This window comes from Paenibacillus sp. FSL H8-0315 (assembly GCF_038005365.1).
Classification (GTDB): domain Bacteria; phylum Bacillota; class Bacilli; order Paenibacillales; family Paenibacillaceae; genus Paenibacillus_AQ; species Paenibacillus_AQ odorifer.
The window spans coordinates 1,672,471-1,730,141 of record NZ_JBBOTA010000001.1; the positions used below are offsets into that span (position 1 = coordinate 1,672,471).

Sequence of the window (57,671 nt, forward strand, 5' to 3'; positions counted from 1 at the left end):
GAATACCATGTCGCTATATCGTGCAGCGATCTTCCCCATTAATGGACGTTTCGTCCGGTCTCTGTCACCGCCACAGCCAAATACTGTAAGCACTTTGCCGGTAGCAAATTCGCAGACCGTTTTTAATACATTCTCTAGCCCGTCTGGTGTATGTGCGTAGTCAACGATAACAGCAAATTCCTGACCTTCGTCCACTGACTCCACCCGTCCAGCTACACCATCGATTGCCTCAAGACTAGTCTTGATATCAGCCAGAGAGACATCTTCCAATAAAGCAGCTGTAATCGCCGCGAGTGCATTGTAGACATTGAACTTACCAACCATACGGAGTGAAATGTCCGTCTTCCCCTTAAACGTATCCACATGGAAAAAAGTTCCTTTTGCGGTGATCGATATTTGCGAAGCTCGGACATTAGCGTTGTTATCAATGCCATATGTAATCACTTCCGCCGCAGTTTGGGCTGCAAAATATTGACTGGCTTCATCATCCGCGTTCAACACCGCATATTTGCGTTCTTCCTTCCACGGAGAGATCACATTTCCCAATCTGGAGAAAAAGAGCCCTTTAACCGCCCGATACTCCTCCATTGTATGATGATAATCCAGATGATCTTGGGTTAAGTTCGTAAAAATTGCCGTACGGAAGTCCGCACCCTTCACACGTCCTTGCTGAAGTGCGTGAGAGGATACTTCCATTACGCAACATTCCACACCTTTGGAAGCCATATCATGAAGGGAACGCTGCAGATCTAGCGATTCTGGAGTTGTGCCTGACATAGGGTAGCTTTTGCCGTCATAGCGCATTTGAATTGTTCCAATCAGACCTGTCTTCATATTCTGATCCTGCATAATCCGCTCAATGAGATAAGTCGTTGTTGTTTTGCCGTTTGTGCCCGTCACCCCGATCATTCTCATCCGGCTGCTAGGTGAGCCAAAGAATGCATTCGACATGACAGACATCGCAAACCGGCAGTCATCTACAACAATCTGCGGGATATCAAGCTCCAGCTTGTGCTCACATACAATAGCCGCCGCTCCGGAGGCTACTGCTTGCGGCGCATATTTGTGCCCGTCCACGGTGTGGCCAGGCAAACAAATGAATAGATCTCCCGGGCCTACACGGCGGGAATCCGTCTGAAGATCAGTAATCTCCACATCTCCATCCCCGTATAGTTGCGAAGTAGCAAGACAAGCAGATAATTCGTTAACTTTCATAGTAATCCCTCACTCTACATTTTCGGATACGAGCTGAAACCTTATACCTTAATCATTATTCACTAGATGCTCCCATATAAATCCTGATGGTTGAGCCCTGTTCTACTCTGGCCCCAGCCTTAGGAGCTTGATTGATGACCGTATTTCCTGTGCCTGAACGTGCAAGATTAAAATTCATATTTAAATCCTCATAGATATCCTGCACCGTTGCTCCGGTAAGATCAGGTACGGTCACTATCGGAGTTTCGCCATACTTATAAGTTTTGGGAAGCTGATCACTGCGCTCCGGAATCTTCATATAGTGCAGCGAGTCTTCCAAAATATTTTGCACGATTGGAGCTGCAACCACACCCCCAAATTGAATCCCTTTCGGATTATCCACGGCAGTGTACACAACGATCTGAGGATCATCCGCTGGCGCAAAGCCAATAAAAGAAACAATGTGCTCTGTTGGAGAATAACGTCCATTTACAACCTTCTGTGCAGTACCCGTCTTGCCACCTACACGATAGCCGTCAATAAAAGCCGGCCGTCCTGTGCCTTTGGCAACCACGCTCTCAAGTGCTGCCCGCACCTTCTTGGATGTTTCCTCCGAAATGACCTGCCGCACAAGCTCAGGCTTCACCTCTGATACAGTCTCTCCAGTAACCGGGTTAACCCATGCTTTTGTTACATGAGGTTTATAGAGATTACCGCCGTTGATAGCCGCGGATACCGCAGCAATCTGCTGAATAGGCGTAACCGAAACCCCTTGACCAAAGGCTGTAGTCGAAAGCTCTACCGGACCTACTTGATTAAGCTTGAACAGAATACCATTAGCTTCCCCATTCAGATCAATTCCCGTTTTGCTGCCAAAACCAAAATCACGAATATATTTGAAAAGTGATTCTTTTCCCAGCCGTTGCCCTAAGGCGACAAACCCAGGGTTACAGGAGTTCTCAACTACCTGTAGAAAGGTTTGACTACCATGACCGCCCTTTTTCCAGCAGCGCAGCTTTGCGCCCGCCACCTCGATAAACCCCGGATCATAGAAATGATCGTTCTGAAGATCTACTTTACCTTCCTGCAGCGCAGCAGCCAGAGTGATGATTTTGAACGTTGAACCAGGTTCATAGGTCATCCAGATAGGCAGATTCCGGTTGTAAATCTGCGCATCATATTCCTTGTATGATGCTGGTTCATACCCCGGTCTGCTAGCCATGGCTAGTATCTCACCATTCTTCGGATTCATAGCTATAGCCCAAGCACCCTGCGCCTGATATTTCACCATAGCCTGATCAAGCTCACGTTCCATAATGGACTGGATCTGTTTATCAATCGTCAGCTGCAGATTAAGTCCGTCTTGAGGGGCAGAATATTTCTCAGATGAGCCAGGCATAAGTCTTCCGCCCGCATCAGACAAATAAGAAATATTGCCGGCTATACCTTTGAGCAGATTGTCATATATACTCTCTACTCCTGTAATACCCTGGTTATCTATACCTGTGAAGCCTAGAATATGCGCGGCTAAATCGCCGTAAGGGTAATACCTTTTGCTATCCTCAGCGACAACGATGCCCGGCAGCTGCAAATCACGGATGCTCGCGGCAAGATCCATCGTAATTTTGCGGCCGCCGGGCTGAAGTTTCACCGACATTTCTTTTTTGGACAGCAATGTCATCAGCTTCTCCTCAGTCATCCCAAGCAGTGGAGCTAATTGCTGTGCTGTCTTTTGCTTCTCTTTTACCTGCACCGGTACTGCATACACTGTAGGTGTGGTGATATTAGAAACGAGCGGCACACCTTCACGATCCATAATTTCACCACGTTTAGCGGTAAAAGGAATATTGCGGCGCAAGGAATCTTCTACCTTCGCAGTCAGTTCCTCGCCTTGAGATAATTGCACATACGCAAGACGCACGACCAGCGAACCGAATAACACTGCCAGTCCCAGCAATGTCCACAGCATTCTCCGCCGTGTTACGACTTTGGAAACCTTCATTCCGTTCTCCCCCACTTTCAACAATAGACATGAGCTCTTATCTTCATGACTATTCGGGACAAACAGGGGTTAGAACAAGCTATGTTCCGCTCTCGGAATCTGTCCCCTCATCAGCAGGCGGGGCCACGGGAATATCTTCGCCATAATCATTTAATGGCTTCATTTTCAAAGTGACCAAGGTCTTGCCATTTTGCGTGCCTACAATCTGTTCTGAGACGTAACCTTCACCGTCTACCGCAATCTCTACTTTTAGTAGAGTTAGAATTTCAAGTGCATCACGCAGGGATTCCCCTTTTAAATCTGGAATGGTAGGCTGAGCCCCCTGCGGACTTAATAAATAGATCCGTTGCCCTGTAGCAAGCTTAGTACCTGCCTCAGGATATTGACTCTCTACAGTAGATCCTTCACCGACCACTACATAATCGAAGCCTTGATCCAAAAGTGCTTCTCTTGCTTCCTTCATCGTCTTGTCTGTTAGATCTGGTGTAGTCCGAAGTGCGACTGTTTCAGTCTTAGCCGGCTTTTTGCTGCTGCTATCACTAGCCTCAGACGCCAGCTTAGGTACTCCCATGTATTGCAGAGACTGGGATACAATCTCTTTAAATACTGGAGCAGCTGCCTTACCGCCGCCAACCTCAACGTTCGGTTCGTCAATAATGACAATAACAGCGATCTTTGGATCATCAACAGGAGCATAACCAATAAAGGAGACAAGTACTTTGGATTTCACATAATCCTTTCCTTCAACCTTGATAGCCGTTCCTGTCTTACCTGCCACACGATAGCCGTCAATATAAGCGTTGCGGCCTGTTCCTTTTACTTGGTCAGCAACAACCTGCTCCAAATATTCACCCGTTTTCTTGGCGCTTTCCTCATCAATCACCTGACGCACTACACTAGGCTGAGTAACCTTTGTCTCACCAGTGTTAGGGTTTGTGACCTCCTTAACTACATACGGAGTCATCAACTTCCCCCCATTAGCTATAGCAGATACGGCAACTAGCTGTTGAAGTGGGGTTACTAGCACTTTACCGTGTCCATATGCGAGTGTCGCAATTTCTATAGGACGTCCAAGGTTAGGGTTAACTACCCCGCTTACTTCTCCTGGCAGATCGATTCCCGTTTTCTCATTGAAGCCAAAATCATTGATATACTGTAATAGCTTGTCCTGTCCGAGCATTTCATATAGCTTAACGAATAGAACGTTACTAGAACGTTTCACACCTTCAAGAAAACTGATTTGCCCCCATCCAGCATGATTAATATCATGCAGTGCTTTACTATATCCCTTTATCCGGATGGACCCGGACAAAAATGTCGCAACAGGATCAAAAAGCTTCTCTTCTACTGCGGCGGCAAGCGTTACAATTTTGAAAGTGGAACCAGGCTCGTATTTAGATTTAATAGCATGATTATAGAATCCCGCCCCATCGGCCCCGGTCTTCCAAAATTCATTTGGATTATAGGTAGGCATATTGGCTAATCCCAAAATCTCCATCGTGTTCGGATCAGCAGCAATGACACTCATACTTTTTGGCTTATATTGCGCATACGCCTTTTGCATGGCCTCTTCTATATAATGCTGGATCGTACTATCGATTGTAAGCTTGAAATTACTTCCATTTACTACTGGCTTATAGGTATCTTGTGAATCCGGCAATTTTACCCCTTGACCGTCACTTTGATAAAGCAGCTTGCCATCGGCACCCTTAAGCTCCGTATCAAAGTATTTTTCCAGTCCCATGATAGCATTGCCGTCCCTATCTGTATAACCTAAGATATGTGCAGCTAATTCATCTTTTGGATAATATCGTTTCTGCTCTCTAACAAGCCCAATACCGGTCTCTTGAATTTTATGTTCTTTACCTAGGGCTACATAAAATTCTTTCACCTTATCGGCAAGCTCCTGATCAATCTTCCAGCCTTCATTACGAATCTCACGGTTCTTGAGGTAAGCACCCGTCTTTTCGTCCTTGGCTTCAACCAGCTTACGCAGCTCATCCTCTGGTTTGCCGAGCAATTCGTGCAATCCTGTGATGACCTCTTCCCCGATGCCTTGTTGTTGAATCACTTCAGGATTCACCACCACGGTATAAGCAGGGACATCGCTAGCGAGCACACTCCCGTTACGGTCAGAAATCGTACCTCGCTCCGCTTTGATAGTTGAGGAATGCGCCCAAAGTGTGGCGGCCTTTTCCTGCCATTCCTCACCTTGCATAACTTGAATCCAGAACACTCTAACGATCAAAACAAGAAAAAAGAGGGTAATACACCCTCCTATAAACAGCGTGCGAAGTTTTATTCTTTTCAGCATAAGCGAACCTCACAACTTTTTTTATTGCGATCTTGCCAATCGCTCACTAATTATCACCTGGAGTCGTTGCTGAGCTTGCCGGAATATAGATTGTTGCATTCTCATCCGGGGACACATAACCAAGATCCCGTGCTTTTTGGGCGACTTTCTGCTCTAAATTCTGCTTTTCCATCTGATACGTAGAAATCTGCTTCTTGGCTGTTGCAATATCCTGATCTAATTTCTGAGCCTGCAAGTTCAAATCATAAATTTGGACGTAACGTGAAATCAGGGTGATCGCCACCAGAACGCATACTCCTAGCGTCAGCATATACAAAAGTTTCTCTTGCAGCGGAAGTACTCTTCGTCTGGTAACTACTTTTGTCTTCTCGCGGTAAAGGGGGTTTACCTCTTCTTTTCTTTTGGGCTGAACTGCTAAATTGCCGCGGGTATAGGCCATCTCTGACTCTCCTTTATCGTCAATTACAATTTTTCTGCAATGCGCAGCTTAGCTGAGCGGGCTCGGGTATTAAGCTCAAGCTCTTCTTCAGAAGGCACAAGCGGTTTACGATTGATTAACTTAAGCGTGCCTTTCGCGCCGCATACGCAAAACGGAAAGTCAGGCGGGCATGTACATCTGCTTAAATAGCTGCTAAAAATTTGCTTGCAAATTCGGTCTTCGAGCGAATGAAAGGTGATGACGGATACTCTGCCTCCTGGTGCAAGGCAACGTACTGCACTATGTAGCCCTTCTTCAAAAGCACCCAATTCGTCATTCACAGCAATCCTTAATCCTTGAAAGCTACGTTTAGCGGGATGCCCTCCTGTTCTTCGAGCAGCTGCCGGGATACCTTCCTTGATCAGTTCTGCTAATTCTCCTGTTGTCTCAATAGGAGCTTCTTCTCTTCTGTCTACAATTTTTCTAGCGATTCTCCGCGAGAATTTCTCTTCTCCATATTGGAAAAGAACACGGGCAATCTCCTGCTCGGACCATGTATTCACAATTTCAGCAGCCGTCAAAAGTGCTGACTGATCCATGCGCATGTCCAGCGGAGCATCATGATTGTAACTAAAGCCTCGTTCCCCTTCGTCAAACTGGGGAGAGGATACGCCAAGATCAAAGAGCACTCCATCTACTTGGGGAATACCATCTGTTTGTGGCACAAAGGGCACATCCTTAAGTACACTCTCCAGATCACGGAAGTTAGTCTTAATAGTCACAACCTTGTCTCCGTATTCCGCTAATCTTTCTTTGGCGTTCTCCAAAGCCCAATCATCTTGATCCAAACAGATTAAACGGCCTTCGCCGCTAAGCTTGGAAGCGATAAGTGAGCTGTGACCCGCTCCACCGAGAGTGCAATCTACATAGATTCCGTCTTTTTTGATGTGCAGCCCTTCTGTCGCTTCTTCCTTAAGCACCGTGATGTGGTGAAACAAGCTGCATCCCTCCAGGACAGTATTCGTTATTGTGTTTTATAGATCAAAATTGAAATCCACCAATTTCTCAGCGATTTCGTTGAACGATTCCTCGGACTGTTCGAAGTACTGTTCCCAAAGCTCTTTGTTCCAGATTTCCACCCGGTTCGAAACGCCCAGAATGACACAGTCTTTGTCCAGTTTGGCATACTGCCGTAAATTGGCCGGCAGATTTACCCTTCCCTGCTTATCCCAAACACATTCAGTTGCACCTGAGAAAAAAAAGCGGCTAAATGCGCGGGCATCTGATTTCATCAGCGAAAGGTTTTTAAGCTTTTGTTCCATGATTGCCCATTCTTCCATGGGATAAACAAACAGGCAGGAGTCTAGGCCGCGGGTCGTCACGAAGGAGGTTCCGAGCAATTCACGGAGTTTAGCCGGAATAATGATTCGGCCTTTGTCGTCAATGCTGTGTTGATACTCTCCCATGAACATCCTTTTTCCCACCCCTAATCCCCGAATCCCCACTTTACCCCACTTTTCACCACTTAAGCATAATAGATTCGCCATTAAAAATCAAAAACCTTTTTCTGGCCAAGGAAATTTTTCCTAAATCAGATAGCTCGTTTCCCGAAAAACATTTCTCCACAGAAAAAAGCCATACAATCGGAATCTTGTCCGTTGCATGGCTTTGTTAAAAAAGTTGCTTCAGTTCAAGGTACACTGGTTAATACACTTTATTGTTATGCGTTCGGTTATTAATCGTTCAAATTCCAGCTGTCCAAATAATCCACTTGTGCCGGAGTGAGGCTATCGATGTTAATGCCCAGACTTTCCAGCTTATAACGTGCTACTTGCTCATCCAGCTCATAAGGAACATTTTCAACTTTTACGCCAATGCTCTTATAATTATCATTTACATATTTCAGCGACAGCGCCTGGAGTGCAAAGGTTGTATCCATAATTTCAGCAGGGTGACCATCAGCAGCACCCAGATTTACAAGTCTGCCTTCGGCAAGCAGATATAATTTACGTCCGTCACGAAGCTGGTACTCTTCGATATTTTTGCGAACGGTACGTTGGGATACGGATCTTTCCGACAGCTCAGGCTTATTCACTTCAACGTCGAAATGGCCCGCGTTGCACATGATTGCTCCATCCTTCATCACATCATAATGTTCACCGCGAATTACATAACGGTTACCAGTTACTGTAACGAAGAAATCACCAACCTTAGCTGCTTCCAGCATTGGCATTACTTCAAAACCGTCCATATGTGCTTCAACGGCTTTAATCGCATCAACTTCTGTGACGACCACTTTTGCTCCAAGTCCTTTAGCGCGCATGGCAACACCTTTACCACACCAGCCGTAACCGACAACAACTACTGTTTTGCCCGCTACGATAAGGTTGGTTGTGCGAATAATTCCATCCCATGCCGATTGGCCAGTGCCATAACGGTTATCAAACAAATATTTGCAGTAGGCATCATTAACCGCGACCATTGGGAACTTCAATACGCCTTGCTTTTGCAGAGCTTTTAAACGAATAATCCCGGTAGTTGTTTCTTCAGCACCCCCGCGAATATTCTCCATCAGATCAGGACGCTCCGAATGCAGCAATGTAGCAAAATCCCCACCGTCATCAATAATCAAGTCCGGTTTGCTCTCCAGTGCTTTGATATTAAGGGCTTTAAATTCTTCAGGAGACGGATTGTATTTAGCAAATACTGTGATTCCATCCTCCACAAGCGCTGCACATACATCATCCTGTGTAGATAGTGGATTCGAACCTGTAATGGTTACATCTGCACCACCAGCTTTGACAACCTTCGCCAAATAAGCGGTTTTAGCTTCCAAATGCAATGTAATCGATACTTTCAGACCTTTAAATGGCTGTTCTGCTTCAAACTGCTCACGAATACGGTTCAGTACCGGCATATGCTGGCGAACCCAGTCGATTTTCAAATGCCCTTCCGGTGCGAGTGACATATCAGCCACGATACTATTTTGTTTAGATGAACTCATTATGAAACCTCCTAAAAGTTTTATGGAGCTATACTTCTATGATCCACTTCGCAATAAAACTTGCTCCGTAAGCATACGCTTTGTTTTGTGAGCGTTACTACATTGAATCTACTTCGTACAAAACTCACTTCGTAAGCATAAGCTTAGTTTTATGAAGCGATACTTCCATTACATATAAATGATGCGATGTGTTCCACTGTAATCCGGTTCAACCGTCATTAACTCATCCAGCCATGCAAGCCCGTACCGGTTCAAGTAATACATGATATTGTACACTCTTTCCTGCAGTTTACCCAGTGGCATTAACGACAGCTCGATTCGCTCCCATTGCCGGATTGCAGCTTCGTTCTGTTTTGCCATTGCATCTTGGGCTTTCGCCTGTAAAAAAGTAATCTGATCTAGAATCTTCTCTTTATTGTTATTCCCCAGCTTAAGCAGACCGGCCTGAACCGTTCCAAGCTGCTCAATCAGCGGTTCGTACATAGCGGCGAATGAGGTCTTGGTTTCTTCAAAACGACGTTCTATCCCCAGCTCATCCTGTGCGGCCAGCCATTCATGTCTTTTATGATCCAGTCCTTGTCTTACATCCTCAAAGCTAAGTTGATATTTATCCATATGCTTGTGCAGCGTACCTTCTACGACTGTAAAAGACATTCTAGGGATAATTAACGGCATTTCTCCCCCAATGGTCTCAAACGCACGACGCGGAATGGCCCAGTAAGCAATCTCACCTTGACCCAGCACCGTTGCCAGAACAGGCAACACATAATCCTGCATAAGTGGACGTGTCAGCACATTATTGCTAAAGCGTTCCGGATGTGCCTGCACCTCCTCAAGTAATTCATCACGGGAAAAGGATACCTGACCCTTGCGATCCGTAAAGATTCCGTCCTTCTTGTGAAGCAGAAGCCGTGTACCTTCATGAATATAAAAGAGGTTGGCATTGCCAGCTGTAACATCAGCCTGAAGCTCATATCCGGCGCCCACAATATCAGAAGCAGAATTCATATACGCTGTTTCCAGTGCATCATTCTGCATAATTAGCGAAGTGAAAAATGGCTGTTCTAACTTACGTAAGTTGGGATCAGCAGAATCAAGCAGAATTAGACCAAATTTACCAAATAATGAACCCATCAGCTTGGCAAATGCATCCGTCATACTATCTGCTCTAAAAGAAGAAGTGCGAATGAATTCCATAATCTGCGGCTTAAAGTCGCTTTCCTGAAGCAGACCGTCTAACTGTTCCACTACCTGCTGCCAGCTTTCCTCTTCTACACGAATATCACTTACTGAGGAGCGTTTCTCTTCTGACTTTTCTATCTTAATCTTAGTAATCTCCTGCGTACGATTCAGTACATACGTATGATTCACTTCATCCCAGTCATGATCTTCACCTGCAATCCAGAATAAAGGAACTACTGGTCGGCCGAGTTGTTCAGCTGCTTCTTTTGCCGCCATAATGGTAGTTGCAGCTTTATATACCACTAACAGGGGTCCAGTAAATAGTCCGCTTTGCTGCCCACCTGTCACCACTAATGTCCCCGGCTGCTCTAAGAGCGCCAGCGAAGCCATCACCGCATCATGCGAGTTATGCTTTTCATTATATTGACGCAGACACTCAGCAATCTGAGTCCGGTCGGCACGAAGGCTTTCTCTGCCGTCTAGCCACTCTGCCCTTCTACTTCTACTTTCTTTATTGCGGAAATCCCCACCGTACAAATGACTAACCTTTTCAAAATGATCTATATAGTCGCGCGAGAGTGCAGATCCACCCTTGAGCGGTTCCGTTACAATATTCATTTGCTAGTGCCTCCAGTTCTACTAAGCAGTTATATGTAAATCCAAGTTCGTAAAAACTCTCTATGATTGTATCCAAAGTCAGGAGCCGCGTCAAAGTAAAACATGTCTTGATATCAGCAACACAGGTACAGCCAACTGTTCAATTATACTATAAATTCATTAAATAATATCCTAAATACATACAAGAGGCGAGAGCATAATGCTCCCGCCTTTGAAAACCTAAGTATAAATTATGCGAATTTTTTGCTGACAAAGTGGCCTTTAGATACTTCTACTAATTCAAAGTCACTGTCATTGGTCTTATCGTTAGCAGAATAAATAGGGCTGCCAAGCTCATCATGCAAGTGAATACGTTTTTTGTTGACTTCAATTTCCGGATCCGGAACTGGAATAGCCGACAATAGGGATTTAGTATAAGGGTGGATAGGATTTGCATAAAGCTCTTCACTTTCCGCCAACTCAACCATTTTACCCAAGTACATAACTGCTACGCGATCACTGATATGTTTAACCATGGACAGATCATGCGCGATGAAAAGATAAGTCAATCCAAGACGATCTTGCAATTCTTTAAGCAAGTTAACGACCTGAGCTTGAATGGATACGTCAAGTGCGGAAATCGGCTCATCACAAACGATGAACTTAGGATTAACCGCTAACGAACGGGCAATCCCGATACGTTGACGTTGTCCACCGGAGAATTCATGCGGATAACGGGTTGCATGGTCATGGTTAAGACCAACCATATCCAGCAGTTCTTCAATCCGTTTCTTACGTTCTGCACGGCTGCCAGCCATTCCGTGAATGTCCAGTGCCTCGCCGATGATATCAGAAACCGTAAACCGCGGGTTAAGCGATGCGTACGGATCTTGGAAAATCATTTGCATGTCACGGCGCATAGCCTTCATTTGATTTCCAGGCAATTTATAAATGTCTGTACCATTATATTTCACACTTCCAGCAGTTGGCTCATACAAGCGAAGAATCGTACGTCCAGCAGTAGTCTTACCACAACCGGACTCACCTACCATCCCAAGTGTCTCGCCCTCACGGATCGTGAAGTTAATATTATCAACAGCCTTAAGAACCTTACCTTTACCTACATTAAAATATTTCTTAAGACCTTCTACCTCTATTAGGTTCTTACTCAAGAGTACTGCACCTCCTTGGCCATCGAATGCAGATTCCAGCAACGCGCCATATGCGTTTCGCTGAATTCTGTGGCGCCGGGATCGATTTGTTCGCACACATGCATCGCTTCATTGCAACGAGCAGTGAACGGACAGCCGATCGGCGGCTTGATCAGATCTGGCGGTGTGCCGATGATCGGAATAAGCGGCTCGCCTTTCTTTTGGTCCAGACGCGGCATTGAGCGCAGCAGACCTTTGGTGTATGGATGTTGTGGATTTTTAAAGATTTCCCATCTTGTTCCGGTCTCCACAACCTCACCTGCATACATTACAATCACCCGATCACACATGCCAGCAACTACGCCCAGATCATGTGTAATCAGAATAATGGAGGTACCTAGTTTTTGCTGCATCTCTCTCATAACTTCCATGATCTGCGCCTGAATGGTTACATCTAGAGCTGTTGTAGGCTCATCTGCTATCAGCAAAGCCGGACGGCAAGCTAACGCGATTGCGATCATTACACGCTGGCGCATACCGCCTGAGAATTCGTGGGGATATTGGTTAAAGCGAGCCTCCGCATTTTTGATGCCTACTAATTTCAACATCTCCATACCTTGCTTTTTCGCTTCGGCCGCTGACATTTTCTGATGTTTAATCAAAACTTCAGTGATCTGTTTGCCCACTTTGATGGTTGGGTTCAGAGAAGTCATCGGGTCTTGAAAAATCATGCCAATATCTTTACCGCGAATAGATTCCATTTCTTTCATGCTTTTGTCTAGCAGATTCTGTCCTTGAAAAATAATCTCTCCCTTTTTCACTTTAGAAGGTGGAGAAGGGATCAACCGCATAATCGATTGAGCAGTTACACTCTTACCGCTGCCGGACTCGCCGACGATGGCAACCGTTTCGCCTTTGCCAATTTCAAAATTCATACCACGGACAGCTTGTACTTCTCCGCCCTTAACAAAAAAGGAAATATGCAAATCTTTGACTTGTAAAATAGGTTCCATCCATATTCCTCCTATTTCTTCAGCTTAGGATCAAGCGCGTCACGAAGACCATCACCGAAAATGTTGAAAGAAAGCATTGTTAAGCTGATTAGGATCGCAGGGAACAAGAAGCGCCATGGATAGTACAACCAGCCGGTGAGTGAGTCATTGATCATCGATCCAAGTGAAGCAACAGGAGCTTGTACACCAAGACCCAAGAAGCTTAGGAAGGCCTCAGCAAAGATAGCATTTGGTACAGACAGTGTAATGGTTACGATAATCGGACCAACCGCATTCGGCAGAAGGTGCTTGAACAACAGTCTCGCAGAACCAGCACCCATGGAACGGGACGCCAATACGAATTCACGATTCTTGAGCTGCATAATTTCTCCACGCACAATCCACGACATCGTAATCCAGCCTGTAATGGTTAGAGCTAGGATGATTGTTCCAAGACTTGGCTCAAGAACGACCAAGAGCAAGATTACAACCAGCAAATAAGGAATAGAATACAAAATTTCAGAGAATTTATTCATAATATTATCTACACGGCCACCGAAGAAGCCCATAATGCCTCCGTAGATAACACCGATGAACAAGTCGATGGCTGCCGCAGCAAGACCAACGATCAAGGAAATCCGTGCACCGTACCAAGTACGAACAAAGATATCACGACCAAGATCATCCGTTCCAAACCAGTGATCGGAGGAAGGGGGCTTATTGGTGCTCATCAAATCATTAGAATAATAGTTATATTTCGAGATAAAAGGTGCAAAAATCGCTGCAAGTACAATCAAACCCAGGATACCGAGCGCAGTCATCGCCATTTTATTTTGACGCAACCGTTGCCAAGAGTCTTTCCAAGCAGAGAGACTCTCACGCTGGATAACTTCGGCTTCTTTTTCATCTACACCGACTTTTTGAAAATCTTCCGGTTTTAGATTTAGCAAGTTATTTTCAGTAGCCACTATTTAGCCCTCCTTTCCTCCACTTAATTTCATACGTGGGTCAATTAATACATAAGCAATATCCGTAATAAAGCGGGCAACCATGAGTAATACACCATAGAAAATGGTTATCCCCATAATAACGGTATAGTCACGGACACCAATCGCTTCCACGAACTGTTTACCAATACCCCCAACACCAAAGATCTGCTCGATAACAACCGAACCAGTTACGATGTTAGCTGTCATTGGACCCATATAAGTAACAACAGGTAGAATTCCGTTACGAAGTACATGGCGGCTCAGAATAGCCATCCAGCTCAATCCCTTTGCTTTAGCCGTTTTGATATAATCCGCATTCAAAACTTCAAGCATACTTGAACGGGTCAAGCGGGCGATAAAGGCGATCGGCTGTGCCGAGAGCGCGGCCACGGGTAAGAAATAATAGATCGGCCCTTTAAAACCTGAAACCGGTACCCAACCCAGTTTGAAAGCAAATACATACTGCAGTAATGACGCGACTACAAAGCTCGGAACCGCAATCCCCAGAACTGCCAGCACCATAGCTGCGCTGTCAATAAACTTTCTGTGATAGAGTGCCGCCAACATGCCGAGAAATACTCCGACAATAACCGCCACAACGATTGCGACGAGTCCCAGCTTCAGCGACGCTGAAAAGGTTTGACTGATCAAATGTGATACATCTTGATTTAGGCGTTTCATTGAGACACCTAGGTCACCTTGGATAATATCACCTAAATACTTAAAATACTGATGAGAGAGCGGCTTGTCCAGACCATATTGTTCCATCAGACGTGCTTTAATTTCTGGCGGTACCTTCTTTTCAGAAGTAAACGGATCCCCCGGAATAGCTTTCATCAAGAAAAAGGTAGCTGAAATCAATACAAATAGAGAAACCAACATATAGAAAAACTTATTTGCGACATAACGAACCATCCCCATCACACCTCCTCCGACAATTTTTGATACACATAATAATGATTTTATGAAAAAAACGGATTTTTGTCTATTTTCTATATATGTTATTAATAACATTAATTAACAAATAGACAGGAATACAAAAAAAGGGATATATATGGAATTCCACATATATATCCCGAAGTATTCTGCAACTTCAGTCAACTAACTATTCTGTTGTAATTACTAAAGCAATATCTTAGTGCTCAAGCAAGTATCCGCGAGTCAAGTCAATTGCACCACTAAAGTCAAGAGTAACACCTTTAAGGTACTCTTTAGTCAGGGAGTTGTTAGTGTAGTAGTACAAAGGAATCAGAACCATATCTTGCTCAATGAGCAATTTCTCAGCTGCAGCAAACTTTTCTTGACGTACTGCCAAGTCAGTGCTTGTTTTAGCTTCGCTGATCAATTTGTCATACTCAGGGTTAGCGTAACCAGTATCATTGTTACCGCCACCTGTTACCCACATATCAAGGAAAGTCATTGGATCATTGTAATCCGCAGTCCAACCAGCACGAGCAACTTGGTAGTTCAGGTTTTGACGGTTTTCAATAAATACAGCCCACTCTTGGTTAACGGTTTGTACGTCGATACCAAGATTGTTTTTCCACATATCAGCAATCGCCAAAGCGATTTTCTTGTGACCTTCACTTGTGTTGTAAGTCAGGGAGAATGTAGGCAGTTTATCCATACCTTCTTCTTTCAGACCTTCAGCAAGCAATGTTTTAGCTTGTTCTAGATCTTCAGTGAAGTAGCTATCTTTAACTGCTGTACGGTATTCACCATCAGCACCAGCGATACCCGGAGGTACATAACCGTATGCTGGGAATTGTCCACCTTGTACTACATTGTCAATCAAAGCTTGACGGTTAATGGACATTGCAAGAGCCTTACGGATTTTAGCGTTTGTGAAAGGTTTTTCAGTGATATTGAATTCGTAGTAGTATACGGAAGCAATACCTTTACGGCTGAATTCGTTAGGAAGTTCTTTTTGCACGATTGGAATTTGTTCTGATGGAATTTCACCAGTTGGTCCACCGGCACGATCGTATTCACCGTTCTTGTAGCTGAGCAGCTCAGTTGCACCGCTGTTTACAAGGGAGAAGTCGATTTTGTTAAGTTTAATGGAATCTTTATCCCAATATTTATCGTTTTTAGTTACAACAAGTGTTTGACCTGTAGTCCACTCAGTAAGAGTGAAAGCACCGTTAACGATCATAGTATCTTTGCTTGTTGCCCATTTAGGATTACTCTCAATGGATTTGTGTACAGGGTAATAAGTGTAGAAGGAAAGCAATCCAAGGAAGTAAGGAGTTGGGGCTTCAAGAGTAACTTCAAGAGTTTTCTCATCAACCGCTTTGACACCTACTTGACTGAAATCGGTAATTTCCTTGTTGTAGAACTTTTGAGCATTTTTGATGTAGTACAATTGATAAGCGTAAGGTGCAGCGGATGCAGCAGCAGGATCGAGCACGCGTTTCCAAGCGCGAACGAAGTCTTCTGTTGTTACAGGATCGCCATTACTCCATTGTGAATCACGGAGTTTGAAAGTATATACCAGACCGTCAGCGGAAACTTCCCAGCTTTCAGCAACACCTGGTTCAGCTTGACCAGATTCAGCATTCATGCGAGTCAGACCTTCGTACATTGTTGTCAGGACAGTGTGTGCTTGGCTATCTTGAGCCAATCCTGGGTCAAATGTTGGAGGCTCAGAACTAAGGTTAATTCTCAATGTTTGGTCAGCAGCCAATTTTTCTTCTGTAGCTGCATTACCAGTTGCCGTGTTACCAGTGTTAGCATTGTTACCTTTATTGCCGCTGTTTGCATTGTTTCCGCCGCAGCCAGCAAGCACTGTGCCGATAACAAGTACTAATGCAATCATTAGCAATAGACTTTTACTCTTCTTCATCTAGCAGTTCCCCCTAAATAGAATGTGGTATATGGTTTATGATTATACAACCAGTGGTCAAAAAAATCTAGTGCAATGTTTTCAGAAAATATTTTTTTTTTAAAACTTTAAACTTTTGTGACGTTGACGCTTCACCGAAGCAGTGGAACGTTACATCGCTTGTGATATGTAGGTAATTAGCCCAACAAACATAAATAATAAATATCCGACGCTCATAAAAAAGAACGAAAGTCTCCAAACTGCCCGAAATAACCGCTTCCCATCTACCTTTCCTTTCATCCGATTTTGAGCTCCGCCAATCAGTCCAGCGGATATTAATACAATAATTAGTATAAGGTAAAACCCAAAACCGGAATTAAAGATGTTATTAAACAATGCGGAGACCGACAATAATAAAAAAAATGTGGTCACGTCCATAGCGAGCATAAAAGTTTTCTTTTTATCTTTTTTTAAGCCCTTTCCAATGAAAAAAACAATCAAAAACGGCACAATCGGAATAACGCTTAAAGTAATAACCGAATCCATCAGCAGTCCCATAGCTTCACCTCTCCCCAGAGATCATACCCCAATACCTTCTACTAATTGGCAGAGCCAGCGATTTAATGGTGCCGACACTCCAGATCGTTCTGCCATTTCTACAAGACTTCCATTGATCCAACGAATTTCTGTGGTTCTTGAAGCAAGTACATCTGCCAGCATAGATGAAATATTGCCAGACGTTAACCGGCACACCTGAAGGATGTTATCCCAAGCATCCTTATCATAAGTAATTTCACAGAAATCATACACCATTATTGCTTCTTCAAAAACTTCCTTCATTAATTGGAGGCGTTGCTCTGAAGACAACAGCTCCCCATTTGGAATACGCCAAATCGCCGTGAGTGGATTTATAACGGCATTGATCAAGAGCTTCCGGTAAATCATGGTATCCACTTCATTCGACAAAAAGGCTGCGAATCCTGCCATTGTGAGAACTTCTATTAAATTATTCGCTTTTAAATCATTATGTATGCTATGAGCTTGTCCATCCCCTAAGCTCCATTTTCCTATCCACACCTCCCCTGCTCCTGCATGAATGACCTCAGTTAATGATTTGCGCTTCGCAGCCTCCGTAGTCACAGCTACATATAAATTGGCGTTTGGCAACATGCCTCCTAACATCTCCATATGTCCTGTACCATTCTGAAAACAAATCATATGTACTTGCTCTTCCTTAAGTAGGGATAGAAATTCAGGCAAATCATTATGTAGAGTATTCTGTTTAACCGTCACCACGATCCAATCACTCGGCTCTTCTAGATAAGCACCAGCGAACTCCCCTATTGGCGCGGATACAAACTGATCTTGCGAAATTGTTATCGGCTCGCGTTCATCCTCGTAGGTAACCGTTAAGCCATCACGCCCTAATCGTTGGCATTGTTCTATCCCTCGGCACCACAGTCTCACATCATTCTCGGCTTGGATCAGTCTCCCTGCCAGCAGCAGCCCGAGTGAACCTGCACCAATTATATCAATTTTCATATAACCCTCCTGCTGATCTTAAGCACAATTTTTCTAAGTATACCAAAAACCCCGCAAGTGGTGCTTAAAAAGCAGACCACTTGCGGGATTGTTAGTTAACCTATCGTTTATTCAATGCGTTCTAAATTTCCGTTACCATCCATTTTGAAACGAGTCTTCATTTCTTCTTCTTCTTCATTTAAGAAAGCAAGCCTGCGAGCACGATCCATAATCTGAATTAAAGCTTTGTAATCATCGTTGACTACCCGGTAGTCGCTTTGAGCAAGATTAACCTCTTTAGACAACCGCTCATTCTCAGATCGTAATTCTGTTAATTCATCTTCCTTCTCGCGCAGGTCTCTTTCCAGCATTTTCAGCTGACGTCCTGCTTCCTGGATCGTACCCTTCCATTGTCTTAAGAAACGAATGACCGCATCAATGGATAATGTGTTTTCACTTAATCCCTCACCGCGCCCAAATTCCTCATCGACATCACCCAGAATGAGACCAGCTACTTGCGCTCCTCTTACTGACGGCTGCTTTTTCAGGTAGCTACGCTTTTGACGTTGCCCTTTAGCAATACCGATGGCACCTTCATAACTTTTCCGAACACAACTGTTCCAGCGGAATCCGCAAGCGGCCGAAGTTCTGCCGATTTTTTCACCCACCTCTTCAAAAGCGGCAAGCTGTGTGCTGCCCTCCCGAATGTGTCGCAAAGTTACTTCTGCCAATATTAGATCATCTTCTGCACTCCAAGCGTCCTGTCTAACGGCTGTCATAAAGCCAAACCTCCTAACAACGTCATGAAATAACCATCTCCATAACCGGCAGTTCTGCCGGGTAGTGAATAGGGATAAAAGCTGCTTACTCCATTTCTATGCTTCTCATAGAGTTCATAGAATCTATTTGATACTAATTTGTATTTCCATTATCTGCGTACATCATACGCATAAAACTATAAATTCTCTTTTTTAAAGCACTAATCACTCAGGTCAATTATAAAAATCACATTTTTTGAAGATTAGTGCATTTTTTTCAATGAATTCGTTTACACATAATTATGTTGAGGGTATAATAAATCGAAGGAATATTCGTGAGATACATACTGGAAGGGGGACTCTCTCTTGGACCGCATGTTTCGGGTATTAGGTTTTTTCACATTAGCTATTGGATTGATGGCTTTCGCCGGAGGTCTAACAGAAATGGCCTTGCTTTTCTTTTTGCAAACTGCATTTTTCGTAATACTAGGCTATATGAAATTTACTGAAAAAACTTATGTTCTTCTCTTCTGGGCATACATGATTCTGACTTTCACCGGATTTAGTTATTGGACGATCTTTCAAATGGGTCTTCCACTATAAATTGCAGTACTCTTTTGGAGCGGATGAGGTCCTTATCTTATAAGGATCACTTCCGTTTTTTTGTTTGTATGCTATTTTAGAAGGGTTAAACATATTATTAGTACATACATATATCATTTCAAAAAAAAGGTGGTGGTGTGGTGCGCTCCCGCAATTTACAAAGCCGCATGATTGCAACCATACTAATTCTCTTCTGCTGTACTTTGTTTCCGTTACAACCTGTGAAGTACTTGTCTGCCGATCCTAGCGGTGATTTTTTCAACTCTGCTATACCAGATAATGAAGAAACCCGTAAACTACTTGAACAGACCTTGTCTTCTGCAGAAATTGAACGTGAAATCATCAAGATTACAGCCGAACAAAAAGCGCTTGAACAAAAGGTAGAAAGCCTGAACAGACAAGCTACCCAGAAAAAAACAGCCATTGCGGACCAACAGGAACGGGCAGGTGCAGTTGTGCGTTCTTATTATATGGGGGATAGAGATAATCTTCTGGCCGCGTTTTTTTCAGCAAAAAGTATCAGCAGATTCCTGGCTCTGTTCGATTATTATGAGATTATTATTGGAAATGACCGCGATATTCTCTCACAATATGAAGAACAATATAAGGATTTGAAGGCTACCCTTCAGACTGCGAAGCGAAACTCGGAAGAGCTCGCCCGATTGCGTACGGCTCTGGAGGAACAGCAAGTTCGGGTAAACGCGCTCAACAAGGATATTGAGGGTGGGATTAAAAATAGCAGCGATCCTGAAAATATGAGTACTCTACTTAAAGAATTCACATTATATTGGGAGAATATCGGCCTGCACGAGGTAAAAACTTATTTCAAGGCGTTATCCTCCGCAATGAATAAACTACCACAATTTGTTCAGAATCGAGAGGGTGTACTGACTCGAAAGGGAATGACTTATGAGCTAAACCTGAAGGAAGAGGACCTGAATGAATTTTTGCAATCGCAGAATTCGCTGTTTAAAGACTTCGCCTTTCATTTCAATGACGGATCGATTACTGCCACTGGAAAAAGCGGAGCGCTAGCCCTTTCACTGACCGGTCACTATACCATTCAGGAAGAACCGATCAACGGCCTTATATTCCAAGTCGATCATATTGTATTTAACGGTCTTGAATTGCCTGACACAACAAGAAAAACGTTGGAAGAAGAATTTGACTTAGGCTTTTATCCAGGCAAAATAGTGTCTTTCCTTCGTGCCACGGCAGTAGATAGCCAAGAGGGCGTCTTGCATGTTAAGCTTTCCATTTCATTTTAGGCCTTCTTTTAGAAATTCTTTGTAGCCTTCCGCATCTATCTGCCCTGTTAATAGTAACGATACAGCTTCAACAACCTTACTCCAGCCGCCCTGTGACTCATCCTCCGGGGCGGTTTCTTCTGTCAGCAATAGCTCAACATCGAAAGGAAGCTTGTATTTAAAAGCATGCTCCGAACGATAAAGAACATCAAGCGCCGGCAAGCTACCCGTATTCTCCAACCAATCCAGCTGAGCATCCTCTGAGGTGATAAAGGTCAGCCAATTCACAGCTTCCTTTGGACTTTGAGATTGAGCTGGAAGGGCAAAAGATCGACTGTAACAGGATTCAAACCCACCCCCATTATTAGCAGTCAGGGCCGGTACAGCAGCAAGGGATGAATTTCCATGCTTCTGCCACTCGGATAACGGTAATGAAGCAACGGCGACACTACCTCCTTGGAGCATATCCCAGACATCTTTATTGTAGCGGCTGGTGAGATAAAAATAACTGCGGGCATTCTGAATCCAATTCAACACATTTTGGTTATCTGCTAACAAGCTGCTATTCATGCTCTCCATTACCGCTGACAATCCATAAGGATTGCGGGTATCCATCGCAAGTAAATATTTCCCTTGCTCTTTTAGCACATTCTGAAGCAGGATATTCCACTCTTCGAGGCTTTTGGGTAATGCATTAAAACCCAGCTCCGCCAGCCGTTGTGGGGAATAAACAAGCACGTAAGGATCTATATCTAACGGGACTCCCCAATTATATCCATTCCACTGCATCCAGGGGATCAACTGTGTTAACGGTGCACTCCCCGGAACGCTCTGATACACATCCATCGGCAATAAATATCCACGTGTGGCCCAGTCCAGAATGCTTCGTCCATCTGCCATGACTATATCCGGGCTGTCCCCGATCGTTAAATCATGCTTCAATACCTCATCGGCATCCTCCATATCCACATTGCTTAAAATAACCTTTACTCCACTTTCTAAGGTATAACGGTTGCTAAGGAGCTCCAGTTCACTAAATTCTTCGCTATTTAAAGATACTCTTATGTGTAAGCTATCTATAGTTCCCTCATCTCCGGAAGAGGGATGAGTCGACTGACTTTGTGGTCTTTTCATAGGACGTGGATCGTTACTGGTACTCAATTCCATACTGGGCGACAGGCTTGTCAGCGATAGTAGTAAAATTGCAAAAAGCAGCCAATAATTTTTGCGTTTCAGCACGATTTCCCACCTTCCCTTTTGATTGGTCTCCCCTATTTTACCAAACCCTCCGGTGCTTGTCTTTAGTTTGTGAAACCGTTCTCTTTCTATTATATGGGTGATACGCCAGAGGCATTAAAAATAGGAAGGTGATCTGACCGCCATTACAAGAAAGCTTTGGACTTCCGATCGCTGTTATCCTCAGATTTCCTGATTTAATTACCGCATCATGCGGTTAAAATCCGAGGATAAAGGCGAACGCTTCGCTTTTACAGTTCCAAACTTTCTTTCCATGGCTCTAATCACCACAACCAACTTTAAATTCCTCTGCCGTTTCCGGGCGGGCAGGAAAAAGCCGGGAGTGTTTGCTTCTCCCGGCTGAAAATAGGATTGATGAACGGTTAGAGTAGATCCGCGGCCAATTGCGCCAAGCGGGAACGCTCACCTTTTTCCAAAGTAATATGTCCGCTAATCCCTTGCTGTTTAAACTTCTCGACGATATAGCTCAGTCCGTTGCTCGCAGCATCCAGATATGGATGATCGATTTGCTCCGGATCGCCCATTAGAATGACTTTACTTCCTTCTCCCGCTCTGGAGACAATGGTCTTCACCTCATGACGGGAAAGGTTCTGCGCCTCATCAATAATAATGAACTGTGATGGGATTGAACGGCCGCGAATATAGGTTAAGGCTTCTACCTGTATACTTCCTAACCCCATTAAGATTTTATCGATATCGCCAGCTTTTTTGGTATCGAACAGGAATTCCAGATTATCATAAATAGGCTGCATCCAGGGTCTAAGCTTCTCATCCTTCTCACCGGGCAAATACCCAATGTCTTTACCCATAGGAACGACCGGACGGGCGATAAGCAATTTTTTGTATTTATGTTCATCCTCCACTTTGAATAGTCCGGCTGCAAGCGCCAATAACGTCTTCCCTGTCCCAGCCTTACCCGTGATCGTTACGAGTGGGATTTCATCATTTAGCAGCAGCTCCAGTGCCATTCGTTGTTGAGCATTACGGGCGCTAATCCCCCAAACCGAATCATTGCCCAGATAGAGTGGCTCCAGACGTGTGGCATCACTATTCACTTTGAGAAGAGCTGATTTGCCAGTGCCAATCTCATCCTTGAGAATCACAAATTCATGAGGGTACAACGGATACGACAACGCAAGCTGTTTTACCGTCAGAGAGCGGTGACTGTAATATTCATCAATCAATGCGGGATGAACCTGCAGAGATTGGTAACCAGTGTATAGTTCATTTAAGTCTCCAGTACGATCTGACAAATAATCCTCTGGCGTAATTCCCAGTACATCCGCTTTAATACGAACCAGTACATCCTTGCTCACAAGCACAACGGGACGCGGATCGGGCTTCTCATTCTCTTCATTCAAATAATTGAGAGCAACAGCCAAAATCCGATTGTCGTTAGACACCTCACCAAACATTTCCTGTACCTTCACAAAACTGCGATGGTTAAGTTCTACCTTCAGCTTGCCTCCATGCTCCAGTTCCACACCACTATGCAAATGACCTAGTTCCCGGAGTCCATCAAGCAATCGGGATACCGTACGGGCATTCCGACCGATTTCGTCAGCATTGCGCTTCTTGGAGTCGATTTCTTCCAGCACAACAGCCGGAATAACCACCTCATGCTCCTTGAAAGAGAAAATTGAATTGGGGTCGTGCAAAAGCACGTTGGTATCTAGCACAAATATCTTGTTCATATTATCCCCTCCACAGCGCCTGGTTTGATTGATCATACATAACTCTTTCCGCCAAGGGAAAAGATATGGTACAGAAACGATTCTTTGGCTGAAAGGAGTAATCACATATGAGAAAATCAATATGTCTGTTGCTGGTACTGCTGCTACTGACAAGCTGCGGTATCGCTAATAAAAAGACATCACCCTCTCCTCAGAATAAACAATCTGCGAATGCTGTAAAGGGTACGGGGAACCATGAGGTTCGGCAATTGTCCAATGATGGTGCGACTAATCCTAAAGCCACCTCAAAAGCTGGTCAAGCCGTCAATGTTAATGGAGAAAGTGAAATTGCACTTAAGGATCATTTTGAACAGTTGGCCAAAAGAGTTCCCGGTGTAAATGGCGCACACTGTGTAGTCATGAACAAAGTTGCCATAGTTGGTCTTGATGTAGAAGGTTCTCTGGGCCGTTCACGTGTAGGAAGCATCAAATATTCTGTAGCGGAAGCCATCCGCAAAGACCCAAGAAGTGTACGGGCGCTTGTCACTGCGGATATGGATCTCTCCAGCAGATTAGCGGAAATGAGCCGCCATATCTCCAAGGGACATCCGATATCCGGATTCTCATCCGAGCTGGCCGATATTATCGGACGAATCATGCCACAGCTGCCAGAGGATACCAAGCCGCAAAAAAATGCACAGTAGAGATTAAGAACAAAAGATGTTCTTTGAGTTCAAAAAAAGCCCAGTGATATTTTCACTAGGCTTTTTTCATGGCAGCAAATACTTGTCCGTCCAACTTCTCAGCGGCACGTCCATCATAAACTTTCGCATATCTTGGGGCGGAGTCCAGCTGCGCGCCGTAAAAAAGCGCGTTGCGGACCGCTTGAATTTCAACATCAAAACAGCACATCTTAAAAGGAACATCTTCTAGCGGGTCCTGCCTTACAGCAGCACTACCGTTAATGGCATAGACAGTTACTTCACCAAACACAGTTATAGTTATTAATGGATTAACCTTCATATTATTCACAAGTCTTGAACGATGATCAATAGCCAAACGCACAGTACTAGGACTAACAGCATAAAGCCACGAAATAGCTGTGGATGTAGGACCGCCTGTCTCCGCATCAACTGTGTTTAGAAGAACAAAGGTTTCCGATTGCAGCATCGATAGCAAAGTTTCATTCAGCTGAGCAACGGCTTCGGACATAAGTACTGGCCCCCTATGCGACGTTAATTCATTCGATTTATTATATTATAGCACAGGCTGAAACTTGCATTCAATTTTAGCTATGGAAGATATTAAGGTCCTCAAGGCGTCTCAGCAGCTGTCGAATCAGCTCCCGTGGAAATTCCTGCAATCCGATCCTGCAAGCTTTTCTTAGCGGCCTCAAACTCCTCATCATTAATATATACATATGGACTTCGCCACGTTCCAGTAACCGGCTTGAATTCGATATTCTCTTTGGAAATCTTCCAATACGTCGCAATCATATCTTTGATTTGCGAATTTTCGATATCTGTCTTCATGTTACTGTCCACTGCATCAAGCACCTTGCCGATTTTTAATACGCCACCAAGCGATTGCATCTGATCCACCAGACTGTTCAGAACTTCGTTCTGGCGTTTGTTGCGATCAAAATCATCTGATGCGTTGGTCTTAGGCTTGCAATTGGATTTACGATACCGCACATAGTCCAGTGCATTTTTTCCATCCAGCTCTGCCGGACCCTTTTTCAGATTGATATTCGTGCCATCCACAGTGTCTGTATAACACATATTTTCACTAATATTTACTTCGACTCCCCCAAGCTCGTCCACTACATCACGGAAGCCCTGAAAATCAAGAATCGTTGTATAATCTACATCAATATCCAAATACTTACCCATCATCGTCTTCATCTCATCTTCAGCCAGTAGACCAGAGGATTTCTCCTTACCCTTGAAACGAGCATAAAATTCATTAATTTTCGTCTTCTTATAGCCGCTTAGCTCCACATAGGTATCACGAGGAAGCGAAACAATAGTCGCTGATTTAGTCTTAGGATTAAGTGCTGCAACCATGATCACGTCAGTCAAATAAGACTCGTGTTTAGGTCTGTTATCCGTTCCCAGTATAAGCATTGTCAGTGGTTTTTCTGAAGCGGAATGCCCTGGAGCAACCGTACCCTCAACCCCTGCATTAAATACGCCATGTTCAAGCTTCCAATACAGATAACCGCCATAACCCAGCACGCCGAGGATCGCAATAATTAGCAAAGTTAACAATACTCTAACTAATCTGCCAAAAAAACCTCTCTTTTTCACTTTCTTTTTCGTTTTTTTCTTAGAAGCACCCTTCACAGGCTGTTTTCTATTAGTAGGTTGTTGCCCGTTTGCTCTTGGAGGTAAACCGCTGTTTCTTGTACTCATAATAGAATAAAGTCCTTTTCATTTCATTTAGAATTAGAATTGCTACATTAATTAGACGATCCTTAAGGTACAAAAGTTGCGATTACGATCTCTTCGCTGCTGCCGCAGCCTTTCTCTTCTGTCGAGCTTCTACTATATAACGTATCCGTACCATCAGCATTAATCCGACAGCAACCAACAGACACTGGATAATCGGAAGCTTATCATGTTGGAAAATGAGGAGCATGCCAGAGCCAATCGCCATCATTATGTAGAGCATGATTTCCTTGCCAATCGATAACTTTTGATTCACACGAAAGACTTGATTATAAACAAAAGTAAGCAATATAAAGATAACAATATAAGCGACGATTGGATGCTCAGCGAACCACACCTGCATAGATAACCGCACTCCTCCCAAATTTAAGATACGTTTACATTATATCATCAGTAGGGGAATTTTTTGTTTCTTATATTAAAAAAAGCCGCCGGATGCAATAATCCGGCGGTCTTATTCATAAGCATGTGTTTACGCGTTGGCTTGTGCTGTTTTACGTTGTTTCTCTACACGTTCGCGTTCGCCTTTGTTCAGAATCTTTTTACGCAAACGAATGGATTTAGGTGTAATTTCACAATATTCATCATCGTTCAAATATTCAAGTGCGCCTTCCAAAGAGAAGGTGCGTGGTGTCTTCATTTTTACAGTATCATCTTTGCCTGAGGTACGCATGTTGGTAAGTGCTTTTTCCTTACAGATGTTAACGATAATATCGTTATCACGGGTATGCTCGCCTACGATCATACCTTCATAAATTTCTGTACCTGCATCCAAGAAGAGAATACCACGATCCTCAACACCCACGATTCCATATTGAGTTGTTGATCCAGTCTCACTTGCTACAAGCACACCTTGATGACGTCCGCCAACTTGACCAGCAACCAGTGGAGCGTAGCTGTCAAAAGCATGGTTCATAACGCCGTAACCGCGTGTCAAAGTCAAGAAGTAAGTGTTGTAACCAATCAATCCACGTGCAGGAATCAGGAACTCCAGACGTACTTGACCCGTACCGTTGTTAATCATATTGACCATTTCGGCTTTACGAGTACCCAGACTCTCCATAACAGAGCCCATGCTCTCTTCTGGAATATCAATCATTAGACGCTCAAGCGGCTCCATTTTGACACCGTCGATTTCTTTAATGATTACTTGTGGTTTAGAAACTTGCATTTCATAACCTTCACGACGCATATTCTCGATCAGAATACCAAGGTGAAGCTCACCGCGTCCAGAAACGATAAATGCATCAGGACTATCAGTTTCTTCCACACGCAAACTCACGTCTGTTTCAAGTTCTTTAAATAGACGCTCACGTAGTTTACGGGAAGTTACCCATTTACCTTCTTTACCAGCAAAAGGACTGTTATTCACTAGGAATGTCATTTGCATGGTTGGTTCGTCAATCTTCAGAACCGGAAGTGCTTCAGGGTTTGCAGGATCAGCAATGGTCTCACCAATGTTGATGTCCTTGATCCCTGCAATAGCAACGATATCCCCTGCGCCCGCTTGCTCTGTTTCAATACGTTTCAAACCTTGGAAGCCGAACAATTTCTCGATACGTGCAGTTTTGCTCTTACCATCACGCATAATAACTGTTACAGATTGACCTTGTTTGATCACACCGCGGTTAACACGTCCAATCGCAATACGACCCAAGTATTCGTTATAATCCATCAACGTTACGAGGAATTGAAGCGGTTCTTCAACACTTTCGGTTGGAGCTGGAATATGTTCAACAATGGTTTCGTAGAGCGAAAGCATCGTTTCATCTTGTTTCTCAGGAACCATGCTTGATGTACCATTAAGAGCAGATGCATAAACAACAGGGAATTCCAATTGTTCGTCATTTGCTTCAAGTTCGATGAACAAATCGAGCACTTCATCAATAACTTCCTTAGGACGAGCAGCTGGACGGTCAATCTTGTTCACGACAACGATCGGTGTAAGTTTTTGTTCCAATGCTTTACGCAGAACGAATTTCGTTTGCGGCATGCAGCCTTCATAAGCATCAACAACCAGCAATACACCGTCAACCATTTTCATGATCCGTTCTACTTCGCCACCAAAGTCAGCATGTCCAGGTGTATCCACAATGTTGATCAAAAACTCTTTATAAGTAATTGCTGTATTTTTAGCTAGGATTGTAATTCCACGTTCCCGTTCGATATCATTAGAGTCCATAGCACGTTCTTGCAAGTGCTCATGGGCGCTGAAGATCCCCGATTGTTGAAGGAGCTGATCGACGAGTGTTGTTTTGCCATGGTCAACGTGGGCAATGATCGCAATGTTGCGAATATCTTTTCTTGAATGCATGATTTGTATCCAAATCCTCTCATTTATCAAATTAAAACTGTTAAAATTCATAGCATGTCACGGCAGTCTCACAAAAGAAGCGCCAGGCAGAAAGCCGACGCTTCAACATAACATTAATATTATAGTGAAAGTACCATGAAAAGCAAGTCTTTTTATGAAAAAACAGTTACCAATTTCCGTTTTTTTTCACAAGATCCTACAGCAATTAGCTTCGATACCATCTATTCCGGCCACGTGCTCTGCCTCGACCGGTAATCAGCCAAATTCCTACAGCTATTAATACAATCCCGATCAGGTATATCGCGCCGGTGCCCATAAGGCTGAAAATACAAAGCGCAAGGCTTAGTAAGCCTAATGTTACAGCAATTGCTGACAGGCCACCCGTCCGTCTTGGTTCATAGATAGAGTATTCATACAAGCCCACGGCAAGACCAAGCAACAGCACAGGCCATAAGTTTCTCATAAGCCCCCATCCCCAAATATTGCAAAGACCAAACAACAAACCATACACCGTTAATATCCCGGCAGGAACCAATACCGAGGCCGAAGCACGACGGCTGAAAAATAACATGTGTAGTACTATTCCTGGAATTAAAATCACTAGAGGCCAAAGCGCGCGCCCCAAAAATCCGAAGACGCCCAGCTTACCTAATAAAATCACGATGCCAGCAGCAACAATAAAAATTCCTAGCTGTATATCTTTCTTTGAAGACATCCTTCACCCATCCCTTCAATTTCACGTCTACCTCATTTCCTCGTCACCTTATAGCCTGAAAGCGACAGGATTCTTACTCATATATTATCCGAAACATACACAAAATGCCATCACTCCCTGTGATTAATCAGTGTCTATAAGCGCTTCTGATCACGCAAAAAAAACGGACAATTCCAATTTATGGAGATGTCCGTTTAGTATTGCCTTTTATTGCAATTTATTAACCTGCAGATGTTTTTCTGCGTTTTATTGCTCCCGTAACGACAACTAATATTCCTAAGGCAATGGGCAAATAGGAATGTGAGGAAGGGAACAAAAAGGAGAGCATCGTCCCTAATTTTGCATCCTGAAGCAACATATCCCCTGCTGTAAACGCCAATATATAAGCACCGATAAATACGAGCACTGGAAACCGGTGCAGCCAGCCGACAATAATGCCGCTTCCCCACACTACTATCGGAATGCTAAGAGCAATCCCGATGACAATTAAAGCCAAATCTCCTTTAGCTACTCCTGCAATGGCTAGTACATTATCCAGGCTCATAATGAAGTCTGCTACAAGAATCGTTCGGATTGCTTTCCAGACTGAGGATGATTCCCTTACTCTGAGATCCTCCTCTTCCTCCAAAAGCAGCTTGAACGCTATCCATAGCAGCAGCATTCCCCCTCCAGCCTGAATATAAGGGATTTTTAATAGCAATACCGCAACAAAAGTAAGCAAACACCGCAGAACAACTGCGCCTGCTGAGCCCCACCATACTGCAGTCTTTCGGTGCTTCGCCGAAAGATCCTTGCTGGCCATTGCAATAACCATTGCATTATCTCCGCTCAGCACCAGATTAATCATCAATATTTCACCAAGGAGCAATAATGAATCCATTCGCACTTACCTCCCCGAGTCACATGTAACTACTTGTATGTTCGGAAATGACAAGCTATGCTTCCTGTCCAACTTTTTTTGAGCGTGAACGCATGTTGGCTCCTTTTTTTGCGTATACAAAACTAAGCATATTTTGAAGCTCAATCTAACAAACTTGGGAGTGACTTCGCTTTGAATACATCCATCTGGGAGTTTATATTATCGCTGCTCAACATTATTTTTCTAGATCTTATTTTGGCGGGAGATAATGCCATTGTGATCGGTCTTGCGGCGCGTAATTTACCGTCAGACACGCAAAAGAAGGCTATCGTATTTGGAACAGCAGGTGCTGTAGTGTTGCGGATCTTCGCAACGATTCTGGTCGTATGGCTGTTGAAAATCCCCTGGTTACTGCTTGCCGGAGGGATTTTACTCATTCTGATTGCCTATAAGCTGTTAACCAGTGAGAACACTTCAACAGATATCAAGGCAGGTCAAAGCTTGTGGTCCGCTGTAGGGACAATCATTTTAGCTGATGCTGCCATGGGCCTTGATAATGTGATCGCCATTGCCGGAGCTGCCAAGCATAATATCTCACTGGTTATCATAGGACTGCTGATCAGTGTTCCCATCGTTGTGTGGGGAAGTACCCTTTTTATTAAATTAATCAACAAATATCCATGGATCATTTATATTGGTTCTGCTGTCTTAGGTTTTACTGCTTCAAGTATGATTACGGATGAACATCAGCTTGCGCCATTTTTTAATCATCATCCGCTGCTCAAATATCTGTTTATAATCGTGATCATTATAGGTATCTTGGCAGCGGGACATTGGAAACGCCAATCAAAACCAGAAGAGCCTCAGGAGGGCACATTCGTCTAAACCACAAAAAAACTGCCTCAGAACGTAGATTTCACTACGCTTCAAGGCAGTTTTTTGGTTTATTACTTTAGAACCATTCTTCCTGTAAACCAGCCTCGACACTTACAACATCACTAGGCTTCTCATCTCCATAGGGAGTGATTAACACGGTCTCTGTGGCTTCAATCGCCGCTTCCAGAAGTTCAGAATATCCCGGAAGCGTAGCCTCTATCTTATCCACAATCCGTAAATTCGGATTTGTTGTAGGTGATTTTGGAACAAATAAAGTACAGCAATCCTCATAAGGAAGGATAGACAAATCATAGGTACCGATGTTCTTCGACAGGTCCACAATATCACTTTTGTCCATCATTACCAGCGGACGCAGAAGGGGTAGGGTTGTCGCCCGGCCAATCACGTTCATGCTTGGCAAGGTCTGGCTAGCGACTTGTCCCAGACTATCCCCGGTTACAATCGCCAATGCACCTTCGCGCTCAGCAAGCTGGGTAGTAATTCTCAGCATTGCCCGCCGCATCAGTGTAATAATCAGATTATCCTGGCCGATGCCGGTAAAGGAAGTCTGCACTTCAGTAAAGGGTACCAGATGCAGCTTGATTACACCCGCATAACGTGACAATACCCGCGCAAGATCCACAACTTTTTGTCTAGCAAGCTCGCTTGTATAAGGATAACTGTAGAAGTGCACGCACTCCACTTCAAGTCCGCGCCGCATGGATGACCAGCCTGCTACGGGACTATCAATGCCACCGGACAGCAATAACATCGCTTTTCCGTTAGTGCCTAATGGAAATCCACCTACACCGGCAATATTTTCACAGAAAATATAAGTATGTCCCTGACGAATTTCGACCCTCAGCTCTAATTCAGGCGATTTAACGTCTACGGTGAGGCCAGGATATCCTTGCAATAGTGGTGTCGCGATCAGTTTATTCATCTCAATGGAGCCGTAAGGGAACTCTTTCCATACCCGCCGAGCATTAACCTTAAATCTGGTGCCCGGAGCAGGCGCGATTATCTCCAAAAATTGACGGCTGACCGCTACAATATCCTCAAGCTCTGACTTAGAAACCTTCACTGGACTAACTGAAGCAATGCCAAATACATTCTTCAGTGCTTGTACCAATTCAATCGCAGATTCCCCGTTCAATTCCACGTAAATTCTTCCGAATTCCTTGCTCAGAACTACGTTTGGATAAGGCTTAATCAATTCCTTCACATGACGCAGTACGGTTTTTTCAAATCGGGTACGATTTTTGCCCTTTAAAGTAAACTCTCCAAAACGCAGGAGCAGCATATCAGCGTATTCTATACTATGGGCTCTGCCTTCTGCAGATTCCTTATTCATCATGCTCATTTGTTACTTCATTCCTCCTTCAGCAATCTTTAAAGCTTGTACCGCAGTGGTTAATGCTTGCTCAAGCGCAGCGACATCCTCATCTGTATGACTGTCGCCAAGGCTAATACGAATCCCACCTGAAGCACTGGAGACATCTTTACCCATAGACAATAATACACGACTAGGCTCAGCCAGTCGTGAGGAGCAGGCCGAACGGGTGGAGACAGCCATCCCCAGTTCCTCTAGCTTGCGGGCGAATACCTCTCCCTTCATGCCAGGGTAAGAGAAATGCACAATATGGGGAGCTCCATCCTCTCTGCTGTTTATAACAAATTCAGGAACGGTGCGCAAGAAGCGTAATAATCGATCTCGGAGTGGAACCAACTGGGCAACGAAGGTTTCGCGCTGCTCACCACTCATGCGGATAGCTTTGGAGGATGCGACAATCGCAGGTACATTTTCAGTTCCAGCGCGTTGTCCTTCTTCATGAGAGCCCCCTGTAAGCAATGGGAATAGCTTAATTCCCTCTTTGATATACAGTAATCCCACTCCACGTGGGCCTCGAAGCTTATGAGGAGACAGGCTATAAAGATCCACCTGCCAATCCTTTAAATCAACTGCAAGCTTACCATATCCCTGAACACCATCTACATGAAATAAGGTTCGCGGATTCACAGCTTTAATCAGCTTTCCCATCTCTTTAAGCGGTTGTATCGTTCCAATCTCGTTATTGACATGCATCACACTAACAAGCACTGTGTCGCGCCGGATAGCAGCAGCTACGCGATCAGGATCAACAACGCCAGTGCTATCGGGTGCTACAAAAGTAACCTCCCAGCCCATTCGCTGCAATTGCAGGAAACTCTCATATACAGAGGGATGCTCTATTTCTGTAGTTACCAAATGGCGACCTCTAGTCTGATATTGCAGAGCAGCGCCTTTTATCGCCAAATTATTGCTTTCCGTTGCACCAGAAGTAAATAGAATCTCTTGCGGTTGTACAGATAAAGCAGCAGCGCATACTTCACGCGACCGTCTGATCAGCTTACCCGCTTCACTGCCCGCACGGTGCAAAGAGGAAGGGTTCGCATAATGCAGCTTCATAATTTGTTCCATCGTCTGCACCACTTCTTCATAGGGCGGTGTAGCGGCGGCATAATCCCAGTAAAGCATATGTCAAATGTCTCCTTTACTTCGTTGAGTGAACTTATTATCGAAAAAGGATCAAACGGTGTTTCCCGTTTGATCCTTTTTATTATACCGCGTATTGAGCGCGAGCGCGTTCTATTTTAAAGATATAAGACTGTGTCTCTTTTGGAAGCAGGCTAAGTTTCTCCAATAATTCCTGATCATTGGTTACTCCCAGATCTGTTACCCGTCCCGGCCCTGCGTTGTACGCTGCAAGTGCCATCTTTTCCTCTCCGCCAAAGCGTTTCAGTTGATAAGATAAATAACGTACGCCGCCATCAATGTTTTGCGCCGGATCGAACGAATCAGTAACCCCTAAGCCGCTCGCGGTGCCATCCATAAGCTGCATTAAACCTTTAGCCCCTGCCGAAGAGACCACATTAGGATTAAACGAAGATTCAGTATCAATCACTGCTTTGATCAGATCAATCGGCACGCCATATTTAGCACTCGCCTTCTGGATGAGATCATCATAGCTCGTAGGTGTGGAACCCGTTATTTCCCCGGAAATTATGTTATTGAAAGTTTCTGTTGTCCCACCTATCTGCTGCCATAACAAGCTGCTGACTGAAGTTGCATCCGGGAGAGAAGTCAAATAGCTTGAACTTTCACTACTCGTTGACATTGCCTGAAGCATTGTCGCAAATCCAGAAGCTGAAACTCCCGTTGACCGTTCATTTCCATTCGCGGAGCTAGTTTTTTCGGTTGTAGCCTTAAGGTTGATCCATTTAAGTTGCCCTAACCCGTCGGTTACAGCGGGATTGATCTGCATGCTGGCGCACTCCTTTTTTGTCCTACTCGAATCATATATAAGGTTTCGCGTTGAAATTTCGATGAATTACGGCTTAATCTTACATTTTATCTGAGATTATTGCTATATGTTGGAATGAAAAAACAGACTTCAGACCCTGATATTTAGGTCTAAAAGCCTGTTTAGATCAAAGCCATTCAGTTCTTTTTAGCGCGCAAAGGGAATCATCACGAAGTAACTTAGTGTCGCAACAATCCCTAAGCCCATTGCCCATGCCCCAAGCGTTTTTTGCTCTTTGACATAGGAATAATAACCAACTACGGCAGCGATGGGTCCGAGAATAAAAGACCAGATGAACAATGAGGCGATCCCCATCCCCAGTCCAACATACCCCATTACCCGGCTTCCACTATATTCCGCTTCACTGTCCTTGCGTTCTTCCACTATCCGCGGGGCATCCCGAACCTGCATTGGAACCGGATTTACCTCAGCAGCGTATTCTTCGCGATGCTCTCTGTCCCGCCGAGGATAGTCCACTCTCCGCGGACGAAGAATGACTTTTCTCGGACCGGATTGTTCCCGTGATGAGCTTGATTCATTATCCTTTTCTGTGTCCATTCTGGCGGCCTCCTAAGCGTTCGGCTTAAACGTCAGACAACATGTTGCAGATGATGTACTGGCATGATCGCGGTGACCTTCATTTGTCATTTCTTCAGCATATTCTTCCTTATAACCATTGCCTACGTGCTTATCGATCTCGATGACAATTTCTTCAGCCCGGCATAAATTATGCTCGCCCCAATAATGACAATTGCTCACGCTACATTTTACTAGTGGTTTTTCACTCGACATAATTATCACCTCGGCTTCATTATGTCCGCTCCATTTACCCGCTATTCGACAGAGTGGTTTCCAGTTGATGTATCGAGACAGGCTTTTAATCCACGCAAAAAAGGACCAGCTCATCGTCATTACAAAAATGACAAAGTGCTGATCCCTTTAGATCACTATTTAGAAGTTAAACCTGATTTTGCATACGTTTCTCGGTCAAATAGTCGTTCTCATAATAAATGAGATCATCGCGAAGATCTTCATACGTTTTGGTGATTTCTAGGATGATATCACGTGCGGGACGTACTGGCTTTTTGCGGAAACGGATTGCATCCTGACCTGTATAGGCGTAACGGCCATCTTCAGAATAACTTTCATTTTTCGGATAAAAGAAGTTGTTCACACCATAGTGATATACATTATAAAGCGCTTTCTGTGCAAAAGATTCATCGAATGTCGCACGACGCAGCGCAACGCCTAATTTCTCATATGACATTTCCGAGAACACTAATAGGTGACGAAGATCGGACAGAAAACCTTGGTAAAATTGTACGGTTTCCTCATCTCCCTCAACTACAAGCTGAGGCAATGCATGCTCATTTAGAAATACTTCCATTTTGTCGATTACCACTTTAAGTTTATCTCTCGTCGATTCACATAATTTCTGCACATTGGCTGCTGACATAGCGGTTGCTCCTCCTTATTATTCCCTGCTCTTGTAGTCAATAAAGTTAATCCTCTGAAAGAAACCGCCCTAAAGACGTATCTCTTTATTCTTGCAATATCAGGATGTGAACACAGAGAAGTCTAACCTTCTGAACAATTATTAAGAACAACATCTAATGAGGTATCTCTTACAAAATCAAGAAGACAATTCGAGATACTTATTCTCTCTGATATTATCATAAAAAACGTTAGGAAGGTATCCTTTTCTAAGATGCATAAAAGATACGCTCTCTTCTAAACCTATAGACATTACATTGCATAGAGGAGCGGAAATCATGTCACGAAAAAATCTAACAGTTGCAGGTTTGGTTACAGCAGCTTTTACAGTTGGGTTACTTACCTTTGCCCTGCGCCCTGCCACTAATGGGACGACCAGAGATGTCGCAAAAGTCGCTGTTCAGAATCCGGCTCCAACTTCAGCTTTGCATTCACCTCCAAATCCTTCTCAGGAAAAAACATTAAAGAAAACCTCCTTAAGCCAGGATGTGGAGGCGACAGATCATCTGAATAGAGTCGATGTCAGTAGACACTTAACTAAACTCCTGTCTGAAACAGACGGGATGTCTTCGATTCATGATAAATCAGTGTATGCGAAACGATTGCAGCAAGACCACGGGTTTATCTCCATGCTGATGTGGATCGATTTCCGCACACAAAAGACTGAGACCTTTAAATCGTCTTTTCCAAAAGGAACCGAACAGGAGAACAAACAGCTTCTAAAATATCTCAATACGGCAAAAACAGCAATCCACGGTCATCAATCCTATGAATCTCCAACGTTTACAATCGGTAAAGAAAAATATTACTTTATCGCTCAGCGGAACAAACAGAAAAATGTAGGGATTATTGCTCTCATCAACCAAAAGGTGCTTGGGCGTGTGGCAGACCATCAGCTGAAGAACCTGCGTCTCATTCCGTATCCTAAGGAAGGCAAATACCATGTGGAATCAGTCCATACCGATAACTTAAAGGACATTACAGTCAAGACCGGCCATGATAACGAAAATGCCAGCCATTTTTATGAGAATGAAATTGTAGTCCGTTTTAAGGGAAATGCTCCGACTCAGGGACAGCTCCAGACGATAACCGCCGATATCCACTGCAAGCAGCCACGCAAGCTGGGATATGCCTATATCTTTCGCTCTGAGAAGATGACCTATTATCAGCTGAAATCCTATTTCACCAACAAATGGCATCCCGAGTATACGGAACCTCACTATATGTATTTAACCAATGATACCCTCACTAAAAACGCTGAAGGAACTGTCACGCCTAACGACATGTTATTCTCCACTTACCAATGGAACCTCCCGGCGATTGAAACTGAGCTAGGTTGGAATCTTTCCAAAGGCAGCAAAGAAGTGGTTGTAGCCGTAGTCGATACGGGAGTACAGATTAATCATCCTGATTTACAAGGTAAGCTTTTGACTGGTTACAATGCCATTACCAATGGTTCCACACCCGAGGATGATGTAGGTCACGGTACACATGTATCTGGAATCATTGGCGCACTTGTTAACAACGGGGAAGGTGTAGCTGGCATCAGCTGGTACAATAAGATCCTCCCTGTAAAAGCGCTAGATAACTCAGGTGCCGGAACGACTTATTCCGTAGCAGAAGGTATCATATGGGCAGCTGACAATGGCGCAAAGGTTATTAACTTAAGTTTAGGGAATTATGCCGACTCGCAGTTCCTCCATGATGCGATTAAATACGCCTATGACCGGGACATCGTGCTTGTGTCTGCAGCAGGCAATGATAATACAGAACGGCCTGGATACCCTGCAGCTTATCCCGAAGTGATTGCAGTGGCTGCTACAAATGCTTCAGGGGAAAAAGCCTCCTTCTCCAACTACGGCGATTATATTGATGTCGCTGCACCCGGAGAAAGCATCGCAAGCACCTATCCGGACAGCCAGTATGCCGCTTTATCCGGCACGTCGATGGCCAGTCCCCATGTCGCTGCGCTGGCGGGTCTGGTACGTTCACTGAATCCTAATCTGACGAATAAGGAAGTTATGGACCTTATGACCAAAAACGCTGTTGATCTGGGAACTTCCGGCCATGATAAATACTTTGGCTGGGGTCAGGTCGATATTTATAAAACGCTACAAGCGGCAAGCGGCAATCAAGTTCCATTGCAGCTTTTTCCTCAACATGTACGCCAGCAAATGAATCAATTAAAACAAAGAACAAATAACACCCCATAACCGTGTCATTGCAAAAACCGGCCAAGTAAGCGCAGAAACCGCTGTAACCCTTCCTCCATTTCCGATTCCTTCATTTGCGAATAGCAAAGACGGATGTGGCGGGAAGGCGTTTCCGCAGAGTAACAGACATCACCGGGTAAAAAAGAAATGCTCTCCTGCTCCGCCAAGTCATGCAGGCTTGCGATATCAGGAGAAGGGGGCAGCTCCAGCCAGAGATTAAGTCCTCCCTCTGGTAGAATATAGTTCACTCCAGGCGGAGCGTACAGCTTCAGAAGCTTCGCCGCCTTTTCCATACGACCACGGAGTGTTATTCGTAGCTGTGCTGCGTAGGCGTCGTATTTTTCAGCGATGAAGGGTAATACGGCCTTCTGTGTCAGCAAGGGACTTCCTAGATCACTCGCAGATTTAGCGGCGATCAGCCGGGACAGAATATTTCCTTCTGCAGCCACACAGGCGATTCGGCAACCAGGTGCAAGTACTTTGCTAAAGCTTTTCATATAGACTACATGTCCATCGGGATCCATTGATTTAATCGCCCTAGGTGGTGGTGCATGGAAATATAAATCACTAAATGGGTCATCCTCAACAATGAGGCAACGGTAGCTGCGCGCTAATTCCAGCAGTCGTTGTCTTCTTGTGATGCTCATAGTTACGCCGCTTGGATTTTGAAAAGTAGGGATGGTATAAATTAGCTTTGGAGGTCTTTGATCACACATTTTTGTAAGAACATCCACTCGCATCCCTTCACTATCCGTAGGCACAAAAATCATCTCTGCACCTCGTCCCGCAAAAACATCAATAGCACCAGTATAGCTAGGCGCCTCAAGATAGACTGTATCTCCAGGACCAACAAATGTACGAGCCACCAGATCAATGCCTTGCTGGGTCCCGCTGGTTATCATCAAATCGGAAGAAGTTAGCGAAATCCCACGCGATTTCAAATGTTCTCTCATGACATTCCGCAGCTCAAGATCTCCCTGAAAATTCCCGTAGGTTGCCATAAGCTCCGGTTGCTCTTTGACCAAGGATGCGTAGGTGTCACCAATATCTTGAAGTGGCAGCAGCTCACTGTGGATGGCGGCTAAATGAAAGGGATATTTCACTTCTGAAACATCAAAATTCCGCCAAAGCTGAGCCCTCGGCAAATAATCATCATATAAATCCTGCCAGCAACCCTCTTCTTGACGTCTATTATGGGTTGGATCGGCCACAAAGCAGCCTTTGCCCTGTCTGCAGTATATAAGTCCTCGTTTCTCAAGCATATCGTAAGCCTTGCTTACTGTAACCTGACTCACGTTCAATGTTATAGCTAGACTTCTAACGGAGGGCAGCCGGACACCTTGCTGAAGCAGTCCTGATGAGATCCGCTGACTGAGGGTTTCACTGATTTGATGGGGCAGAGTTTTACTGCCGCTGCGATTCAAATCGATATGCATGAACCCTTCACCTCCACTGTTATATTCAACGCTTTACTGTTATACAGCACTCCTATTATGATAGCATCAAATCGAAAGGTGGAGAACTAATTTATGGATATCAAATACTCAACGGCAGCCAATCATCTAGGATCATCAGCAGTTCGGGAGATTCTAAAAGTTACACAGGGCAATGACATCATTTCACTTGCAGGCGGGCTGCCTGGGGAGGATTTGTTTCCCTTGGAGGCCGTACGTGATGCCTATAATCGCGTGCTCTCCAGCGACACCTCAGCGCTTCAATATGGGCTTACCGAGGGTTTTACTCCACTACGTGACAAAATTGCTGAAAGGCTTACCCGGCAAGGCATCCCGGTTACAGCCTCTGAGATGGTATTGACTACAGGCTCACAGCAAGCTATAGATCTGTTATGCAAAATATTGCTGGATCCCGGCGATGCAGTTTTTGTGGAAGCGCCCACCTATCTGGCAGCACTACAAGTGCTCGGTTCTTACCGGGCTGCTATTCATTCGATACCAAATGATGAACATGGCATTCTGCCGGATCAGTTGGAAGAGCAGATTCGGATACATCGGCCAAAACTGCTATACGCAGTTCCGACCTTCAACAATCCGTCTGGAGCAACATGGAGTAAAGAACGCCGCGAGAAGGTGGTTGAAATCTGCCGCCGTTACGGTGTTCTTATTCTAGAGGACAATCCCTATGGAGAAATAACCTTTGATGAAGATAAAACTCTATATCCACCCTCATTAGCCTCCATCGATAGAAGCTTCGGCGGGGATCATTGTGTAGTCTACACAGGGACCTTCTCCAAGATCGTCGCCCCTGCCCTACGCACCGGCTGGATTATCGGCGATTCCGAACTAATCAAGACCATCGCCAAGGCAAAGCAAGCAGCTGATCTGCATTCCAGCACCATCGACCAGCGTGCTTTAGATGAACTGCTGTTGCATTTTGATATTGAGCAGCATATCCGCCTCATCTCAAGAGAGTATCATTCGCGTATGAAGCTCCTGTCCGCGGAACTCAGATCACATAACTGGAAAGGAGCACATTTCCTCGAGCCAAGAGGCGGCATGTTCCTATGGCTTACCCTTTCCGAAGAGATCAATACTAAGGAATTACTCCCGCTGGCAGTGGAAAACGGAGTAGCGTTCGTACCCGGAGAGGTATTCTATTCAGCGGAGCCTCACAAAAACAAAATGCGCCTTAACTTCACACACACGCCACCACAGCAAGTTCCTGTTGCTGTCCAGCGTCTAGAGAAAGCATTGGTTCAATGGCAGCAAAATCAAAACATCATTCGGTCGTGAACAACTGCTCGTAATCAATAGCCACAATGGCTAAATAAAACGGCTTCTCCATCCTTTATTGGACGGGGAAGCCGTTTTTTGTGAGCAGATTTTTGAGCTTTCACTTTTGCGTATTTGCAGAATATTACCTTTACGCATTTCTGCAAATCTCATTTTCGTATTTTTACTTTTAGTGTTTTTGCACATCTCATTTCGCATTTTCACAATCAGCGTTTCTGCACAGCTCATTTCGTATCTTCACATTTCACATTCAGCAATTTTCATACGTCATATTTCTGATTTCCACATTTCAGCGTTCCTGCACATCTCATTTCGCATTTCCACAATCCGCGTTTTTGCACATCACATATCGCATTCCACATTTCAGCCTCTCTACCCGATCCCATTTTCGTATTTCCCCATTCAGCAATTTTTGCTCGTCACATTTCGCATTTTCACATTTCAGCGTTTCTGTACAACTCATTTAGCATTTTCACATTCAGCGATTTATGCACATCTCGTTTCGCATTTTCACATTCGCATTTCTACACTTTGCACGTCATATATCCCATTTCCCACATTTCGCTTTCCGCATCACCAAACATCCTCCAGTTACTCAACTCATCTGCCACTCAACTAACTCCGATTTCACAGCGAAGTTACAGCCAGAGGTTACAATTGATATTTTGCTACTAACTCCAATCTTCCCGCAGAAGATTAGCCAGGCTCCGCATTGTTACAGTTTGCTAGCTACTAATCTAATTCTGGCGTCAAAGTAACCATGGAGTTCGGGAGTTCGGAATTCTGAAGTTCTGAGTTCTGGAGTTCGGGAGTTCTAGAGTTCTGAGTTCGGGAGTTCGGGAGGTTCGTATCGGACCCCAGCGCTCTTATTTGCATCAATTCCGTTCATTTGGTTTGCTATCGGACTCCATAGTCACTATTGGATTCAAAACGCCCGATATCCACCCTGTTTATGCCGAATAACGGCTCTCCAGTCCGAAACTCCTCCAAAAAGGCATAAAATACACAAATAGCTGCATCTCGGTCCGTTAGCATATCAGCTCATCAACCATCAACCATCAACCATCATCCATCTACCATCAGCCATCAGCCATCAGCTCATCAACCATCAGCCGTCAGCTCATCAACCATCATCCGTCAGCTCATCAACCATCAGCCATCTACCACCAGCCATCAGCTCATCAGCCACCAGCCATCAGCTCATCTACCACCAGCCATCAGCTCATCAGCTCACCAGCCATCAGCCCACCAGCCATCAACTATCAACCACCAGCCATCAGCCCATCAGCCGCTAGCAATGCTTCTAAAAAGTCTAATTTCTGCATATCACGATCCAAATCCCTGCATGTTCACGCATTCACCGCTTAAATATTTGCCTTATCCGCATTTGTTTGCAACAAAAAAGGCGGCGTAAGCCGGGTTACCGGGATACGTCGCCGTTTGTATGGTGTTGTTATTATAACGTTGCAGTTAGGAAAGTTTGCCGTAAGCCGGGTTCTGTGCTCGTCGTGGTTCGATCGGGAACTACCCTCCCACCATAAGCGACAATCATCTATCTAGGCCATACATTACTGCACAGCTCCAGCGACCAACCTAGACGCGCCTCAGGCTAAGGCTGCTTATTCAGCTGCGTCTCATTAGGTCTTGCTCCAGATGGGGTTTACCAGGAACGAAGTCACCAGCGTTCCTCGGGGTCTCTTACACCTCGGTTCCATCCTTGCCTGTGCCGCCCTAAGGCGGCCATCGGCGGTCCATTTCTGTGGCACTATCCTTCAGCTCGCGCCGACTGGACGTTATCCAGCATCCTGCCTTATGGAGCCCGGACTTTCCTCCCGTGACGTCTTCACGTCACCGGCGATTGTCTGTCAAACTTTCCGAACAACATTATATATTATACAGACATCACATGTCTGGCACAAGCATTATTAAATGGCAATTTTATAGGAACTTAAATGGCTCCGTATTCACCTGCGAAGCATGGACAGCTGTATCATACTTATGCTCGGCCAATTTTCCAGCCATCCACTCCGCTACTTTCTCTTTCATGATCTTCTCCGCATTATGTCCCGGATCAATCAGAGTGATTCCGGCGAGCGCAGCATCCTGAACTGTATGATAATCCAGATCCCCAGTAACCAGGACATCCGCACCGCGGAAAATAGCACTGTTATAATACTTTCCACCCGAGCCGCCGAGAACGGCAGCTTTACGAATCGGACGGTCCAAATCACCAACAACCCGTACATGGTCTACCTTCAGACCTTTTTTTACCGTCTCCACGAATTGTCCAAGGGTTGTGGGCTCTTTGAGCTTTCCTACCCGCCCAAGTCCTAAGCTGCGGCCTTTAAGATCCATTGAGTACAAATCATAGGCAACCTCTTCATAAGGATGGGCCTTAAGCATAGCCTGCACCACTTTATTGCGGATGGAGTGCGGGACGATCGTCTCAATACGAATTTCCTCGGCACGTTCCATCTTACCTTTTTCCCCGATATAAGGATCCGTGCCTTCTCCTGGAATAAAAGTACCGTATCCCTCGATATTGAAGCTGCAATGACTATAGTTGCCAATTGCCCCTGCTCCAGCATTCAGGATAGCATCCAGAACCTTCTGATGATGATCCTTCGGCACAAATACTACCAGCTTTGATAATTGCTCGGAGTGAATGTCTTTGATGGGTACTCCGTTTTCTATGCCAAGAGCTTCAGCCATCCAATCATTCATTCCACCCTCGGTAACATCCAGATTCGTATGGCTGATATACACCGAAATGTCATTCTTGATTAATTTTTCATACATTTTGCCCGCCGGTGTGTCTGTCTGGATTCCTTGCAATGGACGGAAAATAATCGCATGATGCGCAATAATCAAATTGCAGCCTAGACGAATCGCTTCTTCAACTACCTCATCATTCACATCTAAAGCAACTAATACATTAGTGATTTCTTTTTGCAGCGTGCCCAGTTGAAGACCAATTTTATCCCAATCCTCAGCTAAATGCTTAGGAGCCAGTTGCTCCATATACTGAATTACTGTTTGTCCCTTGGCAAACATTGTAGCACCTCCGTAATTTCCCTGATCTGACCTTGAATCTGTTTCCGTTTATGCTCAGCAGATTCGAGTTCTGAACGTGACAACGATGTTAAAATGCCTTCCAATTTCTGAATCTCACCCTGCCACTTAGCAAAAAACACAGCATTTGGTGCTTGAAGCAGCCATGGTCCCATTTGAAGCAAGGCCTCTTGCCCAAGGACTTTAGCGGAATCCCCCAAGGTTAATTCACGATATACACTTTCATTTGTAATTCCAGCTTCCGTATTTTCTGGTACAGCCGTCAATACTTCATATAGCTTCCCGTCTTCTTCCAAAATTCTCTCAGCTACGAGTACCCATTTATTATTTAATAACCAGCGGCGCAAAATATCCTCGCCTACATTCGGTTGAAGCAAAAGGGTTGTAACCTCTTTTAGCTTACCCTGGCTTTGACCCCGGTCCAGAATCGCGGCAATTAATGCGCCTCCCATGCCAGCAATCGTGATACAATTGACTTCACCAGGTTCCAGAACCTCAAGGCCGTCTCCACGGCGCACCGAGATCACCTTCCCTAGTCCAGCCTCTGCAACGCCCTTACAAGCAGCATCAAAGGGACCCGGGTTTACTTCACCTGCAATTGCAAACACAGCCTTACCGCTTTCGACAGCGGCCACAGGAAGCAAGGCATGATCGGAACCGATATCTGCTAATCTGCTTCCTTGCGGAATTTGCTCCAGCAATTGCTGAAGCCGATCTGATAATTTCACATTGTTCATGTTGCCACCCACGTTATCCATTTTTTTCGAAACCCAAACAACAAAGCTAACCCTGCTGCAATCTTTAGGATCAGCATCAATGAAATCCACTGCGGATAATCCTGTCTTAATAAAAGAGCGTCAAGCTCTGGCATGATCCAAAGCGATACTCCCACTGCAAAATAAACACTGGCAACACCTCTTACCTTATGATGCAAAAGCCAGCTTAACCATACCATCAGCACACACAATGGCAGCCATAGGAACTCCAGTTCAAATATAGAGGCCTCCGGGCTTCTTCCACCGAAGAACCCTGCATACAGTAATGCCCAAAAAGCAAAACCACAGTACTGCAACAAACCTATCCGGAGTAAAAATCCCAAAATACACCATAACAAGCCGCAGCACCCAATTAGAATAGGCCTCCAGAGCTGAGGATCCAGATCATGCAAATCAATCAGCCATAGCCCAAAACCAAGCGTTAAAACGCTGCCCAGCCCCGCTAGGATAAGACTGATAACATTGTTCCGGTCCTTATAAACGGCGGAGTATCCATAACAAATAATTAATACAGATAGTGCGGTTGCAAGTTGCAAAGGCCAGGGAAAAACGCTAAAATAAAGACTAATCAAGAAAATCAAGGAAATAATTCCAAAAGAAAACAGCCAAATTTTGATGCTTCCCTGCTGTAAATTTCTCAGCGAAATTGGATTGTTATCCTTATTCGCATCCTCATCGTCATACAGATTGGTTAAGAAATCGCAATACTGCTCTGGCAGCAACCGGCTTTTTCTCCAATACTGAATCTCTTTTATAATGATGTCGCGTTTTTCCAAATTCACTGGCTCATCCTTCTTTCCAGGTACACAAGGTCAACACATTTTTTACCAGCGTAAATTCAAATAAAAGAACCTCCTGCCACTGAGCAGCAGAAGGTCCAGTTCATGAAATACTATTCAAGGAAATCCTTAAGCCGTTTACTGCGGCTAGGGTGACGAAGTTTGCGCAATGCCTTGGCTTCGATCTGGCGGATCCGTTCCCGGGTAACACCAAACACCTTGCCGACTTCTTCAAGCGTTCTTGTCCGTCCATCATCAAGGCCAAAACGCAGACGAAGTACATTCTCTTCACGCTCCGTGAGCGTGTCCAGCACATCCTCCAGCTGTTCCTTCAGGAGTTCATAAGCCGCTGCATCCGCAGGAGCCAATGCTTCCTGATCCTCAATGAAGTCTCCTAGATGAGAGTCATCTTCTTCACCAATTGGTGTTTCCAAGGATACAGGTTCTTGGGCAATCTTCATGATCTCTCTAACTTTCTCAACCGTCAGTTCCATCTCAGCCGCAATTTCCTCTGGGGAAGGTTCGCGTCCCAGTTCTTGCAGCAATTGGCGAGAAACCCGAATCAGTTTGTTAATCGTTTCCACCATGTGTACAGGAATACGAATGGTACGCGCCTGATCCGCAATCGCACGAGTGATGGCCTGGCGAATCCACCAAGTCGCATACGTACTAAATTTGAATCCCTTGTTATGGTCAAATTTCTCTACTGCTTTGATCAGACCCATATTACCTTCCTGAATCAGATCCAGGAACAGCATACCGCGTCCGACATAACGTTTCGCGATACTTACTACGAGACGCAGGTTCGCTTCTGCAAGACGGCGTTTAGCTTCTTCATCGCCATTCTTAATCCGCATAGCAAGCTCAACTTCATCGTCAGCCGACAACAAAGGAACGCGTCCGATTTCTTTTAGATACATACGGACAGGGTCATTAATCTTGATCCCTGGTGGCAGCGACAGATCGTCATCAAAGCTGAAATCATCGCTGTCTTTATCCTCATTATCCTCACTTGGTCGGAGGCTGTTAACCTCTTCATCGTTCTCGTTTACAACCTCAATTCCCAAATCACTGAGTTGCTCGTAGAACTCCTCCATTTGCTCGGGGTCTTGATCAAACGGCGATAATTTCTCCATAATATCTTTGTAATTTAATGATGATCTTTTCTTACCTTGCTCAATGAGCTGATCCTTAACCTGATCCAAAGTAAATTCTGCTTCCAATTCAGTATGCTGATCGTTCGCCATAATTCGACTCCCTCCTCCCTAGGTACATCCTGTCAACATGTCATTGTCTCTCTAGGGCTATAATCTCACTTGCTATTTGTGCCGCACGCAAAAAGTCACCTGACTTTTCAGCCTGAATCATCTCTTCACGCTTCTGTTCCATTTTGCGTTGCAGTGGGTATTTCCGCACTTCACGAATACAATCATCTAGAACCTGCATATTCCAGTCCGGAGGGGTATCCATCATGGATATTGATGTCGCAGTTTTCTCCAGACGATCATCCTGAAGTGATGATAGAAACCGACTAATGCCGGGTGGTTTGCCTTGCGCGTAATAGGCATATAGATAAGCAGCAATTGCCGCATGATCAACGATGTTGAAATCTTCTCCGAGGCGTTCGCCCACATACGTGGCGGCTTCCGGGTCCTGAATCATAAAGGACAATAGACGCCGTTCCGCGACATGATAAGCGGGTAGTAAGGTCGGTGTCTGCACCTGCCCTTTTTTATGCCTACCATTATTCCACCTTTTGTCGTTATTATCCCCTTCAGGGATGTTTTTTTGCATCGATGCCCTAAGTAAATTACAATCCTGCTTCAAACTATCATATGAAAGTTCGAGTTCAGCAGCGATTTCCTTCAGATAAACCTCTCGCTCTGTTGAGGAATGCAGTGAAGCAATAACTTCTAAGGCTTCCTTGACATAGGCGATTTTGCCATCTTCCTCTAGGAGTATATGGTTTTTTTTCAGATATATAAGCTTAAATTTTATGGATGAAACTGCTGAATCAATAACCTGATCTTTAAATCTTTCTCCTCCATGCTTGGAGATAAATTCATCCGGATCCACCCCGCTTGGCAGTAAGGCGATCTTTACACGCAGGCCGCTGTCTTCAAGCATCGGAATGGCCTTCATGGCTGCTGCTTGTCCCGCCCGGTCACCGTCGTAAGACAGTATAATTTCATCAGCCAGGCTTTTCATCAGTGCCACATGACCCTCCGTCAAGGACGTTCCCATCGTTGCTACGCCGTTATGCACACCCGCTTCCCAGGATGAGATGACATCTCCGTATCCTTCAAACAGGACGATTTGTCGAGTTTTGCGAATGGATGCTTTGGACTGGTGCAAATTGTACAATATCCGGCTTTTGTTAAACAATCTACTCTCCGGAGAATTTAAATACTTAGGTTGACCCTCTCCAAGTATTCTTCCGGCGAATGCGATTACCTTGCCTGTACGGTTGGCAATCGGAAAGATAATCCGGCCACGGAAACGATCCAAATAGCCTTTGCCCTCACCGCGGGCTGACAGAACTCCGCCTTTCTCCATTTCCGCAAGATCAAAATTTCGTTTCTCCAAAAACTGCAGCAAAGTATCCCAGCGGTCCGGAGCATATCCGATCTGAAACTGATCAATCATTTTATCACTGAAGTTCCGGCCTCTTAAATAGTCCATAGCGGCTTTGCCGTGTTCCGTGTTCTTCAGCAAGTAATGATAGAACTTTGCCGACCATTCATAAGCTTGAATCAACCGGTCGCGTTCCGGATCAGGAGGAGACATCATACCTCCCTTACCTTCTGGAACGGGAATATCACTTTCTTCAGCCATTATTCTGACAGCTTCGGGGAAGGTTAATCCTTCGATTTCCATCCTAAATTTGATGGCATTTCCACCCATACCGCAGCCAAAGCAATGAAATACTCCCCGGTCGGGGGTAACAGTAAAGGAAGGGGTTTTCTCCGAATGGAACGGGCAGAGGCCCCATAAATATTTCCCCTGCTTGGACAAATGAACAACCTTACCGACTGTATCGACTATATCATGACGCGCAAGCACGCTTTCGATAACCTCTTCCGGAATATTGCCGTGTCCGCTAGCCACTTCAACCACCTTCATCTCTTAACAAATAAATATAATTCGCTATTGCTCCACATTCTCCTGCAAAAGTATTAAAAGTTTTGTCAGTTTATGTTGAAAATAAGTTTTTTCTTCTGCCGTTATGGGTTTTGGACCCTTGGAATAATGTCCCCGTCTTCGTTCCACAGCCCTGGCATGTCTACCCTCCAACATAAAATCCATCTTGAAATTGTCGTATTCCTGACCACGAAATGAAAGCACACTGCACCGTTTACCTAATGCAAGTGCCGCAAGACCATAATCTTGAGTCAATACCACATCTCCAGCAGTAATATGATTGGCAATATATAGATCGGCACTCTGATCTCCTCGATCCACCTGCACAACCGTTACACCCTCTTCAGCTTTCAGTGCATGGTCATAAGAAGATACCATAAGTACCGGAACACCAAAGGTGCGACCTACCTCAGCGATCTCTTTTTTGACCGGACAAGCATCCCCATCCACCACTATCGTTCTAGACTGGGACTTCTCCATGATCATCACCAATTTCCCGTGTAATATATATACGCCCTCTCCGCAAGAAATCCTTCTTTCTAAGCATAAATACGGAACGGATGTCAAATGACGCATTGGCACCGTTCCGTATATTTATACCCCAAACCAACATTCTATACCATAAGATTCAAATTTTCTTGATTAAAATTACCAGACAAGCTTCGCAAAATCAGCGAACGACTTGGAGTCAGCATCAATACCCGCAAGCAGAGCCAAACGGTTAGCACGCACTTGCTCGTCCTCCGCCATAACCATAACGGAATCAAAAAATGTTGTAACGGCGTCTTTTAGACCCGAAAGAATCCGAAGTGCTTCTTCGGCATTTTTTGCCGCCATAGCTTCAAGGTAAGGTGCGTGAAGCTCCTGCCATGTATTAAAAAGCTGCAATTCAGCATCTTCTTTAAGTAAAGCAGGATCAATCACTTCACTGGTTGCTTTACTTGCCAAATTACTGACACGAGTAAGCGAATCTACGGTAATCTTGAAATCTGCTTGGTCGGACACAGCAGCCATAAGAGCACGGCTTCTGCCCACAACATCTACCACGTCGTCAAAACCAGCCGCTGTAACAGCGTCCACAACATCATAGCGTACATTGTCAGATAAAAGACGTTTTACACGCAGACCGAAGAACTCGTACAGGTTTATACGTAGTTCATCTCCAGAATGTTTCGTATTTCCTGAATTTTCATGAATTTCAATCGCCGCTTCAAAAATTTCGCGCAGCGTAATTGGCAATTTATGCTCAAGCACAATTTGGACAATACCTGCAGCCTGACGGCGCAGGGCATATGGATCTTGAGATCCTGTCGGAATGATGCCGATGGAGAAGCAGCCAACAATCGTATCGATTTTGTCCGCTATGCTGACAACTGAACCTGCTTCTGTTGAAGGTACAGCATCTCCTGCAAATCGTGGCTGATAATGCTCGAAGATCGCTTTTGCCACAGTTTCAGGCTCGCCTGCTTTACGTGCATAATCTTCACCCATTGTTCCTTGCAGCTCAGGAAATTCATAAACCATTTGTGTTACAAGGTCGAATTTACAAATATCCGCAGTGCGACTTACTTCGGACACAGCAGTAGCTGACAGTCCAAGCTTCACAGCCAGACGATCAGAGATTTGGCGAATACGGCGCACCTTATCCCCTACACTGCCCAAATCTTCATGGTAAACAATGTTTTCAAGCTTGGCTAACGCATCGTCAATCTTCATCTTTTGATCTTCTTGATAGAAGAATTTGGCATCTGATAGACGAGCACGAAGCACTTTTTCATTTCCCTTAGCGATAACATCCAAGGATTCTGCATTCCCGTTACGTACAGTTACAAAGAATGGCAGTAGCTTGCCAGCTGCATCAAAAACAGGGAAATAACGCTGATGCTCACGCATCGAGGTAATCAGCACATCCTGAGGAATCTCTAAGAAAGATGGATCAAAGGTTCCAAAGAGCACGGTTGGTGTTTCTACCAAGAACAGTACTTCTTCCAAAAGATCTTCTTTAATCGCAATCGTCCAGCTTTTCTCTTCAGCCAATTTGTTGATTTGATCCAGGATAAGCGTTTCCCGTTCCTTCACATCCACAAGTACATGCTGCGCACGCATGCTCTCCACATATTGTGCAGGCTCCGAGATTACAGTCTCTGTACCCAGAAAACGATGTCCACGGCTCACATTACCCGCTTTTACATCCGTAATTTCCAAATCAATGATCTCTTTACCAAAAAGAGCAACCATCCAGCGAATCGGACGAACGAATTTAAAATCGTAAGCTCCCCAGCGCATGTTCTTCGGGAAAGTCATTGCATTTACAATACCCAGAAGTCCTTCTGTGAGCAAAGAAGCAGTCTCTACACCCGCACTATTTTTTGTGGCATAAATATATTCCACGCCAGCTAGTTCTTTAAATGTAAATTGCTCTGGAGATACACCTTGACTGCGGGCAAATCCTAGTGCAGCTTTACTCCAGTCACCGTTAGCATCCAACGCAATTTTGCGTGAAGGTCCTTTGACCTCTTCGCTAATATCCTCTTGCTTCTCAGCCGCGTCCTTAACAAATACAGCGAGACGACGTGGCGTCGCATATGCAGTAACTCCAGCATGGTTTATACGTGCAGAATCCAACCACTTGGACATTCTATCTTGCAGCTGTTCCATCGCAGCACGGATAAAACGTGCAGGAATTTCCTCCAGACCGATCTCAAACAGGATATCTTTAGACACGGTCAGCACCTTCTTTCTTCAGCAGCGGGAAGCCAAGCTTCTCGCGTTCCTCAAGATATGTTGCCGCTACGGAGCGGGCAAGATTACGCACTCGGGTAATAAATCCAGTCCGTTCAGTTACACTAATTGCCCCACGCGCATCGAGTAGATTAAAGCTATGTGAGCATTTCAACACATAATCGTAGGCTGGAAACACAAGATGTTTCTCCATCGCTCTACGTGCTTCCTCTTCATACATGTTGAACAGCGAGAATAACATTTTTACATCCGATACTTCAAAAGTGTAGGTAGAATGCTCGAACTCCGGCTGATGAAAAACATCACCATAAGTCATACCGCTTACCCATTCAAGATCGAACACATTTTCTTTATCCTGAATGTAAGAGGCTAAGCGCTCCATCCCGTAAGTGATTTCTACAGCAACAGGGTTAGCTTCGATGCCACCTACCTGCTGGAAGTAAGTAAATTGAGTGATCTCCATACCGTCCAGCCATACTTCCCATCCCAGACCCGCACAGCCCAGTGACGGATTCTCCCAGTTATCCTCTACAAAACGGATGTCATGCAAGAGCGGATCAATACCGAGTGCTTTCAAGCTATCCAAATAGATCTCTTGAATGTTATCTGGTGAGGGTTTGATGATTACTTGAAATTGGTGATGCTGATACAGACGGTTCGGGTTCTCTCCGTAACGACCATCGGAGGGACGACGTGAAGGCTCTACGTAAGCCACTCTCCAAGGCTCAGGACCTAGTGAGCGTAAAAAAGTCATAGGGTTCATCGTGCCGGCGCCTTTTTCTGTGTCATAAGGCTGTACGATGATACAGTTCTGTTCAGCCCAGAACTGCTGCAGTGTCAAAATCATCTGCTGGAAGTTCATAATACCGTCTCCTTCGCTTTACAAGTTTTTTACAACAGCTTGCCTAAAACTTTCTACCATGGAGGCGGCACTTTTAGCTCCTGACAGCAACAAAAAGCCCCCGCCCCCATGCCTGATTAACAGACATAGGGACGAGAGCTTAACTTATTCTCCCGCGGTTCCACCCTACTTGATTTCATACCTTGTATAAGCAAGTTTGCTGCCAAAACAAGAACGAAATCCACTTTCATTCGCCGCATTCGTACTCCCGGGTGCCATGTTCATGAACGTTGTCCCGCTAGGCTTCCACTGCCCCCAGCTCGCTGAATAACGACAATACAGTCCACTACTTTCCCGATCAATGCACGCCTCTCCCCATTTGGAGCATAACGACGATCATATAATAAACTGATCCTATAGTAACGGAAAAATCAGCTTTCGTCAAATCTTGTACTTGTCGAGCTGGTCTAGGAAACTTTGTGACTTCAGCTTTAATCCGAGTTGCACATCCATAAAGGCCCGCATAATTTTTTTCAGCTCATCCCGGCTGCTTTCCTTTACATCCACATTGCCTAGTCTAGTCAGGTCAAGTCTGGCGAATAATCGCAGCAGCTTCAACGCACGAGCAGAGATCTCCATGGCTGGAGGGTCATTATGTTTACAACTGCGGCACAGTGCTCCACCAAGGCGAGGGCTGACCAGCAGTTGATCATCCGGCTTCTCGGCACCACAAATTACACAAGAATCAAATTCAGGACCATAACCGGCTGCCTGTAAGATTTTCATTTCAAAGACATTTATGATAACGCCGGGTTCCTTGTCCTCTTCAAGTGCATTAAGACAGGCCGTAAGCTGGCGAAACCAGAAGCTTCCCGTTTCCTCATCATGCAGAACACGATCAAGCAGTTCACACGCATAAGACGCATAAGCAGCTTTGATCAAATCCTCACGCAGCGGATGGTGCGACTTCGTAATTTCGCCAGAATTCAGTGTCCCAAGTCCTCCATTATTTCTAAAAAAAACAAATTCCCCAACGGTGAACAGTTGGATCAATGCAGCATGGCGGCTTTTGACCTTCTTTGCGCCACGCACCAGAACCCCTACTTTTCCCGCGTTCTCGGTGCAAAGCGTAATAATTGCGTTCCCCTCGCCGTAGTCCATGCTGCGGATGACGATCCCTTCCACCCTGTGTAGCATGCCTCTTCCCCCAACCATTCGGCAAGCAACCAGTTCTTATTGCGCTTCTTCATCACAGGCCTTCTCTTCCTCCACTAGCTGTAATCCACTATCTTCAAGCGGATGGCCAGCTTCCTTATACAGCAGGTAAGCATCGACGTCTCCTGTCATTGCAAAATACTTCCACGAAAAGTTTCGCATTCGTATTCATCCTTTCTTGGGAAAGACGATGTCTCTTATCAAGAATTAGGATGGTGCGATGGAGCAGGTTCTATCCTTGCAATTCCTACCAAACGAGGAATAACGGAATTAACTTAAAGGTCTTTATGGAAGCCCAAATCCCGCAGAACGCGGTCCTGATTGCGCCAATCTTTTTTCACTTTTACCCATAGCTCCAGAAAAATCTTCGAACCCAGCAGGTTCTCAATATCTGTCCGAGCCCGTCTGCCGACCTCTTTCAGCATTGCCCCTTGCTTGCCGATAATAATTCCCTTTTGCGAATCACGCTCAACAAAAATAACAGCTGAAACATGCACCACTCCATTAGGCTCAACCTTCATATCTTCGATGGCTACAGCAATAGAGTGCGGCACTTCTTCACGAGTCAAATGCAGAATTTTCTCCCGGATTAATTCCGCGCAGACAAATTGCTCGGGGTGATCCGTGATTTGATCTTCCGGATAATACTGAGGGCCTTCCGGCAAGTACTTGGCAACCTGCTCTAACAGCGTGTTAACATTGCTGCCCATCTTCGCAGAAATCGGAATAATTTCGGCAAAATCATGCAGCTTGTTATATTGAGCCATAAGCGGGAGCAGAGCTTCCGGCTCTATTTTATCGATCTTGTTGAGCACTAGAATCACCGGTGTCTTCAGACCATTTAATTGCTCGGCAATGTAACGGTCTCCACCGCCCAAGCCCTCTGACGCATCCACAAGGAATAACACTGCTTCTACTTCACCCAGTGTACTCATTGCAGTCTGGTTCATGTAGTCGCCTAGCTTGGACTGTCTTTTATGAATCCCCGGTGTATCCAGGAATACGATTTGTGAAGTGTTTGTTGTGTAAACACCATGGATTTTGTTTCTGGTTGTTTGTGGCTTATCCGACATAATAGCAATCTTCTGGCCAATGACCTGGTTCATGAGTGTTGATTTACCTACGTTTGGTCTGCCGATAATTGCGACAAAGCCTGATTTGAATTTCATATTATCTTCCTTCCATACTTACCTTCTAGTTCAATCTTTTTCAATCATTCAATCTTTTTTTAAAAGCTTTTTAGATCCCCCTAAATCCCCCTTACCCAAGGGGACTCCACGGGTCCCGGTCCTCTGGACATCCGGAAATAGGGGCACCTGCAACGTTCGGCAGGATTAGAGGGACGGTCGTGCAGGAGCGCTTTTGTGCCCTGTTGGGGACACACTACACTGTCACTTATTAACACGGTTCGCATTAAGCTCACCATAGATAAAGATTACTGAGATGCAGCTTACAGTCAGGGTTCAAGTTACGATGTGCAAAGAATCGCTGGCGGCTTTTGCCGTGGCGCTTACCTCGTAATGTTACTCTAAAAACACATAGTTTGCACCAGTTTAGCCTAACTTGGTAGAACTAGAACACTTTTAATTGTACTTTGTACAACTAATTTTAGGTTGAGTTTATGTTTTTGGTGTTTAGTTGTATTTTGTGCAATTAAATCCTGTCTTAAGAGCCAAATATGGGCTTTATCATAAATTTAATTGTACTATCTGCAACTAAATTCATTTTTGTCGCGAAAGAGTAGCAATTTAACTGTACATTGTGCAATTAAAGTAGCAACCTTCGTCTAACTATGCCTGATTTGCCTTTAAACAGGCACAGGCATTAAATCAAAACCTCATTTTATTCTGGAGCTTGTCCTTGCTTCAGATCTACGGGACCAAAAGCGCCTGGAAGCAATTCTCCCACCGTAGTCTCAACGATATCACCCTTCATGTTCCCAAGAATAACCTTCATATCCGGCGAACACAACTCAATCATTACTTGCCGGCACACACCGCAAGGTGAAACGGGGCCGTCAGAGTCAGCTACTACGGCAATTGCTTTAAAAGAACCAACAGTGTGTCCATCCGCAATCGCACGGAATAGTGCTGTCCGTTCCGCACAGTTGGTTGGCCCAAAAGCAGCATTTTCCACATTACAGCCGTGGTGAATATGACCATCCTGATCAAGAAGGGCAGCTCCCACTCCGAATCGGGAATATGGAATGTAAGCTTTTGCTCGTGCTTTAATCGCCTCTTGCATAAGAAGAGTAGAATCCATATTTTGACCTCCTAAAGTTTTGTGAGTATTGACTTCATTGATTTTTCTTCGCACAAAACTTACTTCGTAAGCATACACTTTGTTTTGTTTAGCATTACTACCTGTTATCGCTTCGCACAAAACTCACTTCGTAAACATCTAATTAGTTTCGTTTATCGTTATTTTCTCAGCGTGCGCTAAATTTTATCAGTGTACTTCATGAGATATATTCGGGTACATAACTCACTTCAAATTATTCAGTAACGAAAGAGGCGGAATCGCAAAACGCGGGTCCGCCTCTCCCCTGAATTGATTTTGTATCCTGATTATGACATAAGTCCGCTAATCCAGTCCATCACAGGGTGATAAAAAACATAGATCCCAACTAAGACAGCAAACACCGCCGTGAGAAGCACAGCTCCTGCGGCGGTATCTTTTGCTCTCTTAGCCAGTGGATGAATCTCTGGCGAGATCAGATCAACCGTCGCTTCAATCGCCGTATTGAGCAATTCGGCAGTTAGGACAAGCGTGATCGAGAACAGCAGCAACATCCAACTGGCCAGCGGAAGTCTGAACACGGCAGCGGCTATTAGCACAACCACCGCTAAACAGCAATGCACCTTCATGTTAAGCTCGGATTTGAATGCCGACACTAAGCCTTGCGATGCAAACCGAAAAGAGTGCCAGAACTTCTTGTGCCCTACCGCCGTGTTCTTCACCATTAGCGCGTCAACCCAACCTGAGATAGTACTTGTTCTTGCTTGGACATCATCTCTGCTTCTGAGGCTTCATCCTGATGATCATATCCTAACAAATGCAGAAATCCGTGAACGAAAAGAAAACCAAGCTCTCGTTCCAGTGAATGACCATATTCCAGCGCCTGCTCCTGCGCACGAGTTACGGAAATGATTATATCCCCAAGTACGTCTGGAACATCTTCCAGCGCCTCGCCTTCCTCTATCTCGTATATAATGTCCAGCTCGTCCTCTCCGCTTTCATTCATAGCAAAAGAAAGCACGTCCGTCGGACGGTCAATTCCCCGATATTCCAAATTCAACTCATGTATACGAACGTTATCGACAAAAGTAAGAGCTACCTCGCCCCGATCGATCCCTTCCGCTTCACCTGCTTTTTGCAAAATGCTCTCCAGCAGCGTAATGAGATCGTCCTTTATCTCGTATTCTTCCTGCTCGTTATCCCAAACGATCTCCAAACTCATGGGTTAGGTGCCCCTTCCTCTTTTTTCGGCTTACGCACATCTTCTGGGTATTCGATCCGTGAATGGAAAATTCCCATAACCGTCTCCTTCAGAGTCCGTGCAATAATATCCAATTCTTTAATCGTCAAATCACATTCGTCAAACTGATGATCATCCAGTCGACTTTTAATAATCTTCTCAATCATCGTTTCCACCTGCAGAACAGTTGGCTTACGCAATGATCTTACTGCAGCCTCGACACTGTCGGCAATTCCCACAACGGCTGCTTCCTTCGACTGGGCTTTCGGTCCAGGATAACGGAAATCTTCCTCGGTAAAATCAGGCTCGACACCTTTTTCTTCCGCCAGCTTCAGTGCCTTATGGTAAAAATAATGCAGGAACGTTGTTCCATGATGCTGCTCCGCAATGTCACGGATTGGTTTTGGCAGCTTATATTCTCGTTGCATTTCCACCCCGTCACGGGCGTGGGCAACGATGATAGATTTACTAAGCTTCGGTTCAATAGAGTCATGTGGATTTTCCATATTATTTTGATTCTCGATAAAATAAAACGGACGTTTTGTTTTACCAATATCATGATAATACGATCCAACCCGGCATAATAAGCCATCTGCTCCAATCGCTTCCGCGGCAGCTTCTGACAGGTTACCTACCATTACACTATGGTGATAGGTTCCCGGCGTTTCGGTAAGCAGCTTCCGCAGCAGCGGGTGGTTTGGATTAGACAATTCTACCAGCTTCAATGCCGATAGAATACCAAAGGTCGCCTCGAAAAAAGGCATTAGCCCAATCACAAGTACAGCCGTCAATAGTCCCCCTGCAAAAGCAAAACCAACCGAATACAAGGTACCTACCTCTTTCCATGCTCCTCCACCTAACAGTATCTGCATAAAGACTGTCAGAC

Annotated in this window: 52 protein-coding genes and 1 other RNA gene (2 of these 53 only partly in view); 6 read left to right on the forward strand and 47 right to left on the reverse strand. The window is 44.8% G+C overall.

The window, feature by feature from the left end; translation table 11 throughout:
* From MHB56_RS07255 to MHB56_RS07330, 16 genes are all read right to left on the reverse strand, one after another.
* On the reverse strand, positions 1 to 1,215 hold the 5' portion of the coding sequence (locus MHB56_RS07255; RefSeq protein ID WP_038572864.1) for a UDP-N-acetylmuramoyl-L-alanyl-D-glutamate--2,6-diaminopimelate ligase. It extends 273 nt beyond the left edge of the window; the window shows 1,215 of its 1,488 coding nt (coding positions 1-1,215); its start codon is at positions 1,213 to 1,215; its stop codon lies beyond the left edge, outside the window.
* 55 nt (positions 1,216 to 1,270) lie between these two features.
* Complete coding sequence (locus MHB56_RS07260) at positions 1,271 to 3,196, reverse strand: stage V sporulation protein D (RefSeq protein WP_076185250.1); 1,926 nt, start codon at positions 3,194 to 3,196, stop codon at positions 1,271 to 1,273.
* A 79-nt stretch (positions 3,197 to 3,275) separates the two neighbouring features.
* Positions 3,276 to 5,510 carry a penicillin-binding transpeptidase domain-containing protein gene (locus tag MHB56_RS07265; RefSeq protein ID WP_076129051.1) on the reverse strand — a complete coding sequence of 745 codons (2,235 nt, stop codon included), beginning with the start codon at positions 5,508 to 5,510 and terminating at the stop codon, positions 3,276 to 3,278.
* 46 nt (positions 5,511 to 5,556) lie between these two features.
* Positions 5,557 to 5,949: a septum formation initiator family protein gene (locus MHB56_RS07270; RefSeq protein ID WP_036683668.1), complete on the reverse strand. Its 393-nt coding sequence runs from the start codon at positions 5,947 to 5,949 to the stop codon at positions 5,557 to 5,559.
* A 23-nt stretch (positions 5,950 to 5,972) separates the two neighbouring features.
* Entirely contained in the window at positions 5,973 to 6,926 is a 954-nt protein-coding gene (rsmH, locus tag MHB56_RS07275) for a 16S rRNA (cytosine(1402)-N(4))-methyltransferase RsmH (RefSeq protein WP_036683671.1), read from the reverse strand.
* 36 nt (positions 6,927 to 6,962) lie between these two features.
* A complete protein-coding gene (gene mraZ / locus MHB56_RS07280) occupies positions 6,963 to 7,400 on the reverse strand; it encodes a division/cell wall cluster transcriptional repressor MraZ (protein WP_341143432.1) in 438 nt (145 codons plus the stop codon).
* Between the two features lie 263 nt (positions 7,401 to 7,663).
* Positions 7,664 to 8,935 (reverse strand): adenosylhomocysteinase, encoded by a 1,272-nt coding sequence (locus tag MHB56_RS07285; protein ID WP_170914265.1) that lies wholly within the window; start codon positions 8,933 to 8,935, stop codon positions 7,664 to 7,666.
* A 165-nt stretch (positions 8,936 to 9,100) separates the two neighbouring features.
* Positions 9,101 to 10,732: a bacillithiol biosynthesis cysteine-adding enzyme BshC gene (bshC, locus tag MHB56_RS07290; protein WP_076129044.1), complete on the reverse strand. Its 1,632-nt coding sequence runs from the start codon at positions 10,730 to 10,732 to the stop codon at positions 9,101 to 9,103.
* Between the two features lie 230 nt (positions 10,733 to 10,962).
* Positions 10,963 to 11,883 carry an ABC transporter ATP-binding protein gene (locus tag MHB56_RS07295; RefSeq protein ID WP_036683682.1) on the reverse strand — a complete coding sequence of 307 codons (921 nt, stop codon included), beginning with the start codon at positions 11,881 to 11,883 and terminating at the stop codon, positions 10,963 to 10,965.
* Positions 11,880 to 12,875, reverse strand: coding sequence for an ABC transporter ATP-binding protein (locus tag MHB56_RS07300; RefSeq protein WP_036683686.1), 996 nt, complete (start codon positions 12,873 to 12,875; stop codon positions 11,880 to 11,882). Before MHB56_RS07300 ends, MHB56_RS07295 begins: the two co-directional genes overlap by 4 nt.
* Positions 12,876 to 12,886: 11 nt before the next feature.
* Positions 12,887 to 13,822, reverse strand: coding sequence for an ABC transporter permease (locus MHB56_RS07305; protein ID WP_036683689.1), 936 nt, complete (start codon positions 13,820 to 13,822; stop codon positions 12,887 to 12,889).
* Positions 13,823 to 13,825: 3 nt separating this feature from the next.
* Positions 13,826 to 14,758, reverse strand: coding sequence for an ABC transporter permease (locus MHB56_RS07310; protein WP_036683691.1), 933 nt, complete (start codon positions 14,756 to 14,758; stop codon positions 13,826 to 13,828).
* Positions 14,759 to 14,978: 220 nt separating this feature from the next.
* Complete coding sequence (locus MHB56_RS07315) at positions 14,979 to 16,688, reverse strand: peptide ABC transporter substrate-binding protein (RefSeq protein WP_076129042.1); 1,710 nt, start codon at positions 16,686 to 16,688, stop codon at positions 14,979 to 14,981.
* 150 nt (positions 16,689 to 16,838) lie between these two features.
* On the reverse strand, positions 16,839 to 17,225 hold the full coding sequence (locus MHB56_RS07320; protein ID WP_036683696.1) for a DUF3397 domain-containing protein: 387 nt from the start codon (positions 17,223 to 17,225) through the stop codon (positions 16,839 to 16,841).
* A 21-nt stretch (positions 17,226 to 17,246) separates the two neighbouring features.
* Positions 17,247 to 18,209, reverse strand: coding sequence for a ketopantoate reductase family protein (locus MHB56_RS07325; protein ID WP_341143433.1), 963 nt, complete (start codon positions 18,207 to 18,209; stop codon positions 17,247 to 17,249).
* A gap of 107 nt (positions 18,210 to 18,316) precedes the next feature.
* Positions 18,317 to 18,967, reverse strand: a complete 651-nt coding sequence (locus tag MHB56_RS07330) for an RsfA family transcriptional regulator (protein ID WP_036683702.1) — start codon at positions 18,965 to 18,967, stop codon at positions 18,317 to 18,319.
* A 345-nt stretch (positions 18,968 to 19,312) separates the two neighbouring features.
* Here MHB56_RS07330 and MHB56_RS07335 point away from each other — a divergent pair, with 345 nt between their 5' ends.
* Entirely contained in the window at positions 19,313 to 19,549 is a 237-nt protein-coding gene (locus MHB56_RS07335; RefSeq protein WP_036683705.1) for a DUF2626 family protein, read from the forward strand.
* A 140-nt stretch (positions 19,550 to 19,689) separates the two neighbouring features.
* Positions 19,690 to 20,817: a coiled-coil domain-containing protein gene (locus tag MHB56_RS07340; RefSeq protein WP_254847653.1), complete on the forward strand. Its 1,128-nt coding sequence runs from the start codon at positions 19,690 to 19,692 to the stop codon at positions 20,815 to 20,817.
* Here the strand turns inward: MHB56_RS07340 and MHB56_RS07345 are convergent.
* Positions 20,809 to 22,035, reverse strand: coding sequence for an extracellular solute-binding protein (locus MHB56_RS07345; RefSeq protein WP_076217857.1), 1,227 nt, complete (start codon positions 22,033 to 22,035; stop codon positions 20,809 to 20,811). The two genes, MHB56_RS07340 and MHB56_RS07345, sit on opposite strands and share 9 nt — an antisense overlap.
* Positions 22,036 to 22,415: 380 nt before the next feature.
* Entirely contained in the window at positions 22,416 to 23,747 is a 1,332-nt protein-coding gene (locus tag MHB56_RS07350; RefSeq protein WP_036683710.1) for a PhoH family protein, read from the reverse strand.
* Between the two features lie 107 nt (positions 23,748 to 23,854).
* Here MHB56_RS07350 and MHB56_RS07355 point away from each other — a divergent pair, with 107 nt between their 5' ends.
* A complete protein-coding gene (locus MHB56_RS07355) occupies positions 23,855 to 24,430 on the forward strand; it encodes a YhcN/YlaJ family sporulation lipoprotein (RefSeq protein WP_076129034.1) in 576 nt (191 codons plus the stop codon).
* A gap of 55 nt (positions 24,431 to 24,485) precedes the next feature.
* Here MHB56_RS07355 and MHB56_RS07360 read toward each other — a convergent pair whose 3' ends face one another.
* The 6 genes from MHB56_RS07360 to MHB56_RS07385 form a co-directional block, all read right to left on the reverse strand.
* Complete coding sequence (locus MHB56_RS07360) at positions 24,486 to 24,938, reverse strand: pyridoxamine 5'-phosphate oxidase family protein (protein ID WP_341143434.1); 453 nt, start codon at positions 24,936 to 24,938, stop codon at positions 24,486 to 24,488.
* Between the two features lie 101 nt (positions 24,939 to 25,039).
* On the reverse strand, positions 25,040 to 26,140 hold the full coding sequence (locus MHB56_RS07365) for an LCP family protein (protein WP_076129031.1): 1,101 nt from the start codon (positions 26,138 to 26,140) through the stop codon (positions 25,040 to 25,042).
* Positions 26,141 to 26,222: 82 nt separating this feature from the next.
* The gene (locus MHB56_RS07370) at positions 26,223 to 26,519 is read right to left on the reverse strand and encodes a YlaH-like family protein (protein ID WP_036683721.1); all 297 of its coding nucleotides are present in this window, start codon (positions 26,517 to 26,519) and stop codon (positions 26,223 to 26,225) included.
* A 129-nt stretch (positions 26,520 to 26,648) separates the two neighbouring features.
* Positions 26,649 to 28,490 carry a translational GTPase TypA gene (gene typA / locus MHB56_RS07375; RefSeq protein WP_076129029.1) on the reverse strand — a complete coding sequence of 614 codons (1,842 nt, stop codon included), beginning with the start codon at positions 28,488 to 28,490 and terminating at the stop codon, positions 26,649 to 26,651.
* 205 nt (positions 28,491 to 28,695) lie between these two features.
* Complete coding sequence (locus tag MHB56_RS07380) at positions 28,696 to 29,205, reverse strand: hypothetical protein (protein WP_076129027.1); 510 nt, start codon at positions 29,203 to 29,205, stop codon at positions 28,696 to 28,698.
* Between the two features lie 220 nt (positions 29,206 to 29,425).
* Positions 29,426 to 30,085 (reverse strand): TerC family protein, encoded by a 660-nt coding sequence (locus tag MHB56_RS07385; RefSeq protein WP_076136549.1) that lies wholly within the window; start codon positions 30,083 to 30,085, stop codon positions 29,426 to 29,428.
* Positions 30,086 to 30,256: 171 nt separating this feature from the next.
* Between MHB56_RS07385 and MHB56_RS07390 the strand changes: the two genes are divergently transcribed.
* Complete coding sequence (locus tag MHB56_RS07390; protein WP_076217854.1) at positions 30,257 to 30,949, forward strand: TerC family protein; 693 nt, start codon at positions 30,257 to 30,259, stop codon at positions 30,947 to 30,949.
* 67 nt (positions 30,950 to 31,016) lie between these two features.
* Here MHB56_RS07390 and thiI read toward each other — a convergent pair whose 3' ends face one another.
* The 6 genes from thiI to MHB56_RS07420 form a co-directional block, all read right to left on the reverse strand.
* Complete coding sequence (gene thiI / locus MHB56_RS07395) at positions 31,017 to 32,303, reverse strand: tRNA uracil 4-sulfurtransferase ThiI (protein WP_081382359.1); 1,287 nt, start codon at positions 32,301 to 32,303, stop codon at positions 31,017 to 31,019.
* Between the two features lie 3 nt (positions 32,304 to 32,306).
* The gene (locus MHB56_RS07400) at positions 32,307 to 33,458 is read right to left on the reverse strand and encodes a cysteine desulfurase family protein (RefSeq protein WP_076304288.1); all 1,152 of its coding nucleotides are present in this window, start codon (positions 33,456 to 33,458) and stop codon (positions 32,307 to 32,309) included.
* A gap of 82 nt (positions 33,459 to 33,540) precedes the next feature.
* Complete coding sequence (locus MHB56_RS07405; RefSeq protein ID WP_038572880.1) at positions 33,541 to 34,245, reverse strand: lytic transglycosylase domain-containing protein; 705 nt, start codon at positions 34,243 to 34,245, stop codon at positions 33,541 to 33,543.
* 186 nt (positions 34,246 to 34,431) lie between these two features.
* Positions 34,432 to 34,842 carry a hypothetical protein gene (locus MHB56_RS07410; RefSeq protein WP_038572882.1) on the reverse strand — a complete coding sequence of 137 codons (411 nt, stop codon included), beginning with the start codon at positions 34,840 to 34,842 and terminating at the stop codon, positions 34,432 to 34,434.
* Between the two features lie 12 nt (positions 34,843 to 34,854).
* Positions 34,855 to 35,076, reverse strand: coding sequence for a DUF1540 domain-containing protein (locus MHB56_RS07415; RefSeq protein ID WP_036683762.1), 222 nt, complete (start codon positions 35,074 to 35,076; stop codon positions 34,855 to 34,857).
* 166 nt (positions 35,077 to 35,242) lie between these two features.
* Positions 35,243 to 35,740, reverse strand: a complete 498-nt coding sequence (locus MHB56_RS07420; protein WP_036683764.1) for a YpuI family protein — start codon at positions 35,738 to 35,740, stop codon at positions 35,243 to 35,245.
* 316 nt (positions 35,741 to 36,056) lie between these two features.
* On the opposite strand from MHB56_RS07420, the gene MHB56_RS07425 reads away from it, so the two are divergent.
* On the forward strand, positions 36,057 to 37,991 hold the full coding sequence (locus MHB56_RS07425; RefSeq protein ID WP_341143435.1) for a S8 family peptidase: 1,935 nt from the start codon (positions 36,057 to 36,059) through the stop codon (positions 37,989 to 37,991).
* 5 nt (positions 37,992 to 37,996) lie between these two features.
* On the opposite strand, the gene pdxR is transcribed toward MHB56_RS07425, so the two are convergent.
* Positions 37,997 to 39,427 carry a MocR-like pyridoxine biosynthesis transcription factor PdxR gene (pdxR, locus tag MHB56_RS07430; RefSeq protein WP_248549389.1) on the reverse strand — a complete coding sequence of 477 codons (1,431 nt, stop codon included), beginning with the start codon at positions 39,425 to 39,427 and terminating at the stop codon, positions 37,997 to 37,999.
* Between the two features lie 93 nt (positions 39,428 to 39,520).
* Here pdxR and MHB56_RS07435 point away from each other — a divergent pair, with 93 nt between their 5' ends.
* Positions 39,521 to 40,741, forward strand: coding sequence for an aminotransferase-like domain-containing protein (locus MHB56_RS07435; protein WP_076129013.1), 1,221 nt, complete (start codon positions 39,521 to 39,523; stop codon positions 40,739 to 40,741).
* Between the two features lie 1,471 nt (positions 40,742 to 42,212).
* Here the strand turns inward: MHB56_RS07435 and rnpB are convergent.
* From rnpB to MHB56_RS07515, 16 genes are all read right to left on the reverse strand, one after another.
* Positions 42,213 to 42,615: RNase P RNA component class A (gene rnpB, locus MHB56_RS07440), an RNA gene on the reverse strand.
* 64 nt (positions 42,616 to 42,679) lie between these two features.
* Positions 42,680 to 43,795: a Nif3-like dinuclear metal center hexameric protein gene (locus MHB56_RS07445; RefSeq protein WP_076129011.1), complete on the reverse strand. Its 1,116-nt coding sequence runs from the start codon at positions 43,793 to 43,795 to the stop codon at positions 42,680 to 42,682.
* The gene (locus tag MHB56_RS07450) at positions 43,771 to 44,541 is read right to left on the reverse strand and encodes a tRNA (adenine(22)-N(1))-methyltransferase (protein WP_076192145.1); all 771 of its coding nucleotides are present in this window, start codon (positions 44,539 to 44,541) and stop codon (positions 43,771 to 43,773) included. The genes MHB56_RS07445 and MHB56_RS07450 overlap by 25 nt, the downstream gene beginning before the upstream one ends.
* Positions 44,542 to 44,546: 5 nt before the next feature.
* A complete protein-coding gene (locus MHB56_RS07455) occupies positions 44,547 to 45,371 on the reverse strand; it encodes a hypothetical protein (protein ID WP_036683797.1) in 825 nt (274 codons plus the stop codon).
* Positions 45,372 to 45,481: 110 nt separating this feature from the next.
* Entirely contained in the window at positions 45,482 to 46,615 is a 1,134-nt protein-coding gene (gene rpoD, locus MHB56_RS07460) for an RNA polymerase sigma factor RpoD (RefSeq protein ID WP_036683799.1), read from the reverse strand.
* A 40-nt stretch (positions 46,616 to 46,655) separates the two neighbouring features.
* Positions 46,656 to 48,476 carry a DNA primase gene (gene dnaG / locus MHB56_RS07465; protein WP_341143436.1) on the reverse strand — a complete coding sequence of 607 codons (1,821 nt, stop codon included), beginning with the start codon at positions 48,474 to 48,476 and terminating at the stop codon, positions 46,656 to 46,658.
* A 39-nt stretch (positions 48,477 to 48,515) separates the two neighbouring features.
* Positions 48,516 to 48,995, reverse strand: coding sequence for a YaiI/YqxD family protein (locus tag MHB56_RS07470; RefSeq protein ID WP_076103766.1), 480 nt, complete (start codon positions 48,993 to 48,995; stop codon positions 48,516 to 48,518).
* A gap of 162 nt (positions 48,996 to 49,157) precedes the next feature.
* Positions 49,158 to 51,233 carry a glycine--tRNA ligase subunit beta gene (glyS, locus tag MHB56_RS07475; protein ID WP_076129007.1) on the reverse strand — a complete coding sequence of 692 codons (2,076 nt, stop codon included), beginning with the start codon at positions 51,231 to 51,233 and terminating at the stop codon, positions 49,158 to 49,160.
* Positions 51,226 to 52,113, reverse strand: coding sequence for a glycine--tRNA ligase subunit alpha (gene glyQ, locus MHB56_RS07480; protein WP_036683820.1), 888 nt, complete (start codon positions 52,111 to 52,113; stop codon positions 51,226 to 51,228). The genes glyS and glyQ overlap by 8 nt, the downstream gene beginning before the upstream one ends.
* A gap of 420 nt (positions 52,114 to 52,533) precedes the next feature.
* The gene (gene recO, locus MHB56_RS07485) at positions 52,534 to 53,289 is read right to left on the reverse strand and encodes a DNA repair protein RecO (RefSeq protein ID WP_340011031.1); all 756 of its coding nucleotides are present in this window, start codon (positions 53,287 to 53,289) and stop codon (positions 52,534 to 52,536) included.
* A 36-nt stretch (positions 53,290 to 53,325) separates the two neighbouring features.
* A complete protein-coding gene (locus MHB56_RS07490; protein ID WP_076098533.1) occupies positions 53,326 to 53,469 on the reverse strand; it encodes a YqzL family protein in 144 nt (47 codons plus the stop codon).
* Between the two features lie 113 nt (positions 53,470 to 53,582).
* Positions 53,583 to 54,476, reverse strand: a complete 894-nt coding sequence (era, locus tag MHB56_RS07495; RefSeq protein ID WP_036683823.1) for a GTPase Era — start codon at positions 54,474 to 54,476, stop codon at positions 53,583 to 53,585.
* 673 nt (positions 54,477 to 55,149) lie between these two features.
* The gene (locus MHB56_RS07500) at positions 55,150 to 55,611 is read right to left on the reverse strand and encodes a cytidine deaminase (protein WP_445667758.1); all 462 of its coding nucleotides are present in this window, start codon (positions 55,609 to 55,611) and stop codon (positions 55,150 to 55,152) included.
* A 263-nt stretch (positions 55,612 to 55,874) separates the two neighbouring features.
* Complete coding sequence (locus MHB56_RS07505; protein WP_076129003.1) at positions 55,875 to 56,270, reverse strand: diacylglycerol kinase family protein; 396 nt, start codon at positions 56,268 to 56,270, stop codon at positions 55,875 to 55,877.
* Positions 56,270 to 56,767, reverse strand: coding sequence for an rRNA maturation RNase YbeY (ybeY, locus tag MHB56_RS07510; RefSeq protein WP_076185261.1), 498 nt, complete (start codon positions 56,765 to 56,767; stop codon positions 56,270 to 56,272). The genes MHB56_RS07505 and ybeY overlap by 1 nt, the downstream gene beginning before the upstream one ends.
* Positions 56,764 to 57,671, reverse strand: the final stretch of a protein-coding gene (locus MHB56_RS07515) for an HD family phosphohydrolase (protein ID WP_076185262.1). The gene runs 1,348 nt beyond the window's last position; 908 of the gene's 2,256 nt are visible here — the last part of the coding sequence; its start codon lies beyond the right edge, outside the window; the stop codon is at positions 56,764 to 56,766. The genes ybeY and MHB56_RS07515 overlap by 4 nt, the downstream gene beginning before the upstream one ends.

What these genes read in the sequence shown, in the direction of transcription:
- MHB56_RS07260 (WP_076185250.1), bottom strand. Translation starts at nt 3,196, where the DNA reads ATGAAGGTTTCCAAAGTCGTAACACGGCGGAGAATGCTGTGGACATTG.
- MHB56_RS07265 (WP_076129051.1), bottom strand. Translation starts at nt 5,510, where the DNA reads ATGCTGAAAAGAATAAAACTTCGCACGCTGTTTATAGGAGGGTGTATT.
- MHB56_RS07270 (WP_036683668.1), bottom strand. Translation starts at nt 5,949, where the DNA reads ATGGCCTATACCCGCGGCAATTTAGCAGTTCAGCCCAAAAGAAAAGAA.
- mraZ (WP_341143432.1), bottom strand. Translation starts at nt 7,400, where the DNA reads ATGTTCATGGGAGAGTATCAACACAGCATTGACGACAAAGGCCGAATC.
- bshC (WP_076129044.1), bottom strand. Translation starts at nt 10,732, where the DNA reads ATGAATATTGTAACGGAACCGCTCAAGGGTGGATCTGCACTCTCGCGC.
- MHB56_RS07300 (WP_036683686.1), bottom strand. Translation starts at nt 12,875, where the DNA reads ATGGAACCTATTTTACAAGTCAAAGATTTGCATATTTCCTTTTTTGTT.
- MHB56_RS07310 (WP_036683691.1), bottom strand. Translation starts at nt 14,758, where the DNA reads ATGGTTCGTTATGTCGCAAATAAGTTTTTCTATATGTTGGTTTCTCTA.
- MHB56_RS07315 (WP_076129042.1), bottom strand. Translation starts at nt 16,688, where the DNA reads ATGAAGAAGAGTAAAAGTCTATTGCTAATGATTGCATTAGTACTTGTT.
- MHB56_RS07320 (WP_036683696.1), bottom strand. Translation starts at nt 17,225, where the DNA reads ATGGGACTGCTGATGGATTCGGTTATTACTTTAAGCGTTATTCCGATT.
- MHB56_RS07325 (WP_341143433.1), bottom strand. Translation starts at nt 18,209, where the DNA reads ATGAAAATTGATATAATTGGTGCAGGTTCACTCGGGCTGCTGCTGGCA.
- MHB56_RS07330 (WP_036683702.1), bottom strand. Translation starts at nt 18,967, where the DNA reads ATGACAGCCGTTAGACAGGACGCTTGGAGTGCAGAAGATGATCTAATA.
- MHB56_RS07350 (WP_036683710.1), bottom strand. Translation starts at nt 23,747, where the DNA reads ATGAACAAGATATTTGTGCTAGATACCAACGTGCTTTTGCACGACCCC.
- MHB56_RS07355 (WP_076129034.1), top strand. Translation starts at nt 23,855, where the DNA reads ATGAGAAAATCAATATGTCTGTTGCTGGTACTGCTGCTACTGACAAGC.
- MHB56_RS07360 (WP_341143434.1), bottom strand. Translation starts at nt 24,938, where the DNA reads ATGTCCGAAGCCGTTGCTCAGCTGAATGAAACTTTGCTATCGATGCTG.
- MHB56_RS07365 (WP_076129031.1), bottom strand. Translation starts at nt 26,140, where the DNA reads ATGAGTACAAGAAACAGCGGTTTACCTCCAAGAGCAAACGGGCAACAA.
- MHB56_RS07370 (WP_036683721.1), bottom strand. Translation starts at nt 26,519, where the DNA reads ATGCAGGTGTGGTTCGCTGAGCATCCAATCGTCGCTTATATTGTTATC.
- typA (WP_076129029.1), bottom strand. Translation starts at nt 28,490, where the DNA reads ATGCATTCAAGAAAAGATATTCGCAACATTGCGATCATTGCCCACGTT.
- MHB56_RS07380 (WP_076129027.1), bottom strand. Translation starts at nt 29,205, where the DNA reads ATGTCTTCAAAGAAAGATATACAGCTAGGAATTTTTATTGTTGCTGCT.
- MHB56_RS07385 (WP_076136549.1), bottom strand. Translation starts at nt 30,085, where the DNA reads ATGGATTCATTATTGCTCCTTGGTGAAATATTGATGATTAATCTGGTG.
- thiI (WP_081382359.1), bottom strand. Translation starts at nt 32,303, where the DNA reads ATGAGCATGATGAATAAGGAATCTGCAGAAGGCAGAGCCCATAGTATA.
- MHB56_RS07400 (WP_076304288.1), bottom strand. Translation starts at nt 33,458, where the DNA reads ATGCTTTACTGGGATTATGCCGCCGCTACACCGCCCTATGAAGAAGTG.
- MHB56_RS07405 (WP_038572880.1), bottom strand. Translation starts at nt 34,245, where the DNA reads ATGCAGATCAATCCCGCTGTAACCGACGGGTTAGGGCAACTTAAATGG.
- MHB56_RS07410 (WP_038572882.1), bottom strand. Translation starts at nt 34,842, where the DNA reads ATGGACACAGAAAAGGATAATGAATCAAGCTCATCACGGGAACAATCC.
- MHB56_RS07415 (WP_036683762.1), bottom strand. Translation starts at nt 35,076, where the DNA reads ATGTCGAGTGAAAAACCACTAGTAAAATGTAGCGTGAGCAATTGTCAT.
- MHB56_RS07420 (WP_036683764.1), bottom strand. Translation starts at nt 35,740, where the DNA reads ATGTCAGCAGCCAATGTGCAGAAATTATGTGAATCGACGAGAGATAAA.
- MHB56_RS07425 (WP_341143435.1), top strand. Translation starts at nt 36,057, where the DNA reads ATGTCACGAAAAAATCTAACAGTTGCAGGTTTGGTTACAGCAGCTTTT.
- pdxR (WP_248549389.1), bottom strand. Translation starts at nt 39,427, where the DNA reads ATGCATATCGATTTGAATCGCAGCGGCAGTAAAACTCTGCCCCATCAA.
- MHB56_RS07435 (WP_076129013.1), top strand. Translation starts at nt 39,521, where the DNA reads ATGGATATCAAATACTCAACGGCAGCCAATCATCTAGGATCATCAGCA.
- MHB56_RS07445 (WP_076129011.1), bottom strand. Translation starts at nt 43,795, where the DNA reads ATGTTTGCCAAGGGACAAACAGTAATTCAGTATATGGAGCAACTGGCT.
- rpoD (WP_036683799.1), bottom strand. Translation starts at nt 46,615, where the DNA reads ATGGCGAACGATCAGCATACTGAATTGGAAGCAGAATTTACTTTGGAT.
- MHB56_RS07470 (WP_076103766.1), bottom strand. Translation starts at nt 48,995, where the DNA reads ATGATCATGGAGAAGTCCCAGTCTAGAACGATAGTGGTGGATGGGGAT.
- glyQ (WP_036683820.1), bottom strand. Translation starts at nt 52,113, where the DNA reads ATGAACTTCCAGCAGATGATTTTGACACTGCAGCAGTTCTGGGCTGAA.
- recO (WP_340011031.1), bottom strand. Translation starts at nt 53,289, where the DNA reads ATGCTACACAGGGTGGAAGGGATCGTCATCCGCAGCATGGACTACGGC.
- MHB56_RS07490 (WP_076098533.1), bottom strand. Translation starts at nt 53,469, where the DNA reads ATGCGAAACTTTTCGTGGAAGTATTTTGCAATGACAGGAGACGTCGAT.
- era (WP_036683823.1), bottom strand. Translation starts at nt 54,476, where the DNA reads ATGAAATTCAAATCAGGCTTTGTCGCAATTATCGGCAGACCAAACGTA.
- MHB56_RS07505 (WP_076129003.1), bottom strand. Translation starts at nt 56,270, where the DNA reads ATGGTGAAGAACACGGCGGTAGGGCACAAGAAGTTCTGGCACTCTTTT.
- ybeY (WP_076185261.1), bottom strand. Translation starts at nt 56,767, where the DNA reads ATGAGTTTGGAGATCGTTTGGGATAACGAGCAGGAAGAATACGAGATA.